At 69.0% G+C, this 56,398-nt stretch carries 51 protein-coding genes (2 of these 51 only partly in view); 15 read left to right on the top strand and 36 right to left on the bottom strand.

Translation table 11 applies throughout. The annotated features are described in order from the left end of the window. From dnaG to MCHT01_RS03905, 10 genes are all read left to right on the top strand, one after another. Positions 1-1,902, top strand: the 3' portion of a protein-coding gene (gene dnaG / locus MCHT01_RS03950) for a DNA primase (RefSeq protein WP_067062610.1). It extends 180 nt beyond the left edge of the window; the window shows 1,902 of its 2,082 coding nt (coding positions 181-2,082); the start codon falls outside the window, past its left edge; its stop codon occupies positions 1,900-1,902. A 359-nt stretch (positions 1,903-2,261) separates the two neighbouring features. After that, positions 2,262-4,505: an RNA polymerase sigma factor RpoD gene (rpoD, locus tag MCHT01_RS03945; RefSeq protein ID WP_067062609.1), complete on the top strand. Its 2,244-nt coding sequence runs from the start codon at positions 2,262-2,264 to the stop codon at positions 4,503-4,505. A 299-nt stretch (positions 4,506-4,804) separates the two neighbouring features. Beyond that, the gene (locus tag MCHT01_RS03940; RefSeq protein ID WP_067062606.1) at positions 4,805-5,743 is read left to right on the top strand and encodes an adenylate/guanylate cyclase domain-containing protein; all 939 of its coding nucleotides are present in this window, start codon (positions 4,805-4,807) and stop codon (positions 5,741-5,743) included. A gap of 58 nt (positions 5,744-5,801) precedes the next feature. Then, the gene (gene hemH, locus MCHT01_RS03935; RefSeq protein ID WP_067062604.1) at positions 5,802-6,893 is read left to right on the top strand and encodes a ferrochelatase; all 1,092 of its coding nucleotides are present in this window, start codon (positions 5,802-5,804) and stop codon (positions 6,891-6,893) included. 50 nt (positions 6,894-6,943) lie between these two features. Continuing rightward, entirely contained in the window at positions 6,944-7,405 is a 462-nt protein-coding gene (locus MCHT01_RS03930; RefSeq protein WP_067062602.1) for an RNA-binding S4 domain-containing protein, read from the top strand. A gap of 207 nt (positions 7,406-7,612) precedes the next feature. Beyond that, positions 7,613-8,155, top strand: a complete 543-nt coding sequence (gene grpE, locus MCHT01_RS03925) for a nucleotide exchange factor GrpE (RefSeq protein WP_067062599.1) — start codon at positions 7,613-7,615, stop codon at positions 8,153-8,155. 164 nt (positions 8,156-8,319) lie between these two features. Continuing rightward, complete coding sequence (gene dnaK / locus MCHT01_RS03920) at positions 8,320-10,290, top strand: molecular chaperone DnaK (protein WP_067062597.1); 1,971 nt, start codon at positions 8,320-8,322, stop codon at positions 10,288-10,290. A 119-nt stretch (positions 10,291-10,409) separates the two neighbouring features. After that, complete coding sequence (gene dnaJ / locus MCHT01_RS03915; RefSeq protein ID WP_067062596.1) at positions 10,410-11,555, top strand: molecular chaperone DnaJ; 1,146 nt, start codon at positions 10,410-10,412, stop codon at positions 11,553-11,555. Positions 11,556-11,747: 192 nt separating this feature from the next. After that, entirely contained in the window at positions 11,748-13,394 is a 1,647-nt protein-coding gene (locus MCHT01_RS03910; protein ID WP_067062593.1) for a response regulator, read from the top strand. 148 nt (positions 13,395-13,542) lie between these two features. Next, positions 13,543-15,234, top strand: a complete 1,692-nt coding sequence (locus MCHT01_RS03905) for a phosphoethanolamine transferase (protein WP_067062590.1) — start codon at positions 13,543-13,545, stop codon at positions 15,232-15,234. On the opposite strand, the gene MCHT01_RS25985 is transcribed toward MCHT01_RS03905, so the two are convergent. From MCHT01_RS25985 to MCHT01_RS03895, 3 genes are all read right to left on the bottom strand, one after another. Beyond that, positions 15,167-15,658, bottom strand: a complete 492-nt coding sequence (locus MCHT01_RS25985; protein ID WP_148661365.1) for a hypothetical protein — start codon at positions 15,656-15,658, stop codon at positions 15,167-15,169. The two genes, MCHT01_RS03905 and MCHT01_RS25985, sit on opposite strands and share 68 nt — an antisense overlap. Before the next feature lie 40 nt (positions 15,659-15,698). After that, a complete protein-coding gene (locus tag MCHT01_RS03900; protein WP_067062588.1) occupies positions 15,699-16,202 on the bottom strand; it encodes a hypothetical protein in 504 nt (167 codons plus the stop codon). Between the two features lie 224 nt (positions 16,203-16,426). Further along, positions 16,427-17,512, bottom strand: a complete 1,086-nt coding sequence (locus tag MCHT01_RS03895; RefSeq protein WP_067062586.1) for a PA0069 family radical SAM protein — start codon at positions 17,510-17,512, stop codon at positions 16,427-16,429. A gap of 209 nt (positions 17,513-17,721) precedes the next feature. On the opposite strand from MCHT01_RS03895, the gene MCHT01_RS03890 reads away from it, so the two are divergent. Beyond that, complete coding sequence (locus MCHT01_RS03890; protein ID WP_067062583.1) at positions 17,722-19,506, top strand: DUF1302 domain-containing protein; 1,785 nt, start codon at positions 17,722-17,724, stop codon at positions 19,504-19,506. Positions 19,507-19,587: 81 nt separating this feature from the next. On the opposite strand, the gene MCHT01_RS03885 is transcribed toward MCHT01_RS03890, so the two are convergent. Then, entirely contained in the window at positions 19,588-20,055 is a 468-nt protein-coding gene (locus MCHT01_RS03885; RefSeq protein ID WP_067062581.1) for an Lrp/AsnC family transcriptional regulator, read from the bottom strand. A 118-nt stretch (positions 20,056-20,173) separates the two neighbouring features. Here MCHT01_RS03885 and MCHT01_RS03880 point away from each other — a divergent pair, with 118 nt between their 5' ends. Beyond that, positions 20,174-21,106, top strand: coding sequence for a DMT family transporter (locus MCHT01_RS03880; RefSeq protein ID WP_067062579.1), 933 nt, complete (start codon positions 20,174-20,176; stop codon positions 21,104-21,106). 321 nt (positions 21,107-21,427) lie between these two features. Here MCHT01_RS03880 and MCHT01_RS03875 read toward each other — a convergent pair whose 3' ends face one another. The 13 genes from MCHT01_RS03875 to MCHT01_RS03815 form a co-directional block, all read right to left on the bottom strand. Further along, complete coding sequence (locus MCHT01_RS03875; protein WP_067062577.1) at positions 21,428-22,354, bottom strand: acyltransferase domain-containing protein; 927 nt, start codon at positions 22,352-22,354, stop codon at positions 21,428-21,430. A 2-nt stretch (positions 22,355-22,356) separates the two neighbouring features. Further along, complete coding sequence (gene mdcB / locus MCHT01_RS03870) at positions 22,357-23,202, bottom strand: triphosphoribosyl-dephospho-CoA synthase MdcB (protein WP_067062574.1); 846 nt, start codon at positions 23,200-23,202, stop codon at positions 22,357-22,359. Next, entirely contained in the window at positions 23,199-24,020 is an 822-nt protein-coding gene (mdcG, locus tag MCHT01_RS03865) for a malonate decarboxylase holo-[acyl-carrier-protein] synthase (RefSeq protein ID WP_067062569.1), read from the bottom strand. The genes mdcB and mdcG overlap by 4 nt, the downstream gene beginning before the upstream one ends. A 3-nt stretch (positions 24,021-24,023) precedes the next feature. Beyond that, positions 24,024-24,725, bottom strand: a complete 702-nt coding sequence (locus MCHT01_RS03860) for a biotin-independent malonate decarboxylase subunit gamma (RefSeq protein ID WP_067062562.1) — start codon at positions 24,723-24,725, stop codon at positions 24,024-24,026. After that, positions 24,722-25,657, bottom strand: a complete 936-nt coding sequence (locus tag MCHT01_RS03855; RefSeq protein ID WP_084451776.1) for a biotin-independent malonate decarboxylase subunit beta — start codon at positions 25,655-25,657, stop codon at positions 24,722-24,724. Before MCHT01_RS03855 ends, MCHT01_RS03860 begins: the two co-directional genes overlap by 4 nt. Further along, complete coding sequence (mdcC, locus tag MCHT01_RS03850) at positions 25,654-25,971, bottom strand: malonate decarboxylase acyl carrier protein (protein WP_067062560.1); 318 nt, start codon at positions 25,969-25,971, stop codon at positions 25,654-25,656. The genes MCHT01_RS03855 and mdcC overlap by 4 nt, the downstream gene beginning before the upstream one ends. A gap of 7 nt (positions 25,972-25,978) precedes the next feature. Continuing rightward, entirely contained in the window at positions 25,979-27,673 is a 1,695-nt protein-coding gene (mdcA, locus tag MCHT01_RS03845) for a malonate decarboxylase subunit alpha (RefSeq protein WP_067062559.1), read from the bottom strand. A gap of 8 nt (positions 27,674-27,681) precedes the next feature. Next, positions 27,682-29,046, bottom strand: a complete 1,365-nt coding sequence (locus MCHT01_RS03840; RefSeq protein ID WP_067062557.1) for a TRAP transporter large permease — start codon at positions 29,044-29,046, stop codon at positions 27,682-27,684. Continuing rightward, a complete protein-coding gene (locus tag MCHT01_RS03835; RefSeq protein ID WP_067062556.1) occupies positions 29,043-29,615 on the bottom strand; it encodes a TRAP transporter small permease in 573 nt (190 codons plus the stop codon). Before MCHT01_RS03835 ends, MCHT01_RS03840 begins: the two co-directional genes overlap by 4 nt. Continuing rightward, positions 29,612-30,631, bottom strand: coding sequence for a TRAP transporter substrate-binding protein DctP (gene dctP, locus MCHT01_RS03830; RefSeq protein WP_067062554.1), 1,020 nt, complete (start codon positions 30,629-30,631; stop codon positions 29,612-29,614). Before dctP ends, MCHT01_RS03835 begins: the two co-directional genes overlap by 4 nt. A gap of 155 nt (positions 30,632-30,786) precedes the next feature. Continuing rightward, positions 30,787-31,704, bottom strand: coding sequence for a LysR family transcriptional regulator (locus MCHT01_RS03825; protein ID WP_067062552.1), 918 nt, complete (start codon positions 31,702-31,704; stop codon positions 30,787-30,789). Positions 31,705-31,715: 11 nt separating this feature from the next. Then, complete coding sequence (locus MCHT01_RS03820; protein ID WP_067062550.1) at positions 31,716-33,125, bottom strand: heavy metal sensor histidine kinase; 1,410 nt, start codon at positions 33,123-33,125, stop codon at positions 31,716-31,718. Continuing rightward, positions 33,122-33,844 carry a heavy metal response regulator transcription factor gene (locus MCHT01_RS03815; protein ID WP_067062548.1) on the bottom strand — a complete coding sequence of 241 codons (723 nt, stop codon included), beginning with the start codon at positions 33,842-33,844 and terminating at the stop codon, positions 33,122-33,124. Before MCHT01_RS03815 ends, MCHT01_RS03820 begins: the two co-directional genes overlap by 4 nt. 128 nt (positions 33,845-33,972) lie before the next feature. Here MCHT01_RS03815 and MCHT01_RS03810 point away from each other — a divergent pair, with 128 nt between their 5' ends. Further along, the gene (locus MCHT01_RS03810; RefSeq protein ID WP_067062545.1) at positions 33,973-34,563 is read left to right on the top strand and encodes a hypothetical protein; all 591 of its coding nucleotides are present in this window, start codon (positions 33,973-33,975) and stop codon (positions 34,561-34,563) included. Between the two features lies 1 nt (position 34,564). Here the strand turns inward: MCHT01_RS03810 and MCHT01_RS03805 are convergent, their stop codons facing one another. The 8 genes from MCHT01_RS03805 to ppsA all read right to left on the bottom strand — a co-directional run bounded on the left by MCHT01_RS03805 (position 34,565) and on the right by ppsA (position 43,804). Continuing rightward, positions 34,565-35,863: an acetyl-CoA C-acyltransferase gene (locus MCHT01_RS03805; RefSeq protein WP_067062542.1), complete on the bottom strand. Its 1,299-nt coding sequence runs from the start codon at positions 35,861-35,863 to the stop codon at positions 34,565-34,567. 72 nt (positions 35,864-35,935) lie between these two features. Next, positions 35,936-37,357 (bottom strand): replicative DNA helicase, encoded by a 1,422-nt coding sequence (gene dnaB, locus MCHT01_RS03800; RefSeq protein WP_067062540.1) that lies wholly within the window; start codon positions 37,355-37,357, stop codon positions 35,936-35,938. A gap of 198 nt (positions 37,358-37,555) precedes the next feature. Further along, the gene (gene rplI / locus MCHT01_RS03795; protein WP_067062537.1) at positions 37,556-38,008 is read right to left on the bottom strand and encodes a 50S ribosomal protein L9; all 453 of its coding nucleotides are present in this window, start codon (positions 38,006-38,008) and stop codon (positions 37,556-37,558) included. Positions 38,009-38,020: 12 nt separating this feature from the next. Beyond that, positions 38,021-38,311, bottom strand: coding sequence for a 30S ribosomal protein S18 (gene rpsR, locus MCHT01_RS03790; RefSeq protein WP_067062534.1), 291 nt, complete (start codon positions 38,309-38,311; stop codon positions 38,021-38,023). A 59-nt stretch (positions 38,312-38,370) separates the two neighbouring features. Then, positions 38,371-38,655 carry a primosomal replication protein N gene (priB, locus tag MCHT01_RS03785; protein WP_067062532.1) on the bottom strand — a complete coding sequence of 95 codons (285 nt, stop codon included), beginning with the start codon at positions 38,653-38,655 and terminating at the stop codon, positions 38,371-38,373. Between the two features lie 57 nt (positions 38,656-38,712). Further along, positions 38,713-39,075, bottom strand: a complete 363-nt coding sequence (gene rpsF / locus MCHT01_RS03780) for a 30S ribosomal protein S6 (protein WP_067062529.1) — start codon at positions 39,073-39,075, stop codon at positions 38,713-38,715. 101 nt (positions 39,076-39,176) lie between these two features. After that, entirely contained in the window at positions 39,177-41,273 is a 2,097-nt protein-coding gene (locus tag MCHT01_RS03775; protein ID WP_067062526.1) for a sodium:solute symporter family protein, read from the bottom strand. A 119-nt stretch (positions 41,274-41,392) separates the two neighbouring features. Next, the gene (gene ppsA / locus MCHT01_RS03770; RefSeq protein ID WP_067062524.1) at positions 41,393-43,804 is read right to left on the bottom strand and encodes a phosphoenolpyruvate synthase; all 2,412 of its coding nucleotides are present in this window, start codon (positions 43,802-43,804) and stop codon (positions 41,393-41,395) included. A gap of 290 nt (positions 43,805-44,094) precedes the next feature. Here ppsA and ppsR point away from each other — a divergent pair, with 290 nt between their 5' ends. After that, positions 44,095-44,916: a posphoenolpyruvate synthetase regulatory kinase/phosphorylase PpsR gene (ppsR, locus tag MCHT01_RS03765; protein WP_067062522.1), complete on the top strand. Its 822-nt coding sequence runs from the start codon at positions 44,095-44,097 to the stop codon at positions 44,914-44,916. Between the two features lie 44 nt (positions 44,917-44,960). Then, a complete protein-coding gene (locus MCHT01_RS03760) occupies positions 44,961-45,851 on the top strand; it encodes an EamA family transporter (protein ID WP_067062519.1) in 891 nt (296 codons plus the stop codon). A 12-nt stretch (positions 45,852-45,863) separates the two neighbouring features. Here MCHT01_RS03760 and MCHT01_RS03755 read toward each other — a convergent pair whose 3' ends face one another. The 11 genes in view from MCHT01_RS03755 to MCHT01_RS03705 are tightly spaced (at most 45 nt apart) and all read right to left on the bottom strand, a layout consistent with a single transcriptional unit that may run on beyond the window. Next, entirely contained in the window at positions 45,864-46,637 is a 774-nt protein-coding gene (locus MCHT01_RS03755) for a TrmH family RNA methyltransferase (protein ID WP_067062517.1), read from the bottom strand. Between the two features lie 45 nt (positions 46,638-46,682). Then, on the bottom strand, positions 46,683-47,366 hold the full coding sequence (gene rnhB, locus MCHT01_RS03750; RefSeq protein ID WP_067062515.1) for a ribonuclease HII: 684 nt from the start codon (positions 47,364-47,366) through the stop codon (positions 46,683-46,685). Continuing rightward, entirely contained in the window at positions 47,338-48,483 is a 1,146-nt protein-coding gene (gene lpxB, locus MCHT01_RS03745) for a lipid-A-disaccharide synthase (protein WP_067062513.1), read from the bottom strand. Before lpxB ends, rnhB begins: the two co-directional genes overlap by 29 nt. A gap of 19 nt (positions 48,484-48,502) precedes the next feature. Continuing rightward, positions 48,503-49,294: an acyl-ACP--UDP-N-acetylglucosamine O-acyltransferase gene (gene lpxA, locus MCHT01_RS03740; protein ID WP_067062510.1), complete on the bottom strand. Its 792-nt coding sequence runs from the start codon at positions 49,292-49,294 to the stop codon at positions 48,503-48,505. 28 nt (positions 49,295-49,322) lie between these two features. Beyond that, on the bottom strand, positions 49,323-49,778 hold the full coding sequence (fabZ, locus tag MCHT01_RS03735) for a 3-hydroxyacyl-ACP dehydratase FabZ (RefSeq protein ID WP_174549033.1): 456 nt from the start codon (positions 49,776-49,778) through the stop codon (positions 49,323-49,325). Then, the gene (gene lpxD / locus MCHT01_RS03730) at positions 49,775-50,836 is read right to left on the bottom strand and encodes a UDP-3-O-(3-hydroxymyristoyl)glucosamine N-acyltransferase (RefSeq protein ID WP_439956151.1); all 1,062 of its coding nucleotides are present in this window, start codon (positions 50,834-50,836) and stop codon (positions 49,775-49,777) included. Before lpxD ends, fabZ begins: the two co-directional genes overlap by 4 nt. Positions 50,837-50,838: 2 nt before the next feature. Beyond that, positions 50,839-51,348 (bottom strand): OmpH/Skp family outer membrane protein, encoded by a 510-nt coding sequence (locus MCHT01_RS03725; protein ID WP_067062509.1) that lies wholly within the window; start codon positions 51,346-51,348, stop codon positions 50,839-50,841. After that, on the bottom strand, positions 51,348-53,651 hold the full coding sequence (gene bamA / locus MCHT01_RS03720; RefSeq protein ID WP_148661364.1) for an outer membrane protein assembly factor BamA: 2,304 nt from the start codon (positions 53,649-53,651) through the stop codon (positions 51,348-51,350). Before bamA ends, MCHT01_RS03725 begins: the two co-directional genes overlap by 1 nt. A gap of 9 nt (positions 53,652-53,660) precedes the next feature. Then, positions 53,661-55,028, bottom strand: coding sequence for an RIP metalloprotease RseP (gene rseP, locus MCHT01_RS03715; RefSeq protein ID WP_067062506.1), 1,368 nt, complete (start codon positions 55,026-55,028; stop codon positions 53,661-53,663). A gap of 25 nt (positions 55,029-55,053) precedes the next feature. Then, positions 55,054-56,259 carry a 1-deoxy-D-xylulose-5-phosphate reductoisomerase gene (gene ispC, locus MCHT01_RS03710; RefSeq protein WP_067062503.1) on the bottom strand — a complete coding sequence of 402 codons (1,206 nt, stop codon included), beginning with the start codon at positions 56,257-56,259 and terminating at the stop codon, positions 55,054-55,056. A 31-nt stretch (positions 56,260-56,290) separates the two neighbouring features. Further along, a protein-coding gene (locus MCHT01_RS03705; protein WP_067062501.1) for a phosphatidate cytidylyltransferase crosses the window boundary here: on the bottom strand, positions 56,291-56,398 show its 3' end. 726 nt of this gene lie beyond the right edge of the window; only the last 108 of its 834 coding nucleotides appear in the window; the start codon falls outside the window, past its right edge; the stop codon is at positions 56,291-56,293.

The raw sequence follows: 56,398 nt of genomic DNA, 5'->3' as shown, positions 1-56,398 counted from the left end.
TGCGGCCAGCACGGCAACGCCGTGGGCTTCCTCATGGAGCACCTGGGCATCGGCTTCGTCGACGCGGTGAAGGACCTCGCCCAGCAGGCCGGGATGCAGGTCCCCGAGGACGATCGCAGCCCGCAGCAGCGCGAGGCGGAGAAGGCGCAGAAGCAGCGCCAGGCCACGCTGACCGAGGTCCTGGCCAAGGCGAGCCAGCACTACCGGCAGCAGCTCAAGGGCAACCCGCGCGCGATCGACTACCTGAAGGGACGCGGCCTGACCGGGCAGATCGCGCTGCAGTTCGGGCTGGGCTACTCGCCCGAAGGCTGGCGCACGCTGGCCAGCGCCTTCCCGTCCTACGACGACCCGCTGCTGGTCGAGACCGGCCTGGTCATCCTGCAGGACGATCCGGGCAAGAGCGAGGCCGAGCAGCGCCGCTACGACCGCTTCCGCGACCGGATCATGTTCCCGATCCGGAACGTCCAGGGCGAGGTCATCGGCTTCGGCGGCCGCGTGCTGGACAAGGGCGAGCCCAAGTACCTGAATTCGCCCGAGACGCCGGTCTTCCACAAGGGCAAGGAGCTCTACGGCCTCTACGAGGCCCGCCCCGCGATGCGCCGGCGTGGTTACGCGCTGGTGGTCGAGGGCTACATGGACGTGGTCGCGCTGGCGCAGCACGATTTCGGCAACGCGGTCGCGACGCTGGGCACGGCCTGCACGCAGGACCACGTGCAGAAGCTGTTCCGCTTCACCGAGTCGGTGGTGTTCAGCTTCGACGGCGACGCCGCGGGCCGGCGCGCCGCGGGCCGGGCGCTCGAGGCCGCCCTGCCCCACGCCAACGAGACGCGCACGATCAAGTTCCTGTTCCTGCCGACGGAGCACGACCCCGATTCCTACGTCCGCGAGCTTGGCGCCGAGGCCTTCGAGCGCTGCGTCGAGAACGCGGTGCCGCTGTCGCGCCAGCTGATGGAGACCGCGGCCGAGGGCTGCGACCTGGGCACGCCCGAGGGCCGCGCCAAGATGCTCAGCGTCGCCAAGCCGCTGTGGGCCGCGCTGCCGGACGGGCTGCTCAAGCGCCAACTGCTGGGCGAGCTCGCGCGCCGCGCGCAGTTGCCGGACGCGGAGCTGCAATCGCTCTGGGCGAACGCCCTGCCGCCGCCCGCGCCCGGCCAGCGACAGCGCGCTGAACAACGCCCCGCGACACCGCGCGCCCAGCCGCGCCCGTCGGCCGACGGCGGCCAGGGAGGCGCCGGCGACGAACCCTATTTCGACATTCCCGCCTCCGCCTACGGCGACGAAAGCGCGGGCGGTGACGAGGTCCACATCCCGCACGACGCCTATGCGGGCGACGCGGGCGCGCCCTCGCCCCAGCAGGAAGCCCCGCAGCAGCAACGCAAGTGGGAGCCGCGCGGCGACTTCAAGGGCAAGGGCAAGGGCAAAGGCAAGTGGGGCGGCGGCGACTGGCGCAAGCGCGACCAGGATCCGACCATCGGCCTGCCGCGCAAGGCGCCCCCCGCGCCCATGGACCATGCGGTGCGCATGCTGCTGCTGCATGGCGAGCTCTGGAACCACGTCGGCGAGCAGGACCTGCAACTGCTGCACGAGCTTCCCGGCGAGCATGGGCAGCTGATCGCCTGGCTCGAACGCTTCCTGGTCGACCACGGCCCCACGCCCTGGGCTGTGCTGCAGGCGGCCTTGCTCGAGGCGGACCGGATGGAGCTGGCCGAGCGCGTCTGCGGCGGGCCGATCAGCGCGCCGGTCTCGGAGGAGCACCTGGAGGACGAATTCCGCGTCGTCATGCGGCGGCTGTGGATCAGCCGCCTGCGCGCGGAGGCCGACCAGATCGCGCGCAGCCCGCAGCCGGACATGGGCCGCTTCCAGTCCTTGCTGAAGCAGATCCGGGAGCTCGAGGCCGCCTGACTCGGAATCTTTTTGACCGAACCAGATTTCTGGCAGATAATCAAGGGTTTTCGCGCGTCAAGAGTGACGGCAGCGCCAACCGGTCCCGGCCCCCCACTGACCCTGGGTTCATGCAAAAGCGGCCAACCTACACCGCCTGGGCTGCACCTTCAAACGTTCACGCTAGCTTGTCCGCGCAAAGCCTTGAATGGCGGTCGGTTCATCCCGATCTGCGTTTCAAGGCACGAGTTCGAGCCGCCTGGGCTCGCCGCGTCGCATAGCCCGCAAGTGTCGGGAGTTTGCGACCGTCGGCGACGCAGGTGGCCGTTTGCATTGCCCCACTGCTCACCCCACTGGCCCCGAAGCCACCGAGGAACTGCATGACCGCCAAAAAGACCGCGTCCAAGGCCGCCGCCGCAGAAACCGAAGAAGTCGTCAAGAAGCCGGCCGCGAAGGCCGCCGCCAAGACCACCAAAGCCGCCACCGCTTCCGCTGACGAAGCGAAGCCCAAGCGCGGCCGCAAGCCCAAGGCCGAGACCGAGTCGAAGAAGCCCTCCAAGGCCGCCAAGGCCGAGGAGGAGGAAGAGGACTTCGGCGACGTCGACGCGGATGTCGAGGGCGACGGCGATGGCGAGTCCGAGGGCGAGGTCGAGACCGCCGAGGCCGCCGAGGTCGAGGAACTCGGTGAGGACAAGCCCAAGGCCAAGCCGCTGCGCATGAAGGTCAGCCGCGCCAAGGAGCGCGCGCTGATGCGCGAGTTCGGCCTGGACGAGACCGCCCTGACCGAAGAGGAAGTCGCCAAGCGCCGCCAGGAGCTCAAGACCCTCATCAAGATGGGCAAGACGCGTGGTTTCCTGACCCATCAGGAAATCAACGACCACCTGCCCGAGAAGCTGATCAACGAGGAAATCCTCGAGGCGATCGTGTCGATGCTCAACGACATGGGCATCGCCGTGTACGAGCAGGCGCCCGACGCCGCCACGCTGCTGATCCAGGGCTCCACCTCCCCGACCGCGACGGAAGAGGAAGCGGAAGAAGCCGCGGAAGCCGCGCTGTCGACCGTCGACTCCGAGTTCGGCCGCACGACCGACCCGGTGCGCATGTACATGCGCGAGATGGGCACGGTCGAACTGCTGACCCGTGAAGGCGAGATCGAGATCGCCAAGCGCATCGAAGGCGGCCTGCAGGCGATGATGCTGGCCATCTCGGCCTCGCCGACGACCATCGCGCACATCCTGGAGTTCTCCACCAAGATCCGCGCCGGCGAGATGCAGATCTCCGAGGTCGTGGACGGCTTCGTCGCCGCCGACGAGGCGGACGACTACGTCGCCGAGGAAGACTTCGACGAGTTCGACGAAGAGGACGACGACGACGGCAACGGCGGCTCCAAGGCCCTGACCAAGAAGCTGGAAGAGCTGAAGAACGCCGCGCTGGTGAAGCTGGACTCGCTCGCGTCCAACTTCGACAAGATGCGCAAGGCCTTCGAGAAGGACGGCTACAAGTCGGCCAACTACAACAAGGCCCAGGCGGCGATCAGCGCCGAGCTGATGACCATCCGCTTCACTGTCAAGACCATCGAGAAGCTGTGCGACATCCTGCGCTCGCAGGTGGACGACGTGCGCCGCTTCGAGCGCGAGATCCGCAAGATCGTGGTCGACAAGTGCGGCATGCCTCAGGAGCACTTCATCAAGACCTTCCCGCCCAACGTGCTGAACCTGCAGTGGGCCGAGAAGGAGATCGCCTCGGGCAAGCCGTACGCGAACATCATGTCGCGCAACCTGCCCGCCGTGCAGGAGCTGCAGCAGAAGCTGATCGACATCCAGGGCAAGGCCGTGGTCCCCCTGGATGACCTGAAGGGCATCAACAAGCGCATGAACGAGGGCGAGAAGGCCTCGCGCGACGCCAAGAAGGAAATGATCGAGGCCAACCTGCGCCTGGTGATCTCGATCGCGAAGAAGTACACCAACCGCGGTCTGCAATTCCTGGACCTGATCCAGGAAGGCAACATCGGCCTGATGAAGGCGGTGGACAAGTTCGAATACCGTCGCGGCTACAAGTTCTCGACCTATGCGACGTGGTGGATCCGTCAGGCCATCACCCGCTCGATCGCGGACCAGGCCCGCACCATCCGCATCCCGGTTCACATGATCGAGACGATCAACAAGATGAACCGCATCTCGCGCCAGCACTTGCAGGAGTTCGGCTTCGAGCCGGACGCCCCGACGCTGGCCGAGAAGATGGAGATGCCGGAGGACAAGATCCGCAAGATCATGAAGATCGCGAAAGAGCCGATCTCCATGGAAACGCCGATCGGCGACGACGACGATTCGCACCTGGGCGACTTCATCGAGGACACCAACAACACCGCGCCGATCGAAGCCGCCATGCAGGCCGGTCTGCGCGAGGTGGTGAAGGACATCCTCGACAGCCTGACCCCGCGCGAGGCCAAGGTGCTGCGCATGCGCTTCGGCATCGAGATGAGCACGGACCACACGCTGGAGGAAGTCGGCAAGCAGTTCGACGTCACCCGCGAGCGCATCCGCCAGATCGAGGCCAAGGCCATCCGCAAGCTGAAGCACCCGTCGCGCAGCGACAAGCTGCGCACGTATCTGGACAACCTCTGATCCAGCGCTGACCCCGCCATCCCGGATGCCGAACACAGGCACCGGGATTGCCCGACAGACCGGCCTACGTCCCTGGACGTCGGCCGGTTTTCTTTTGGGCGAGCCGTGGCGGTCCAAAGGCTTCCCGGGGGCGGATCGGACAAGTGGAAATGCTGCGTTGCGGCATTCGCCCGCTCGATGGGGGAGCGCTGTCGCGCGGGTGCCGACGAGGCCCCCAAGCGAGGGCTAATCACCACGTTCGCCCTGAGGTCGCGCAGCTACACTGAGACTTCCTTCACACCTGATCCGCAGCAAGGCCGATGACCCAGATCCGCGAGCGCACCGTCCTGTTTGCCGACCTGCGCGGCAGCACGGCGCTGTTCGAGACCCTGGGCAACGCGGAAGCTTCGGGACTGGTCACGCAGACGGTGGCGCTGCTGAGCCAGGCGGTCGACGAGAACCGCGGCAATCTGATCAAGACGCTGGGCGACGGCCTGATGGCCGCGTTCGACAACCCGCGCGACGGCATCAAGTCGGCGATGCGGATGCAGGAACTGCTGCTCAAGTCCTCGGTCCGCAGCGAGCGCCTGCGCCACACCCATCTGCAGATCGCGCTGGCGCGCGGCGAGGTGGTCGAGATCCACGGCGACTGCTTCGGCGACGCGGTCAATGTCGCGGCGCGTCTGCTGGACCATGCGGGCGACGGCGAGACCGTGGTCACCGCCGAGGTCGTCCACGGCCTGACCAGCGCGCAGAAGGCGCGCTTCCGCAGCCTGGACCACATCAGCGTGCGCGGCCGGGCCGAGCCGGTCCACATCTACGTGCTGGACAACGGACGCGGCGACGCCGCCGCCACGCAGTTCGGCGAGATCGTGCGCAGCGCCGGCCCCGAGGGCATCCGCCTGGTGTGGCAGGACCTGGACCGTGTCTTCGACATCGAGCAGATGCCCGTCGTCCTGGGCCGCAGCACGCAGGCCACCTACTGCATCACCGACGTCCGCGTCAGCCGCTCGCACGCCCGCATCGACTGGCAGGGCAGCAGCTTCAGCCTGACCGACCTCAGCTACAACGGCACCTTCGTGCGCTTCGGCGCGGGCGGCCAGACGCTGAGCCTGCGCCGCGGCTCCTGCACGCTGCACGGCGCCGGCGCGATCGGCCTGGGCGGACCGCCCTCCGAGACGCAGGCCCCGACGGTGCGCTTCGAGATCATGCATCTGGCCGAGGCCGCCTCGCCGATGCTGATGCGCCGCGGCCTGTGAGCGGCGCGCGCCCGCCCCTCCTTCCGTTTTCTCCACGACCGGCGTCACGCCTGCCCGGATGAGCTTCCGTCCCGAGCCCCCCTTCGACCACGGCACCGCGCCGGTCACCGGCGTGCTGCTGGTCAACCTCGGCACGCCCGAGGCGCCCACCGCCGCGGCCACGCGCCGCTACCTGGCGCAGTTCCTGTCCGACCCGCGCGTCATCGAGATCCCCAAGGCGGCCTGGTGGCCGATCCTGCACGGCATCATCCTGCGCACCCGGCCAGCCCAGTCGGCGAAGAAGTACGCCAGCATCTGGATGAAGGAAGGTTCGCCGCTGATGGTCTGGACCACGCGCCAGGCCCGGCTGCTGCAGGGCTACCTGGGCGAGCGCGGCCACCGGGTCGTCGTCCGCCACGCGATGCGCTACGGCAGCCCGTCCATCGCCTCGCAGCTGGACGCGCTGCGGGCCTCGGGCGCGACGCGGGTCCTGGTGCTGCCGGCCTATCCGCAGTACTCGGCGGCGACCACCGCCAGCGTCATCGACGAGGTGGCGCGCTGGTCGCTGACCCGGCGTCACGTGCCGGAGTTGCGCATCGTCAATCGCTACCACGATCACCCGCGCTACATCGGCGCGCTCGCCGAGAGCGTGCGCCAGCACTGGGAGCGCGAGGGCCGCGCCGAGCTGCTGGTGATGAGCTTCCACGGCATGCCCGCCCGCACGCTGACGCTGGGCGACCCGTACCACTGCGAATGCCTGGCCACGGGCCGACTGCTGGCCGAGGCGCTGGGGCTCTCGCCCGCGCAGTACAAGGTGACCTTCCAGAGCCGCTTCGGCAAGGCGCGCTGGCTGGAGCCCTACACGGAGCCCACGCTCAAGGCGCTGGCCGGCAAGGGCCTGAAGTCGGTGGACCTGATCTGCCCGGGCTTCTCGTCCGACTGCATCGAGACGCTGGAGGAGATCGACATGGAGGCGCGTACCGCCTTCCTGACCGCCGGCGGCCAGCGCTTCAGCTACATCCCCTGCCTGAACGACCGTCCGACGCACGTCCGCGCGCTGACGACGATCGCCGAGCAGCACCTCCAGGGCTGGCCCACGCAGGACGCGCCGGAGCTCGACGCGCTCAAGCGGCGCCGCGAGGCGGCCGTCGCGGCGGGCGCGCCACGCTGAACCCCGCCGGACTGGCCTCGATCGGCCGGAACGGCGCAGAATTCCCGGACATGGCTCACTCGTCCCGCTCGCATCCGCAAACTCCCCCGTCGCGCTCGACGTCGACCTCGACGCTCGAGGCCATCCGCCTGGACAAGTGGCTCTGGGCGGCCCGCTTCTACAAGACGCGCGCCATCGCCGTCGAGGAGATCGGCAAGGGCCGGGTGACCGTCAACGGTCAGGCGGTCAAGGCCTCGCGCGACGTGCGGGTCGGCGACAGCATCCGGCTTCGCCAGGGCCAGATCGACCGCGAGGTCCGCGTCGCCGGCATCAGCAGCATCCGCGGCCCCGCCCCCGTCGCCCAGCAGCTCTACGAGGAGACGGCCGACAGCGTCGCCCATCGCGAGCGCGCCGCCGAGGCCCGCCGCCTCGCGCCCGAACCGGCCAGCACCATCCAGCAAGGCCGTCCGACCAAGCAGGACCGTCGCCGGCTCGCCGAGTGGGACGACCGCTGGAGCGCGAAGATCGACTGACTCGGCCTCCCGCCCAATTCGTGCGGTCCTCGCCACCCGCGGGCGCTCCGGATATCAGGTACAGGGTTTGCCATCAGGCCGATGTCAGAATCCCCCTCTTGAACCTCCGGACATGCGCCCCATATGTCGCGGGTCGCCCGAAAGCCGGCTCATGCCGGCACCGCCTCCACAGAGAGGCCCGGGCTTTCGCATTGGGGCATTCCAACCATGACGACTGACAAGCAACAACCTGATCCGACGCTGGACGAGCTCACCCAGCAGGCCGCCGCCGCGGCTGCCGCCTCGATCCCCGAAACGGCCGAGGCCAAGCTCGCCGACACCGAGCGCCGCCTGGCCGAGATGTCCGACGCGTATTTGCGCGCCAAGGCCGAAGTCGAGAACACCCGCCGCCGCGGCGAGGAAGACGTCTCCAAGGCCCGCAAGTTCGCCGTCGAAGGCTTCGCCGACGCGATGCTCCCGGTGGTGGACAGCCTGACCGCCGCCATCGGCCGTCCGGACGCCAGCGTCGAGCAGGTGCTGGAGGGCGTGCACGCCACGCTGCGCCAACTGCAGTCGGCGCTCGAGCGCAACAAGGTGCTGGAGATCAATCCGGCCGCCGGCACCAAGTTCGACCCGCATCAGCATCAGGCCATCTCGATGGTTCCGGCGGACCAGGACCCCAACACGGTCGTGACCGTGCTGCAGAAGGGTTTCCTGATCGCCGACCGCGTGCTGCGCCCGGCGCTGGTGACCGTTTCGGCGCCGAAGTAAGCATCCGACATCGCCGGGGGTCTTGAAGCCCGGCAAGTTATCCACAGATCAGAAGCATCCCGGAACGCAGTTTCAGCCGCTCGATCCACGAGCCCGATCCATGGCCGCAAGGCCGACCTCGACGCTAACCGTTCCGCCAGTTTTCAAGTTTCAGGAGCATCCTCATGGCCAAGAAGAAGATCATCGGCATCGACCTGGGCACGACCAACTCGTGCGTCGCTGTCATGGAAGGCAACACCACCCGCGTCATCGAGAACGCGGAAGGCGCCCGCACCACTCCGTCGATCATTGCGTATCAGGAAGACGGCGAAGTGCTGGTCGGCGCCTCGGCCAAGCGCCAGGCGGTCACCAACCCGCGCAACACGCTGTACGCGGTGAAGCGCCTGATCGGCCGCAAGTTCCAGGAAAAGGAAGTCCAGAAGGACATCGACCTGATGCCCTACACCATCGCCGCCGCCGACAACGGCGACGCGTGGGTGGAAGTGCGCGGCAAGAAGCTGGCGCCCCCGCAGGTCTCCGCTGAAGTCCTGCGCAAGATGAAGAAGACCGCCGAGGACTACCTCGGTGAAGAGGTCACGGAAGCCGTCATCACGGTCCCGGCCTACTTCAACGACGCACAGCGTCAGGCGACCAAGGACGCCGGCCGCATCGCCGGTCTGGACGTCAAGCGCATCATCAACGAGCCCACCGCCGCGGCCCTGGCCTTCGGCCTGGACAAGCACGGCGCCGGCGATCGCAAGATCGCGGTGTTCGACCTGGGCGGCGGCACCTTCGACATCTCGATCATCGAGATCGCGGACGTCGACGGCGAGAAGCAGTTCGAAGTGCTGTCGACCAACGGCGACACCTTCCTGGGTGGCGAGGACTTCGACCAGCGCATCATCGACTACATCATCGGCGAGTTCAAAAAGGAACAAGGCGTCGACCTGACCAAGGACGTGCTGGCCCTGCAGCGTCTGAAGGAAGCGGCCGAGAAGGCCAAGATCGAGCTGTCGACCTCGTCGCAGACCGACGTCAACCTGCCCTACATCACCGCCGACGCCACCGGTCCGAAGCACCTGAACATCAAGCTGACCCGCGCCAAGCTGGAGTCGCTGGTGGACGAGCTGATCGAGCGCACCATCGCCCCTTGCCGCACCGCGATCAAGGACGCCGGCGTGTCGGTGAGCGAGATCGACGACGTCATCCTGGTCGGCGGCATGTCCCGCATGCCCAAGGTGCAGGAGAAGGTCAAGGAGTTCTTCGGCAAGGATCCGCGCAAGGACGTGAACCCCGATGAGGCCGTGGCCGTCGGCGCCGCGATCCAGGGTCAGGTCCTCGGCGGCGAGCGCACCGACGTGCTGCTGCTGGACGTCACCCCGCTGTCCCTGGGCATCGAAACCCTGGGCGGCGTGATGACGAAGATGATCAAGAAGAACACGACCATCCCGACCAAGTTCAGCCAGACCTTCTCGACCGCCGAGGACAGCCAGCCCGCGGTGACCATCAAGGTGTACCAGGGCGAGCGCGAACTGGCGCAGGCCAACAAGAGCCTGGGCGAGTTCAACCTGGAAGGCATCCCGCCGGCCCCGCGCGGCACGCCGCAGATCGAGGTGAGCTTCGACATCGACGCCAACGGCATCCTGCACGTCGGCGCCAAGGACAAGGGCACCGGCAAGGAAAACAAGATCACCATCAAGGCGAACTCCGGCCTGTCCGAGGCCGAGATCGAGAAGATGGTGAAGGACGCCGAGGCCAACGCCGCCGAGGACAAGAAGAAGGTCGAGCTGGTCCAGGCCAAGAACCAGGCCGACGGCCTGGTGCATTCGGTGCAGAAGTCCCTGGGCGAGCACGGCGACAAGCTGGACGCCGGCGAGAAGGAAAAGATCGAAGCCGCGATCAAGGACCTGGAAGAAGCCATCAAGGGCGAGGACAAGGCCGAGATCGACGCCAAGACCGAGGCCCTGATGACCGCCAGCCAGAAGCTGGGCGAGAAGGTGTACGCCGAGTCGCAAGCCGCCCAGGCGGCCGCGGCGGGTGGCGCCGGCGCGGGTGCCGAGCACGCGGAAGCGGCTGGCGCGCAGCAGGCCTCGTCCAAGCCGGCCGACGACAACGTCGTCGACGCCGAGTTCAAGGAAGTCAAGGACTCGAAGTAAGCCGGGCATGCCGACGATCCACACGTCGGCATCGCGTCGGGAACATGCTGTCAATGACAGCCGCCGCGCGAGGCCCCTAGCCTCGCGCGGCGTTTTGGTTTGAGGCCGCAGGAAGATCCATGGCAAAGCGTGACTATTACGAAGTCCTGGGCGTCGCGAAGAGCGCCAGCGAAGAGGACATCAAGAAGGCGTATCGCAAGCTGGCGATGAAGTACCACCCTGACCGCAATCAGGGCGAAGGTGCCAAGGAAGCCGAGGACAAGTTCAAGGAGGCCAAGGAGGCCTACGAGATGCTGTCCGACGCGCAGAAGCGCGCCGCCTACGACCAGTACGGCCACGCCGGCGTGGACCCCAACCAGGGCTTCCGCGGCGCGGGCGGCGGCGAGGGCTTCGGCGGCTTCGCGGAGGCCTTCGGGGACATCTTCGGCGACATCTTCGGCCAGCAGGGCGGCGGCCGTCGCGGCGGCGGAGGCCAGCAGGTCTACCGCGGCAGCGACCTGAGCTACGCGATGGAGATCACGCTGGAGGAAGCCGCGCGCGGCAAGGAAACGCAGATCCGCATCCCGTCCTGGGAAGGCTGCGAGACCTGCCACGGCAGCGGCGCCAAGCCCGGCACCAGCGCCAAGACCTGCGGCTCCTGCGGCGGCAGCGGCACGGTGCACATGCGCCAGGGCTTCTTCAGCATCCAGCAGACCTGCCCGCACTGCCACGGCACCGGCAAGATCATTCCCGAGCCCTGCACCACCTGCAACGGCGCCGGCAAGATCAAGAAGACCAAGACGCTGGAAGTCAAGATCCCGGCCGGCATCAACGAGGGCATGCGCATCCGCTCCGCCGGCAACGGTGAGCCGGGCGTGAACGGCGGCCCGTCGGGCGATCTCTACATCGAGATCCGGATCAAGCAGCACGACATCTTCGAGCGGGACGGCGACGACCTGCACTGCACGATGCCGGTGTCGATGACGACGGCGGCGCTGGGCGGCTCGATCGAGGTGCCCACGCTGGGCGGCAAGGCCGAGATCGAACTGCCGGAAGGCACGCAGCACGGCAAGACCTTCCGCCTGCGCGGCAAGGGCATCAAGGGCGTGCGCTCGAGCTACCCGGGCGACCTGTACTGCCACGTCAGCATCGAGACGCCGGTCAAGCTGACCGAGCATCAGCGCAAGCTGCTCAAGGAGCTCGACAAGAGCCTGCGCGACGGCGGCGAGCGTCACTCGCCGAACGCCAAGAGCTGGACCGATCGGGTCAAGGACCTGTTCAAGTAATCGGCCTGGCCATCGGGTCACTGCGAGAAAGCGAACCGTTTGATGACAGTCGCTTACACGCAAACCCGGAGGCGCCGCGTCCCCTGCCGGATGGACAATCCGGCGCGTGGTTGACGACATTCGCACGCGCTGGGGATCTCGAAGCCCGCTTCCTCCCGGAGCGGGCTTCTTCACTTTGGGCGGACGGTCGTCATGAGCGTCGTCTCGCCCCATCCGCTGGCCAAGCTCCACGCCAATCCGCTGGCCAACACGCAGGCCCTGGTCATCGACGCCAACGCGACCTCGCGCAGCCTGATGACGGCCCAGCTCAAGGACCTGGGCGTGGGCCATGTGCGGCAGGCCACGCGAGTGCGCGACGCCCGCGTGATCCTGGAGACCCAGCCCTACGACATCGTCCTGTGCGACTACTACTTCGACGGCTCGGAGATGTCGGGACAGGACCTGCTGGACGAACTGCGGCGCGAGCAGCTGCTGCCCTACTCCACCGTCTTCGTGATGGTGACCGGCGAGTCCTCCTATGCGAAGGTCGCCGAAGCGGCGGAGGCGGCGCTCGACGCCTACCTGGTGAAGCCCTACACCAGCGCCGCCCTGGCCGACCGGCTGGCCAGCGCGCGTCATCGCAAGACCGAGCTCAAGGGCATCTTCGACGCGATCGACGCGCGGGAGTTCGGCCACGCCGCCGACCTCTGCCTGGAACGCTTCCAGCGGCGCGCCACCTACTGGCTCTACGCGGCGCGCATCGGCGCCGAGCTGCTGCTGCGGCTGGAGCGCCATGCCGAGGCGCGTGAGCTCTACGAGGCCATCATCGCCGCGCGCACCGTGCCCTGGGCGCGGCTGGGCGTGGCGCGGACCGAGGTCGCGAGCGGCAACCTGGCCGCCGCGCGCCGCACGCTGGAGACGCTGATCGGCGACATGCCGGAGCAGGCCGACAGCTACGACCTGATGGGCCGCGTGCAGATGGAGCAAGGCGAGATCGGCGCGGCGCTGGCGACCTACCGGACCGCGTCGACGCTGACGCCGGGCTGCCTGCTGCGCCAGCAGCACTGCGGCACCCTGGCCTTCTACGCCGGCCAGCGCGACGAGGCGATCCGGATGCTGGAGCGCAGCCTCGCGCAGGGGCTGCGGTCCAAGCTCTTCGACTGGCACAGCCTGGCCCTGCTCGCGCTGATGCGCTTCGACACGAAGGACGGCAAGGGCCTGAAGTACGCGGCGGACGCGCTGCAGTGGGGCATCGAGCGCTCGCCGCGCGACGCCCGCTTGCGCCGTTTCGACGTGCTGCTCAACGGCCTGCGCCTGCTGATGGAGCGACGCCTGGCGGATGCGCTCGAGCTCGCCCGGCGCTTCGCGCGGCAGATCGACGCGGAGGACTTCGACCTCGAGTCCGCGAGCCTGCTGATCGCGCTGTGGGTGCGCATGGCGCGGCAGGACATCGAGCTGCCCGAGATGGAGACGCTGATGTCGCAGCTGGGCATGCGCTTCTGCAGCTCCAAGTCGGCGACCGAGGTGATGGCCAGCATGGCCGAGGGCCACGAGCCCAGCACCCTGCTGCTGCGCGAGGCGCAGTCCCGGGTCTTCGCGATCTCCGAGGCGGGTCTGCGCCAGGCCATGCGCGGTGACGCGCAGGCCGGCGTCCAGTTGCTGGTCGAGCAAGGCACGCAGACGATGAACGCCAAGCTCATCGACATGGCGGCCCTGGTGCTGCGCCGCTACCGAGATCGCATGAGCGATCCCGACGCGCTGGCGCCCCGCATCGAGGCGCTGCAGCGGCGCTACGTCCAGGCCAGCGGACAGGGCCTGAAGGCCGCTCGCGCCGCGGGCGGCGTGGCGCTGCGCGGATGACGCCCACCGTGCGCGCCTCACGCACAACCAAGTCAGCCTTCGCTCACGCGCGCGTGCAACCCATGCGCCATCTTCAGCCCCGCTTCAGGGGCGCTTCAGTTGGGAAAACTACAAGGATCGGTTGGCCGCTGGCTTGACCGAAACAAGAATGCCGTTCTCCGATTCCTCGCCCCTGTACCGCGGCACGTCCGCGCCGCGCGCGACGCGCTCGCCCCTCTCCCTCACCTGGCTGGCCGCGATCTGGACAGCGGTGCTGGGCAACTGGCCGCTGTGGCAGCGCATGTGGGGCATGCCCGATTACGCGGGCGCCTCCGGCAAGGTGTTCATCGTGGTGTTCGCCGGCATCGTGCTGATGGTGCTGGGCGCCGTGTTCAGCCTGCTCGCGTGGCGCATCGCGGTGAAGCCGCTGCTGACGCTGATGCTGCTGATCACCGCGCCGCTGGCCTACTTCATCGGCAGCTACGGTGTCGTCATCGACAGCACCATGGTGACCAACGCGCTGCAAACCGATGTGCGCGAGACCCGCGATCTGATGAGCTGGGGCTTGCTCGCGCATGTGGTCGTGATCGCGCTGATCCCGCTGGCCTGGATCTGGCGCCAGCGGGTGAGCGAGCTGCGCTGGTTCAAGCGCCTGGGCTGGAACCTGGTCAGCGTGGCGGTCGCGCTGGCGCTGGGCTTCGGCCTGGCGGCGACCCGCACGGCGGACCTGGCCTCGACCCTGCGCAACAACAAGACCCTGACCAAGATGGTCAGCCCGGTCAACGGGATCTGGGCCAGCGTGGCGCTGATCACGCAGAAGCAGAAGAAGCCCAAGGGCCCGCCGGAGGTCGTCGCCGCCGACGCCACGTTGCGGCCACGGCCCGCGGGCGCGAAGCCGCCGCTGGTGCTGCTGGTGGTGGGCGAGACGGCGCGCTCGGCCAACTTCCAGCTCAACGGCTACGGCCGCCCGACGAATCCCGAGCTCTCCGAGCGTCCGGTGCTGAGCTACCGCGACGTCGCGTCCTGTGGCACCTCGACGGCCGCCTCGCTGCCCTGCATGTTCTCGCAGCTGGGCCGCGAAGCCTTTGTCGATCACCCGGGCAATCAGGAGACACTGCTGGACGTGCTGCAGCGCGCGGGTCTGGCGGTGCTGTGGCTGGACAACCAGTCCGGCTGCAAGGGCCTGTGCGACCGGGTGCCGAATGCGCAGGCGATCAACCCGGCGCGTCCGGACCACCCGATCCCCGCCGGCCTGTGCCGTGCCGACGGCGAGTGCATGGACGAGGTGATGCTGCACGACCTGGACGCGCGCATCGCCGGCCTGGAGCCGGCGCGCGTGGCCAAGGGCGTGGTGCTGGTGCTGCACCAGATGGGCAGCCACGGGCCGGCCTATTACCTGCGCACGCCGGAGGAGCGCAAGCCCTTCCAGCCCGAGTGCCGCAGCAGCGCGCTGCAGCAGTGCCCGCTGGACCAGGTGCGCAATGCCTACGACAACACCATCGCCTATACCGACCACGTGCTGGCGCGCGCCATCGACTGGCTGGGCACGCAGGAATCGACGTTCGACCCGAGCCTGCTCTACGTGTCCGATCACGGTGAATCGCTGGGCGAGAACAACCTGTTCCTGCACGGCATGCCCTACGCGATCGCGCCCCAGGAGCAGAAGCACGTGCCGCTGATCCTCTGGCTGCCGGAGCAGACGCGCCAGTCGCAGCATCTGGACAGCGCCTGCCTCGCGCAGCGCCGCGACACGCCGATGTCCCACGACGGCCTGTACCACACGGTGCTGAGCCTCAGCGGGGTGCAGACGGCGGTGTACCGGAAGGATTGGGACTGGGTGGGGGCGTGCCGGCGTCCGTGATGCGTCCTGTCCGCAGGACCGCCGAGTCCGCACAGGAAGGCTGATCACAGCGTGCGATCAACTGGGCCACCTGGTCAAGCTGCTCACCAAGTTCCTTCTCGCTCACCCAATCGCCCAGGCGATAGTCGGCCTTGACCCGGCGTTCGCGCTGCACCTCGAGTTGCACCCCATTCGCTTTCGATCGAAGCTTCAGGATGGCGCTGCAGGTCCGGTCCGGATGCTTCAAGCGGTTGATCAGCTCCTGGTGCCGCCCGCCCTCTTCTCCCATGTTGGCCCCCAACGCGGGCAGCGCCTGCTCCCACTCCCGACATCGGTGATAGGCCGCGTAGTAGGCGCGGCTGATCGCCGACCGTCGCCATCCTTCCGATGCGTGTTGCCCTTGCTCGCGCGCGATGCTCATCAGTTCGTGACTGGTCGTAGGCATGCCCTGCCCTCCTCGAACGACGTTCCGATACCGTCGGATGTCAGGCGTCCGGCTGATCGACGAAGTGGAAATGAAAGGGGGGCTGCAACAGATCGACGTAGGCCAACTCGCCCCAGAACGCCATCGTCTGCGCATACGCCTCCTGGTGCGAAAGCTGCACGGGCAGCTCGTAGCGGATGCTGACGACGTCTTCCGCGTCGAAGACCGACAGCAGCGCCGGCCCGGCACGCCTCATCCCGAGCCGGTACGCGAAATACGCGGCCAGGTGCATCAGGTGCCTGACATAGGTGACGGAGACGTTGCGCTTGCGCTCCAGGACATCGAGATAGTCCGCGACCTGATCCCACGACGCGTACCGACAGCAGGCGTCAGGCTCGGTCTCAGGGAATGACGACGCACCGAAAAGCATCGCGGGATTTCTCAGCAGCTCGACGACCGCATCGATCTCCGGGGCGTCCGGCGGAATCGGTACCGGATGAACCATGATCGCGATCAACTGATCAGGCGACACCGCCCGGCGCAGGGCCTGCACATCCACCGTCATCCCTCGCTCCTTGATACGAGTCCCACGACCCGAAGACCATCAGTCTGCGAGGACACAGCGTTCAATGCAGTCCCTCCGAAGGGCGTTTCGGTGGGGGGCGCTGATCTCGGCAGGTCACTCCCCCCACGCATACTGGGGAAGGCCATTGCGAGATGCGCCGCAAGCGGGGTCAGGCATTGCCGACGTCGCCCTCGCTCCCGCGTCCGCGCCGTGCATCACGCCCTTCAGAACAGCGACTGCTGTCCTTCGAGCTTCGACGGTGGCCGGAACTCGCTGAAGTCGAAGTCGTGCCGCTCGCGGCCCAGGCCCAGCCGCTGCGAGGCCTTGCGCAAGCGCTGCTGCAGCAGCTCCGCCCAGAGGCCCTCGCCGGTGAAGCGCGTGCCGAAACGCGCGTCGTTGTCCTTGCCGCCGCGCATGTCGTGCAGCCGCGCCATGATGCGCGCCGCCTTGGCCGGCTGGTGCAGCCGCAGCCAGTCGTGGAAGAGCGGCGCGACCTCCCAGGGCAAGCGCAGCGGAATGCTGAAGGCCTTGGTCGCGCCCGCCTCGGCGGCGGCCTCGAGGATGCGCTCCAGCTCCGGCTCGTTCAGGAAAGGGATCACGGGCGACACGCTCACCCCGACCGGAACGCCCGCCTCGGCCAGCGCCCGGATCGTGCGCAGGCGCCGCTGCGGCGAGGCCGCGCGCGGCTCCAGGATGCGCGCCAGCTCCGGGTCCAGCGTCGTCACCGACAGGTAGACCGACACCTGCCGACGCCGCGCCATGGGAACGATCAGGTCCAGGTCGCGCTCGATGCCGCTGGACTTGGTGACCACCGAGAACGGATGGCGCGCCTCGGTCAGCACCTCCACCACGCGGCGCGTGATGCCCAGCTTGCGCTCGATCGGCTGATAGGCGTCGGTGGCCGTGCCCAGCACCAGCGGGGCGGGCCGGTACGCGGGCGAGGCCAGCGTCTCGCGCAAGCGCGCCGCCGCGTTCACCTTGGCGATGATCTTCGTCTCGAAATCCAGGCCCGGCGACAGGTTCAGATAGCTGTGCGTCGGACGGGCGAAGCAATAGATGCAGCCATGCTCGCAGCCCCGGTAGGGATTGATCGACAGATCGAACCCGATGTCCGGCGACTGGTTGCCGCTGACGATCTTCTTCGCCTGCTCCTCGATGATCTCGGTCTTCGGCGCGAGGTGTTCCTCCGACGCCTCCTGGTCCAGCGTGCCCCAGCCATCGTCGTACTGCTCGCGCTCGCGCGATTCGAAGCGGTGCGCGATGGCCCAGGCGCTGCCCCGGCCCTTCAGCGCGTCGGCCTGCACATACATCGGCGGCCCCGAGATCCCGGGCGCGCGCCGGCCCGCGGGACGCCCCTCGGACGGGTGGGCATCGGTGGGATCGGGTCGGTCATCGCGGGACATGCTGTCAATTTATACAGTATCCAAACGGATTGCCAGTGCCGTCCGGCATGAGAGGATGCGGCCCCCACGCGAGCCGCATCAGGGACGGACCTCGCATAACAAGACAGACGATCACGATGCATCACCGATTCACCGCCGCGACGCTGGCCATCGGCGCGCTGGCGGCGGCCCTCCAGGCCGCACCGGAAGCGGCCCTGGCGCAAAGCCAGGCCTCCCCCCAGGAACTCACCCGTCCGGGCGAACTCGCCCAGCCGCCGCAGGGCGTCAGCCGCGAGCGCGACGCCAAGGACTGGACGCTCACCTGGACCCCGGTCGCCACGCTCGGCACCGGCATCCGCACCAGCCGGCAGCGCGCGACGCTGGTCCCGGGCGGCTCCAACAACGGCGACGACTCCGACCTCAACTACGCCGCCGGCGACACCTTCAGCCGCGTGGTCAAGCTCAACAGCGAGTTCAAGGCGGTGCATCGCTCCGGCCTGGGCGTCGAGCTCGACGGCTACGCCTGGTACGACGACGCGCAACTGCATGGCAAGGTCGCGCACGGCAACAACCCGAGCAACTACCAGCCCGACGCGCCGCTGTCCGACCGCGGCTTCGCGCGCGGCGCGCGCTTCCAGGGCGCGCAGGTGCTGGGCGCCTACCTCTTCGGCACGACCGCCGTCGGCGAGGGCTCGGCCGAGTTCAAGCTCGGCAAGCTGTCGCTGGAGCGTGAGCGCGGCTTCAGCTTCACGGGGGGATCGCGGGACCTGGAGACGCGCAACGCGGCCGCCGCCGCGCGTCCCGGCGCGCTGGCCAACGAAGGCGCGGTGCCGGTCTGGGCCGCCACGGCGCGCTGGAACGTGAACGCGGCGCTGAAGCTGGAGGCCTTCCTGCAGTTCAAGCCCGAGGGCTCGGTGCAGGCGGGCTGCGGCACCTTCGCCGCGGTGCTGGACTTCTCCGCGCCGGGTTGCGACCGCGTGTTCTACAGCAACGTGCTGAGCGAGCAGCAGAACATCGCCCGCGGCATCTTCACCGCGCGCGGCCCGGACATCGAGCCCAGGAACCGCCCGGACCAGTTCGGCCTGGGCGCGAGCTACGTGGTGCGCGAGATCGGCACCCGCTTCGGCGTGCTGGCCGCGAAGTACCACTCGCGCGACGCCTTCGTCGACGTGCTCAAGGGCAAGGGCCTGGGGCCCGCGGCCGGCGCCACGTACCAGATCGAGCATCCGACCGACAAGCAGCTGCTGAGCTTCAGCACCGCGACCCGCATCCCGGCGCTGAACCTGTCGGTGCTCAACGAGTTGAGCTTCATCGACCACCAGCCCATCCAGCTGAACACCACGGACCTCCTGAACGCCTTCCTGGCGGGCCAGGGCCCGCTGGGCGCCGAGGCCAAGGCCCTGCCCAACGGCACGCTGTTCCGCGGCTACGACCTGTACAAGGTCGCGCAGCTGCAGACCGGCCTGCTCAAGGAATTCCCCGGCCTGTGGGGCAGCCGCAAGGCGGTGCTGGGCTTCGAGGCCTCGGTCAAGCACGTGATGGACCTGCCCGATCCGTCGGTGCGCCGCTACATGCGGCCGGAGAACTCGGGCGTGTGCACCACGCCCGGGGCCTGCACGACCAACGACGGCTTCGTCACCTCGACCGCCTGGGCCTACCGCATGCATGTGGGCATGGAGATCGACAACGTCGGCGGCAGCGGCGTGCTGCTGCGGCCGGCGCTGATCTTCGGCCAGGACGTGAAGGGCTGGTCCTACGACTACGCCTTCATCGAGGGCCGCAAGTCGGCGCGCCTGTCGCTGGACGCGGACTTCAGCCGCCACGTCTATGCCAACGTGAGCTACACCATCAGCCGCGGCGGCCAGTTCAACATCCGCAAGGACATGGACTTCGTGATGGCGAGCGTGGGCTACAAGCTCTGAGGCCGCTCCCCCGCGGGCCGGCCGGTCGCGCCGCGCGGCCGGCGCCCCGGGGCCTCGATTCCGGCCGTGTGGCGCCCCTCGTCAGCCTGGATCCGACAGATCGGGGAACACCACCGAGCGCTTCACCCGCGAGTAGGCGAAGCTGGTGTCGATCGACTGGATGCCGGGGATGGCGTGGAGCTCCTGGCGCACGAAGCGCTCATAGTCCTTCAGGCTCTGCGCGAGCACGCGCAGCAGGTAGTCCACCTGGCCGGTCATCACGTAGCAGTCGAGCACCGCGTCGATCTTCTGGATGGCGCGCTCGAACCGGCGCACGGACTCGGCGGTGTGCTCCTTGAGCTTCACGCCGACGAAGGCGGTGACGGGAAGGCCGAAGGCTTCCTCGTCCACCACCGCCGTGTAGCCGCGGATCGTCCCCGACTCCTCCAGCATGCGCAGCCGCCGCAGGCAGGGCGTGGGCGTGAGGCTCACCTGCTCCGACAACTCCTGGTTGGTCATCCGGCCATTGGCCTGGAGCGCGGCGATGATCTGGTAGTCCTTGCTGTCCATGGGCGAAACCTTAGCAGCTTCTGCCAATCGAGCCGCCAATCCCTGGAGCTTTTGAACACTTTCGCTCGACGTCGACGACGAGAATTTCCAGCGATCCGCAGGAACCGCCGTCACGTCCATGAAGTCCCTCAGCCCCACCCTCGCCGGCGCCGCGCGCCCCTCGTTCTCGCAGAGCCCGGCCGCGGGCTGGCTGACGATGGGGCTCACGCTGGTCATCTGGGCGAGCTTCTCGCTGTCGATCCGTGCGATCGGCGCGTCGACCCTGTCGCCCGGCGACGTGGCCTTGGTGCGCTTCCTGGTCCCGGCCCTCGTGCTGGCGCCCTTCGTCCCGTCGCAGTGGCGCGTGCTGCAGCGGCTGCCCCTGAGGTGCTGGGCCATGATCTCGCTCGGGGCCGGCCTCCCCTTCTTCCTGATCGCCTCGATGGGCGGCCGCTTCACCTCGGCCGCGCACGTGAGCGCGCTGATCGCCGGCACCACGCCGATCTCCTTCGCCGTCGTGGGCTGGCTGATGTGGCGCGAGCCCGTGCCCGCCGCCCGTCTGAAGCGGCTCGCCCTCATCGTGGCGGGCGTGGCGCTGATGGTGCTGGGCTTCGGCACGCAGTCGCCGCAGGCGCTGGTGGGCATGGGTGTGCTGCTGCTCGCCAGCCTGCTGTGGGGCACCTACACGCAAGGGCTGCGGCTGGCCGGCATCCCGCCGCTGGCCGGCGTGATGGTGGTCACCTACCCCTCGCTGCTGCTGCTGGCCGCGCTCTCGGGGTCGGGACTGCTCGAATCCCACCTCTCGACGGCGCCGATGCGCGACATCTTGGTCTTCGCCGGCGTGCAGGGCGTCGGTGTGGGCGTGTTCTCGACGCTGCTCTACGGGCTGTCGATCCGCCTGCTGGGTCCGCAGAAGTGCTCGATGGTGGGCGCGCTCGCGCCGGTGCTCGCCACGCTGATGGCGATCCCGCTGCTCGGCGAGACGCCGAGCCTGGTCACCGCCTTCGGCGTGGTCGTCGTCAGCCTGGGCGTGGTGCTGGCCGTTCGCGCGCAGGCCCCCTTGGCTCGGTGACCCGCCGGCCTGCTGACCCGCTGGCCTGCTGACCCGCTGGCCTGCTGACCCGCTGGCCTGCTGGCCTGCTGGCCTGCTGACGCGCTGACGCGTTGACCTCCTGAGCGATTGAAGCTGGCCCGCTGAGCATCTGAGCATCTGAGCATCTGAGCATCTGAGCATCTGAGCATCTGAGCTTCTGAGCTTCTGACGCTGCCCCGCCGAGTTGCTGCCGCGTCGACACGCTGATCTCTCTGTCGCCCCTGGCGAAGTGCTCACCGCTCCGCGGCTCCCTCGCCCGCTTGCGGGAGAGGGTGGGGGTGAGGGTCTTCGGGCGCTCCCTCACGCCATCTGCCCCCGCACCCAGGCGCTCACGCCCTCGGGCCCCTGGAACTCGTCGATCGAGCGCACGGGAATGCGCGGATGCCGCTCCCGCCACATCCCCGCGAGCGCCGCGCCCGGCCCCACTTCCAACACGCAGCTCACCCCGCGTTCGGCGACGCTGTCCATCACCTCGTCCCAGCGGATGGTGCTGGCGATCTGCCCCGCCAAAGCGGCAGCGAGCGCGCCGGGATTCCGAGTCGCCGCCGCGTTGAAGTCGCACACCACGGACACCCTCGGCGCGTTCAGGCCCAGAGCCGCGAGGCGATGCGCGAAGCCCGTCGCGGCCGACGCCATCAGCGGCGTGTGCGAGGCGACGGCGACCGGCAAACGGGCGCAGCGCAAGCCCTCCTCGCGCCAGCGCGCCGCGTGCGCGTCCAGCAAGGCGACGTGCCCGCCGACGATCACGCGCGACTCGTCGATGCGGATGGCGATGGACAAGCCTGGCGCCGCCCGCACGACCGCGGCGCTCGTCAGGCTCAACGCCCCCTGCCCCTGCACGCTCATCAATCCGGTGTCCTGCCCGGCCACCGCCTGATCCATCAGCGCGGCGCGCTCGACAGCCAAGGGCAGTGCGAGGTCCTCCCCGATCGCGCCCGCGACAGCGAAGGCCGCGAGCTCGCCGACGCTGTAGCCCGCGACGACCACCGGCGTCGGCAGCCGCGCGGCGAGCACGCGCCACGCGGCGAGCCCGATCCCCGTGAGCAACGGTTGCGCGACGGCATTGGCGCTGGCCCAAGCGGGGTCCCGCAAGCGCTCACGCCATCCGGCGTCGAGCAGAGCCTCGAGTCGATCGAGCAGCGGCGCCGCCTCGGGCTGCGTCCACAGCCACGGCAACATGCCCGGATGCTGCGCGCCCTGACCGGGGAACAGCAAGGCCAGGCCCATGGTCAGACCAGTCGGTCGAGCCAGCAGGCGGCCGCCAGCGTGTCGGCCGCGCCGCCGGGCGACAGATTGCGGCGCACGAACTCGCGCCCGATCCCTTCGGCCCTCGCCCATCCACCAGGGGCGGCGATGCCGCCCGCGACGAGGAAGTCCCGCGCCGCCGCTTGAGCGAATCGCAGGCCTGCGAGCCCGCCGCGATGCGCGAGGTTGCTGTCGTCCAGTTCGGCCATGACGGCGAACAGCGCCTGCAGCCGCGATCCCCGCATCGACAGGCCGCTCGCGCGCGCGGCGCGCAGCGCGGGCCAGGCGACCTCGAACAGCGTCGGGAAGCCGAGCGCCGCTTCGGACGACGCGCTCCGCAAACCCAGACGCCGCGCCGCGATCCCTCCGGGCAGCGTCGAAGGCTTGCGCGCCCGCTCTTGCAGGTCCTGCCCCCATCGCGCGCGCAATGTCTCGCGCAGCGCCTCGGGCTCGATCGATCGACCGGACCCGACCACGGCCCCCGCCGACGCGCACAGCAGCCCCAGCATGAAGATCGCGCCGCGATGCGTGTTGATCCCGCCGGTGGCCGCGAGCATGCGCGCCTCGGCCTCGATGCCGCAACGCTCCAGCGCGTGGAAGGGCGCGCCCTCCCCGCCCAGCGCGGCGATGCGGCCGAAGTAGCCGCGCAGCGCGAACACGCTGCGCATGAAGGTGTGGGCGTCCATGTCCGCGTGGCTGCCGCGATCGAGCGGCGTCACCAGTCCCGGCTTGGGCGACAGCGCCAGCTCGTCGTGCAGCGCGAGCGCCGCGGCGCGTCCGATCTCGCGCGCGGTCGGCGCGGCAACTCGCGCGGCGGGAATGGGCCTCATGCCGACACCTCCGCGGCCCCGACGGCATGCGAGCGCTCCCCCGCGCTCGCAGCGCCGGCAGGGTCAAGGTCAAGATCCACGGCGATGCGAGCGCCCTCGCCAGCGCCAGCGCCAGCGCCTTCGACATCGACTTCGACTTCGACATCGACGAGCAGCGGACGATCCGGAGGACCCGTCAGCGTCAACGGCCCGAGCGACGGCCCGCGCAGCCGCTTCACCAGCAGCGCGCTCACGCGGCCGGAGCGCCAATCCCGCCATTCGCGCCACGCGATCGCCGCGTCGCCGGCCAGCACCAGCTCGCCGTCGAGCCGCCGCGCGGGCGCCTCGAAGGCCTGCATCGCCGCCGCGGCCGCATCCGCCTGGACCGGTCCGTCGACGGCGACCCACACGTCCAGGTCGGAGCCCTCGCGCACATGCGGCAGGCCGCTCAGCGCCTGCCAGCCGTGACTCCCGAACACACGCGCCGTCGCCCCGCAGGCGCGCAGGGCCGCGACCAGTTCACGGGCCGCCGCCCAGGTGCCTCGCGGCAGCTGCGTGACGAGCTGGTCCAGTCGCGGGAACTCGTCGAAATAGAGCACCTCGGCCCACCGCACCCGCAGCGCAAGCCGTCGATGACCCCAGCGCGCCGGCGCGCACAGGCCCATCGCGATCTCGCCCTCGGGCAGATCCGCCGGCTGACGCGTGACGACGAGCGGAAGACCACGCTCGGCCCAGTGCGCGAGACAGGATCGCGCCTGCGCGTCCCAATCGGCCCGCAGCAGTCGATCCCAGGCCGATTCGCGCACGTGCGCGATCTGATGCCGATGCAGCGCGGTCATGGCTCAAGCTGCATCGAGCACGCGCCGCACGACGTCGGCGGACAAGCGGCGCCCGCCGCGTGCCCGTCCGGCCTCGGCGCGCTCGTCGCGGGTCGGCAGATCGGCCAGCGCCGCGCGCAGCGCCTCGCGCAGATCACCGTCCCACAGCCGCCGCACGCCGCCCATGGCGACGTAGTTCCCCACGCCCGGCGCAAAGACCGGGTTCGAGGTCGAGAGCTCGGCCAGGAAGGCCTCCGGCAGCTTGGTCACCCGCGACATCGCCGGCAGGCGCATCACGCGGATCTCCGCCTCGGGCAAGGCATCGCAGGCGTCGGCCATCAGGCCCGAGGTGATGAAGCCGCCCGAGAGCGCCTGGTCATAGACCAGCCCCAGCACCCGATGCCCGCGACGGCGCGCCAGATCGATGCACATGCCCAGATGGGCCATCGCGCGGTTGATGCCCAGCAGCTCGTCGCGCCGGCGCAGCTGCTGCCCCTGCGTGTCGATCAGCAGCAGGAGGGCGCGGCCCGGGTGCTCGGCGATGACGTCCAGCACCACGCGCGCCTGCGTCAGCGCCAGCTGTACGCCGATCGGCGCATGGTCCGTCGTGCCGACGACGGCGATCGGCTCGCCATCGAGGTCCGCGGTGCCGCGCAGCACGTCGCCCTCCCGTGTGATGCCGTGGTCGGCGCCGAAGAGCGCCTCTGCCAAGGGGATCCAGTTCATCGCCGCGCTCCCGATCGTCCTGCCGGCCCGACGCCCGGTCCCGTGTCCTGGCCCGCCCCCTGAGCTGCCCTCGGGCCTGCGCCGAAGCCTTGCAGGACCGCGACGTCCACCTCGGGCACCCGGACCGGATCGGGCACCCCCATCGCGGCCCACAGATCGATCGCCTCGGCGCCATCGAACCGCAGTCGCGCGCTCAACAGCGCGTGCTCCTGCTCCAGCGACTCCCGCGTGACCGCGCGCGCGGCGCCCAGCGCCGCGATCGCCGCGTCGCGGAAGGCGGCCACGTCGTCCTCGACCAGGGTGTCGCAGTCGCCGGTCAGCCAGCGGTGCTTGCCCCCGGTGGTGCGCCAGACCAGCGCGCGGTCGCGCGCGTCGAACTCCTCCACGCCATGCGAGGCCTCGATCACCTCGGGCCCCGACATCGCCAGCCGCCCCAGATCGCTCATCACCACGTGATCGGCGCAGCGCGCCACGATGCCCATGCCGCCGAAGCAGCCGTTGGCGCCGCCGATCAGCACGATGACCGGAATGCCGGCCGCCCGCAGGTCGAGCACCGCCCGCATCACCTCGGACACCGCGATCAGGCCGGCGTTAGCCTCGTGCAGGCGCACGCCCCCCGACTCGACCAGCAGCAGCACCGCCTCGGGCCGGTCGCGCTGGGCGCGCTTGAGCAGCCCCACCAGCTTGGCGCCGTGCACCTCGCCGACGCCGCCGCCCATGAACTCGCCCTCCTGCGCGGCGATGAAGACCTCGCGTCCGCCCAGGGTCGCGCGGCCGATGACGACGCCGTCGTCGAAGGCGGCCGGCAGCCCGAGCTGCGCCAGGTGGGGACTGGTGAGCCGCTCGGCGGGCGGCAGCCATTCATGCAGGCTGCCCGGATCGAGCAGCAGCGCCAGCCGCTCGCGGGCGGCGCATTCGGCGTAGGAGATCATGGTTGCAGCTCCCGCACGGCCTGGTCCAGGCGCAGACTGACGACGGCGGGCGTGGCGCCCATGTCGTGGATGGACAGGCGCACGCCGGCCAGGTCGTGGCGGCCGTGGAAGTCCTTCGCCACCGCGGCCCAGATCGCGCCGAAGCCGCGGGCCGAGGTCTCGATGTGCAGATGGCAGTCGGCGCCGGGCGCGGGCTCCATCAGCACCTCGAGGTTGCCCGAGCCGACCACGCCCACCAGCACCGGCGTGAAGCTGCCCGCCGGGCGCGTGCCGGCGAAGCGGTAGTCCAGGGTTTCGAGTCCAGGTTGGTTCATGGTCGCCTCACCAGTGACGGAAGCGCTTGGGCGGGCTGTACAGACCGCCGCTGGCGCGCACGAGGTCGCGCATGCTGCGCGCCGCGAGCAGGTTGCGGGTGGCGTCGCGCGGATCGATGCCCAGGTCCGCGGGCCGGCGGATCACGCCGCGGTCGCGCAGGTTGTCGACCATGCGCGCGTCGCGCGCCAGCCCCACCGCGGTGTAGCCGGCCACGCCGCGGATCGCCTGCTCGCGCTCCTCGTCGGAGCGGCACAGCAGCAGGTTGGCGATGCCCTCCTCCGTCAGCACGTGGCTCACGTCCTCGCCGTAGATCATGATCGGCGGCAGCGCCATGCCGGCCTGCTCCTGCAGCGTCCAGGCGTCGAGCCGCTCGACGAAGGCGGGCGCCATGTGCTCGCGGAAGGTCTCCACCATCTGCACGACCAGCTTCTGGCCGCGCGGCGTGCCGGCCGCGCCGGGACGGCCCGCCCGTGCCTGCTCGCCCGCCATGAGCCAGGCCGCGCTGGCATGGCGACGGCCGCGCGCGTCGGCACCCATGTTGGGCGCGCCGCCGAAGCCGGTGATGCGGCCCAGCGTCGCGGTCGAGCTGTTGCCCTGCAGGTCCATCTGCAGCGTGGAGCCGATGAACAGATCGCAGGCGTAATGCCCCGCCGCCTGGCTGAAGGCCCGGTTGCTGCGCAGGCTGCCGTCGGCGCCGGTGAAGAACACGTCGGCGCGCGCGCGGATGTAGTCCTCCATGCCCAGCTCGGAGCCGAAGGAATGGATGGACGCCACCCAGCCCGCCTCGATCGCCGGGATCAGCGCCGGATGCGGGTTCAGCGCCCAATGCTGGCAGATGCGGCCCTTCAGGCCGAGCGACTCGCCGTAGGTCGGCAGCAGCAGCTCGATGGCCGCGGTGTCAAAGCCGATGCCGTGGTTGAGCCGCTGCACGCCGTACTCGGCATAGATGCCCTTGATCGCCATCATGGCCATCAGCACCTGGATCTCGCTGATCTGCGCGGGGTCGCGCGTGAACAGCGGCTCCACCAGATTGGGACGCGGCGCGAGCACGACGAAGTCCACCCAGTCCGCCGGAATGTCCACGCGCGGCAGCCTCGTGCCGCGGGGCACGATCTCGTTGACCTGCGCGATCACGAGGCCACCGGAGAAGGCCGTCGCCTCGACGATGGCCGGCGTGTCCTCGGTGTTGGGCCCGGTGTAGAGATTGCCGTCGGCATCGGCCGCGTGCGCCGCCACCAGCGCCACCTGGGGCGTGAGGTCGACGAAGTAGCGCGCGAACAGCTCCAGGTAGGTGTGGATCGCGCCGATCTCGATGCCGCCGCTGGCGACCAGCTTCGCCAGCCGCGCGCCCTGCGGGCCCGAGAACGAGAAGTCCAGCCGGCGCGCGATGCCGGACTCGAACAGGTCCAGGTGCTCCGGCAGCGCGAGCACCGACTGCACCATGTGCAGGTCGCGCACGCGCCGCGGATCGACCTGCGTCAGGCACTGCGCGAGGAAGTCGGCCTGCTTCTGGTTGTTGCCTTCCAGGCAGACGCGGTCGCCGGGTTCGATCACGGCCTCGAGCAGATCGCGCAGGGCGTCGGTGTCGACGTGCCGGCCGCGCAGCCGGCGGCCCAGCGCCCGCGCGGCGCGATCCAGGCGCCGCGCGCGATGCGCGGCGCGCCGGCCCCAGTCCGGAGCGGCGTTGGTGGCGGCGTTCATCGGCGCTCCTAGTGGGCCGCGCCCGCGACGGCGCCCATCACGGCGTCGGGCAAGGCGGTGGCGATGCCGGGGAAGAGGCAGATCAGCAGCACGGCCAGCAGCATCAGCACCACGAAGGGCAGCACGCCCCAGATGATGTCGCTGAGCTCGATGTCGGGCGCGATGTTCTTGATGACGAAGATGTTCAGGCCCACCGGCGGATGGATCAGGCCGGTCTCCATCACGATGGTCATCAGGATGCCGAACCAGATCAGGTCGAAGCCCGCGGCCTTGAGCGGCGGCAGGATGATGGGCGCCGTCATGAGGATGATGCTCACCGGGGGCAGGAAGAAGCCCAGCAGGATCACCATCAGCAGCACCGCCGCCAGCAGCACCCACTTGGACAGCTGCATGCCGACGATCCATTCGGCCGCCGCCTGGCTGATGTGCAGATAGCTCATCACGTAGGAGAACAGCAGCGACATGCCGATGATGAACATCAGCATGGTCGACTCCTTCAGCGTCGAGCTCAGGATGGGCGCCACGTCCCGCGGCCGCCAGACCCCGTAGATGCCGGCGATCAGCGCCAGCGCCAGCAGCGCGCCCAGGCCCGCGGTCTCCGACGGCGTCGCGAAGCCGCCGTACAGCGCCACCATCACGCCGATCAGCAGCAGCACGAAGGGCACGACGCGCGGCAGCATCTCGAACTTCTGGCGCGTGGTGAAGGTCTCGCCCGCCAGCAGCGCGGAGGCGGCGCCGGTGCGCTTGAACTCGGCCTCGGCCAGCGCATGCTCCTTGCGATAGCGCAGCGCGGCGTAGACCGCGAACAGCGCCACCAGCAGCAGCCCCGGCGCGATGCCGGCCAGGAACAGCCGGCCCAGCGACTGCTCCGCCGCGACGGCGTACAGGATCATCGTGATCGACGGCGGCAGCAGGATGCCCAGCGTGCCGCCCGCGGCGATGATGCCGGCCGCGAAGCCGGGGGAGTAGCCGCGCTTGCGCATCTCCGGGATCCCGGCGCTGCCGATGGCCGAGCAGGTCGCGGGGCTGGAGCCGGCCATCGCCGCGAACAGGGCGCAGGCGAAGACGTTGGCGATGCCCAGCCCGCCGGGGATCTTGCCCATCCACACATGCATGGCCGCATACAGGTCCTGGCCCGCGCGCGACTTGCCGATCGCCGCGCCCTTCAGGATGAACAGCGGGATGGAGAGCAGCGTGATGCTGGCCATCTCCTCATAGACGTTCTGGGTGATGGTGTCCAGCGCGGAGGCCGGCATGAAGATCGCCATGAACAGGGTGGCCACGCTGCCGAGTGCGAACGCGATCGGCGCGCCCGAGAACATGAACAGCAGGGTGACGACGCCGAACAGCGTGCCCAGGAGCAGCATGCTCATGTCGCGTCTCCTTGGCGGGTCGGCAGCAGGCGGTTCAGGCTGGCCGTGAGCTGGACCAGCAGCTGCACGCTCAGCAGCGTCATGCCCAGCGCCATCAGGCCGTAGGGGATCCACAGCGGCGGCGCCCAGGACGAGGACGTGGTCTGGCCCTCGACCCAGGCCTCATGGAACAGCGTCCAGGACTTCCAGGCGAAGAAGCCGCAGAAGACGGTGCACAGCAGGTCCACCAGCGCCAGGCGCAGCCGGTTGAGCGCGCGCGGCAGCAGGCCGGCCACGGCCTCGATGCCCACGTGGCCGCGCAGCGACTGCACGAAGGAGCCGCAGAGGAAGGTGGCCCCGACCAGGCAGAACACGGCCGCCTCGTCCTGCCAGTCCGTCGACGCCTTCATCACGTAGCGCGAGACCACGCTGTAGGTCAGCACCGCGGACGCGACCAGCAGCGCCAGCATGCCCAGCGCCACCATCAGTTGGTTGAGGCGATGCAGGCCCCGGGCCAGCGGCCGCAGCACGGCCGGCGTCGCGGGGTCGATGCCGGCCACCGCCGGCCGGAGCTCGAAGCCGTGGCTCATAGCAGCTTCTGCGCGGCCTTGATGATGGCGGCGCAGGATTCGTTCTTGTCGGCGAAGTCCTTCCACGCCGTGTCGCGGGCGATGGCCTGCCACTTCTTGAGCGTGGGCTCGTCCATGTCGTAGACCTTGGCGCCGGCCTTGGCGTAGATCTCCGCGGCGGCCTTGTCGTCTGCCTTGGCCGCGTCGCGGGCGAAGACCTCGAGCTCCGCGCCCACGGCCATGACGATGTCCTGCTGCGCCTTGGGCAGCTTGCCGAAGACCTCCTTGGAGATCATCAGCGGCTCCAGCATGAACCAGTAGGTGCGCTGCCGGCCCGAGGTCAGGTGCTTGGCGATCTCCTCCAGCTTGAAGGAGATGAAGCTGGTGGACGAGGTCATCGCCGCGTCCATCGCGCCGGTCTGCATGGCGGCGTAGATCTCGTTGGACGGCAGCGTGATGACGGAGGCGCCCGCGGTCTTGAGCATCATGTCCATCTCGCGGCTGCCGCCGCGGACCTTCAGTCCCTTGGCGTCGTCCGGCGTCACCAGCTGGCGCGCGCGGCTGGCCACGCCGCCGGCCTGCCAGACCCAGCTGACGATGATCACGCCCTTGTCGTCCAGCACCTTGGACAGCAGCTTGCCGACCTCGGCGGTCTTCCAGGCCGCGCCCTGCTCGTAGCTGGGCACCAGCGCGGGCATCAGGCCGGCGTTGGTCTCGGCCACCTCGCCGCCGGCGTAGGACAGCGGCACCAGGCTCATGTCCAGCGCGCCCTTGCGCATCGCCGAGAACTGCGCGTTGGTCTTCATCAGCGAGGACCCCGGATAGACGGAGGCCTTGAGCGCGCCGCCGCTGCGCTTGTCGATCTCGGCGGCGAACTTGCGGCAGAGCCGGTCGCGGAAGTCGCCCTCGGTGAGGGATCCGCCGGGGAACTGGTGCGAGATCTTGAGGCCGCCCGCCTGGGCGAAGGCGCCGGGCCAGGCGGTGGTGGCCGCGCCGGCGGCGGCGGCGCCCATCCATTGGCGTCGAGTGAAGGTCATGGCTTGTCTCCTGAGGTCCGCTCTGATCGGCGGGATGCGGCCGCAGTGTCGAAGCGGTCCCTCAGGGCGTCAATCAGCCCGACCGGGCGACCTTTACGCCCAGCGCAAGGATCGTGGGTTAACCCTTGGACGCGGCGTCAGCCCCTGCCAGGGACTCAGGCCTTGAACTCGGCGGCGTAGGCGCGTCCGGCGGCCAGCAGCGACAGCAGGTTGGGATCGCGCTCCCGCGTGCGCAGGAAAACCACGGAGATCTTCTGCCGCATCTGGTAAGGGGGCCGCAGCGGGATCAGGCAGACGCTGCGCGGCAGCACGCCGCGGATGCGCCCCGGCAGCAGCGTGCAGCCGATGCCCCCGCCCACCAGGTTCATCAGCGAGAAGATGTCGTTGGTGGTCATGACCACATTGGGCTCGAAGCGCGCGACGCGGAAGGCGTCGACGAAGCGGTCGTGCGTGACGTAGCCCTCGGCCAGCGAGACGAAGCGCTCGTCGGCGCAGGCGCTCAGGTCGATCTCGGACTCGCGCGCGTACGGAGAGTCGGCGGGCGCGGCGAAGAAGATGTCGTCCTCGAAGAGCAGCTGCGTCTCCACGTCGCTGGCGCCTTCGGGGCTGCCCATGACGGTGGCGTCCAGCGCGCCCTCGCGCAGCTTGCGCAGCAGGTCGCTGTTGGAGCCCAGCACCAGTTCGGCCTGGATGTCGGGCTTGCGCAGGCGCAGGCCCATGATCAGCGCCGGCACGGTGCCGCTGGTCAGCGAATACAGCGAGCCGATGCGGATGCGATCGGCCGCGTAGCCGGCGATGTCGCGCGTCGCGCGGATGCCGTTGGCCATCGATTGCAGGACCTCGCGGGCCACGTCGGCCAGCGCATGGGCCGCGTCGTTGGGCTGCAGGTTGCGGCCCTCCAGCCGGAACAGCGTGCAACGGGTGCCCGTCTCCAGCGAATGCAGGGCGCGATGCACGCTGACCGCGCTGATGCCCAGCCGCTCGGCGGCGCGGGCGAGATTGCCGGCCTCCAGGAAGGCCAGCAGGATCTCGAGCTTGCGGAAGGTGATCTCTTCGTCGATGCGGTCAAGCATGGGTCAGCAGCTTACCTGCCCTCTCCCCCCGGGAAGCGCAGCTCGAAGCGGATGGTGCCGGCGGCGGAGCAGCTGACCCGCGCCTCGCCGTGGTGGAGGGCCATGATCGCCTTGACGATGGCCAGACCCAGGCCGCTCGACGCCGCCGGCCGCGCGCCCGTGGCATCCGCGCGGTAGAAGCGGTCGAAGAGGCGTTCCAGTTGCTCCGCGGGAATGACCGCGCCGTCGTTCTCGACCGCGATCAGCGCGCCGCCCTGGAGCGGCTCGGCGATCAGGCGCACCGTCGTGCCCGGACGGCTGTAGCGCAGCGCGTTCACGACCAGGTTGTGCAGCGCGCGCCGGACCAGCGGCGCGTTGGCCAGCGCCGTGCCGCTCGCCCTCACGATGAAGCGCAGGCCCGCCTCCTCCGCGGGCCCCTCGAAGTAGTCGGCGATGCCGCGCAGCTCGTCGTCCAGCGCCAGCGGCGCGCGCTCGATGTCGAGCATCGCGTGATCGGCCCGCGCGAGGAACAGGATGTTGTCCACGATGTGGCTGAGCCGGTTCAGCTCCTCCAGATTCGATTCCAGCACCTGCTGGTACTCGTCGGGACGGCGCACGCGATGCAGCGCGACCTGCGTCTGCCCGATCAGCGCGCCGACCGGGGTGCGGATCTCATGCGCCAGGTCGGCCGAGAACTGCGACAGCCGGTCGTAGCCCAGCGAGATGCGATCCAGCATCGCGTTGAAGACCGACACCATGTCGCGCAGCTCGCGGGGCGCGTCGTCCTCGGGGAAGCGGATGGAGAGGTCGATCGGATGGATGCGGGCCGCCTGGTCCGTGACGCGCCTCAGCGGGCGCAGCCCCTGGCGCAGGGCCAGGTAGACCAGCAGCACGGAGACGGCGATCGACATCAGCGTGCTGCGCAGGATCTGGAAGCGGCTCTCGTCGATCATCCGCATCTCGCTCTCGAGCGGATGGCCGGTGACGACCTCGACCGTCGCGCCGTCCAGGCCCGAGCGGGCCAGCCCCGCGACCCAGTGCATGCGCGGATGGTCGGGCGAGCGGACGACGTCGCGCGTCGTCATGCCGCGATCCGTGGGCACCGCGCTCAGCGTCGCGGGCACCGCGACGCCGGCGGGATTCACCTCGACGAAGGGGCGCTCCCCGACGCGACGCAGGAGCAGCACGTCCGTGGTCGCGCCCAGCAAGGCCGAGAACATCAGCGATTGATCGCGCAGGTCCTGCACGCTGCGCGCGTCGCCGACCAGGCGGCGGAAGTGCTCGGCGCGGCCGATGAGCTGGTCGTCCGCGTGCGCGTTGATGGTGGTCCGCGCGAAGAAGAAAAAGTAGCCGCCGAGCATGCCGGTCATCGCGAAGGCGATCAGCCCGCACAGCACGGTCACGCGCACCGCGAGCGACGGTGGGATCCACGGCGCGCTCATGAGGTCGCGGCTCCGGATTCGTCCGGTTCGTCGATGGCATCGGAGGCGCCGGGGGCTTCGCCGAAGCAGTACCCCACATGGCGCACCGTGTGGATCAACGGTTTCGCGAAGGGCCGATCGACCTTGGCCCGCAGCCGTTTGATCGCGACATCGACCACGTTCGTGTCGCTGTCGAAGTTCATGTTCCAGACCTCCGACGCGATCAGCGTGCGGGAGAGCGCCTCGCCTTGATGCTTCACCAGCAGATGCAGCAGCAGGTACTCCTTGTTGGTCAGCGTGATCTCCACGCCCTCGCGTGTCACCTTGCGCCGCAGCGCGTCGAGCTTGAGGTCGGCCACCTGGTACAGGTCCGCGTCGCGGGATACGCCGCGGCGCAGCAAGGTGCGGATGCGCAGCACCAGCTCGGTGAAGGAGAAGGGTTTGACGAGGTAGTCGTCGGCCCCCAGTTCGAGCCCGCGGATGCGGTCGCTCAGTTGGTCCCGCGCGGTCAGGAACATCACCCGCACATCGCCCCGCTCGCGCAGCGAGGGCAGGATCTGCCAGCCGTCGATGCCCGGCAGGGTCACGTCCAGGAGGACGAGGTCGTAATCGTGGTTCAGCGCCATCTGCAGCCCGTCGCGGCCGCTGCGCGACAGGTCGACCGTATAGCCGCTCTCCCGCAGCCCCTTGCGCAGGTAGTCGCCGGTCTTGGGATCGTCCTCGATGACCAGGATCTTCATGCGCGGGGATTCTGCATTCGTGGGGCCGGCGTCGCATGACGTTTTTGTCATCGACCTGTCACCCCCGACGGATCGGCAAATTCCTAGAGTTCCGTCGATCGCAACTCTCGACTTCGATCCCTCCCACCATGTCCCCGTCGATCGACACCTCCCCCCTCGTCCCGCCACCGACCCGTCTCCCGGATGCCTGGCTCAGGCGCTACTACCTCGCACGGGCGCTGTTCTCCGCGCTCTGGGTCGCGGCCGCGCTGCTGATCGGCACGCGCTCGCCCGTCGCCGCCGCGCTGCTGCTGGTCCTGTACCCGGCCTGGGACGCGGCGGCCAACGGGGTCGACGCGAACGCGAGCGGCGGCATGCGGGCCAACCGCACGCAGCGCGTCAACGTGTGGGCCAGCGGTCTCACGACGCTGGCCGTCGCGCTGGCGTTGAGCTCAGGCATGCACGCCGTGCTGGGCGTCTTCGGCGTCTGGGCGATCGCCTCCGGCCTGCTGCAACTCGGCACGGCGCTGCGCCGCTGGCGATCGCACGGCGCGCAATGGGTGATGGTGTTGAGCGGCGCCCAGTCCGCGCTGGCGGGTGGCTTCTTCATCGCACAGGCGCGGATGCCGGCCATGCCCTCGATCGCCAACGTCGCCGGCTATGCGGGCGTCGGCGCGCTCTACTTCGCGATCTCGGGGATCTGGCTCTGGATCCGGGAATTGCGGGCGCACCGCAGTTGACTCACGCCGACTGCAGCAGCGCCACGCTCCCCTGACCGCCGTCGGCGCAGATGCTGACGATCGCGAGGCTGCCGGGCGGCAGGGCTGCCGTCTCCTTGATCGCCTGGCTGAGAATGCGGGCCCCCGTGGCGCCGAAGGGGTGACCCAGCGCGGTGCTGCCGCCGTTGGGATTCACCCGGTCCCGCGGGAACGCGCCGAAACGATCCGGCGCGGCGATGCCGGCCTTCTCGCGCAGGAAGGTCTCATCCTCCAGGGCCCGGATGTGGAAGAGCACCTGCGCGGTGAAGGCCTCGTGGATCTCCCACAACGCGATGTCGGCGTAGCGCAGGCCGTGACGCGCCAGCAGGCGCGGAATGGCGAAGGCCGGCGCCATGAGCAGGCCCTCGACCCGGAAGTCCACGGCGGCAAGCTCCCAATCGACCAGCTTCACCCGATGCGCGGTGGCCGGCAGCTTCTCCATGCCGCTGTGCGAGCCCACCCACAGCGCCGCGGCCCCATCGGTCAGCGGCGATGAATTGCCCGCGCTGAGGGTTCCCTGTCCGCTGGTGCGGTCGAAGGCCGGCGGCAAGCGCTGGAGCTTCTCCAGCGAGGTGTCTCCGCGCGGGATGCTGTCCCGCGCGACGCCGTCCAGCGGAATCACGAGGTCGTCGAAGAAACCGCGCGCCCATCCCGCGACGGCGCGCTGATGGCTCTCCAGCGCCAGACGGTCCTGGTCCGCGCGGGCGATCCGCCATTGCTTGGCGGTGATCTCGGTGTGCTCGCCCATGCTCAGGCCGGTGGTCCGGTTGGTCACGGAGGGCAGGTAAAGCTGCACGTCGCGCCAGTTGAGCTCGACGGCGTGCGACAGCTTCTGTCCCAGAGAGCGGGCCTTCTGGAAGCCCCGCATCCAGTCCGAGAGGTTCTGGCCGAGGCCCAGCTGGACGCGGCTCATGCTCTCCGCGCCGCCCACCAGCGCCAGAGACCGGCCGCGCGCGTCGTCGATCATCCCGGCGGCCTCGAAGGCGGCGGTCATGCTCGTGGAGCAGGCCATCACGGTGGAGAAGGCGGGGATCGTCGCGGGGGCACCGGCCTCCATCAGCACCTCGCGAGCGAGGTTGCTCCAGGTGAGGTTGGGCGCCACGCTGCCCCAGATCGCCAGGTCGGGTCGAGCGCCGTGGAGCTGGGCGAGCATGGCCTGGACCACGGGCACCGACAGGCCGAGCGCGTCGTGTCGGGCCAAGGCGCCATCGACCTTGGCAAACGGGGTGCGCAACCCGGCGGCAAGCCAGACGTCAGGGCCGCGAGCGGTGATGGTGGTCATGAATCCGTCCCTTCAGGTGTCGACGGATGATAGTGACGCGTCAGGCTTTGCGCATCGGCGAGCTGATCGCGATCAGTACTCGTCGCCCCCCGGGCTCACGTAGCCGGGCGCCAGGTTCTCGAACTTGGTGTTCTGACGCGCGAAGGCCAGCTTCACCGTGCCCACCGGGCCGTTACGCTGCTTGGCGATGATGATCTCCGCCACGCCCGGTTCCTTGCACTCGTCCTTGGTGTAGTACTCGTCGCGGTAGATGAACATGATGATGTCCGCGTCCTGCTCGATGGCGCCGGACTCGCGCAGGTCCGACATCATCGGCCGCTTGTCCGGTCGCGTTTCCACCGAGCGGTTCAGCTGCGACAGCGCGATCACCGGGCAGCGCAGCTCCTTGGCCAGCGCCTTCAGGCCCCGCGAGATCTCACCCACGACGGTCGCGCGGTTCTCCTCGGAGCCGCCGCCGTTGCCGCTCATCAGCTGCAGGTAGTCGATGATGATCAGGCCGATCTGGCCCGAGATCCGTGCCTGGCGCCGGGCCCTCGAGCGCACTTCGCTCGGGGACAGGCCCGGGCTCTCGTCGATGTAGATCGGCGCGTTGCCGAGCTTGTCGACGGCCTCGGCCAGCCGGCCCCATTCGTCGTCCTGCAGTCGGCCGGTGCGCAGATGGCTCTGGTCGATGCGGCCGATGGAGCCGACCATCCGCAGCGCCAGCTGGGCCGCGCCCATTTCCATCGAGTAGATGATGACCGGCAGGCCTTCGTTGATCGCGACCGCCTCGCCAATGTTGATCGCGAACGCGGTCTTGCCCATGGACGGACGAGCCGCCAGGATGATCAGGTCGCCGCGCTGCAGGCCCGCGGTCATGCGGTCCAGGTCGTAGAAGCCGGTGCGCACGCCGGTGACGTCCTCGGCGCCCTGCTCCGCCAGCTCGTTCACCCGATCCATCAGCTCGACCATCAGCCGGTCCATGCTCTGGAAACCGGTGCCGCCGCGCGAGCCTTCCTCGTTGATGCGGAAGATCTTGCCTTCCGCCTCGTCCAGGATCTCGTTGACCGCGCGGCCCGCCGGATTCAGCGCGGCGGTGGCGATCTCGTCCGAGGTCGCGACCAGCTTGCGCAGGATGGCGCGCTCGCGAACGATCTCGGCGTAGCGGCGCAGGTTGGCGGCGCTGGGCACGCCCTGCGCCAACGCGTTCAGGTAGGCGAGCCCGCCGCACTCCTCGGCCTTGCCGACAGAGGTCAGTTCCTCGAACACCGTCACCACGTCCGCCGGCTTGCCGCCGTTGATCAGCTTGCCGATCGAGGCGTAGATCTGCTTGTGCTCGTAGCGATAGAAGTCGGTGTCGCTGAGCGTGTCCGCCGCCTTGTCCCAGGCGGTGTTGTCGATCAGCAGGCCGCCGAGCACGCTCTGCTCGGCTTCCACCGAGTTCGGCGGCACGCGCAGCTTCGCGATCTCGCTATCGCCGGCGGCGGATCCAGGAGTGGTGAAGATCGCGGACATTGTGGACAAGCCTGTGGATGGACGCTGGATAGCCTGTGGGGCGAGCGGGATAACTCACCCCCGAAAATGCAGAAAGCCGACCGCTTCGCAGCTGTCGGCTTTCTTGGGTCTTCCACCATCGTTGCAGCACCTGACGGCGCTGCAAAGCTGGGGAATGTCCGGTGGACGCGCAGAACGCCCAACCGGTGTGTCGATGGATTACTCGACTTCGGCGACGACCTTCACGGTCACTTCGACCACCACGTCGGTGTGCGGAGCAACGTTGATCGGGAATTCGCCGACGGTCTTCAGCGGACCGTTGGGCAGACGCACCTGAGCCTTGACGATGGCCGTGCCGGCCTTGGTCAGCGCTTCGGCGATGTCGGCGTTCGTGACCGAACCGAACAGACGACCGTCAACGCCGGCCTTCTGGGTGATCACGACGGTGTTGCCGTTGAGCTTCTCGCCCAGGGCTTGAGCGGCGGCCAGCTTCTCGGCGGCGACCTTCTCCAGCTCGGCGCGCTTGGCTTCGAATTCCTTGATGGCCGATTCCGTGGCGCGGCGCGCTTGACGGGTCGGGATCAGGAAATTGCGTGCGTAACCGTCCTTGACCTTGACGACGTCGCCGAGGTTGCCCAGGTTGGCCACTTTTTCCAGCAGGATGACTTGCATGGGGTGGACTCCTTAGACCTTGTGCTGGTCGCTGTAGGGCAGCAGGGCCAGGTAGCGGGCGCGCTTGATGCACACCGACAGCTGACGCTGGAAGAAGGCGCGCGTGCCGGTCAGGCGGGCGGGCACGATCTTGCCGTTTTCGCTGATGAAGTCGCGCAGGACGTCGACGTCCTTGTAGTCGATCTGCTCGACACCGGCGACGGTGAAGCGGCAGAAACGCTTGCGGCGGAACAGCAGCGATTGTTGGTTGCGCTTGGGCTTGCGGTCCTTCGAGAACCGACCTTTACCACGTGGCGGGGGCATAGTGAACTCCTGCTCTATCTATCCAGATTTAAACGAATCGCGCGACGTGATCGCCTCGTTCAGTCCGACAGCCCGGTGATATGGAACACCGTGCCTCGACCCTGCTTCTGCGCCGAGAGAAACCCGGTGAACACCGGACTTTCCGTCAGCCCCAGACCTTGCACCCGCTTGACGATGTCTCCGATCGCCACCGCCTTGATCTCCAGAGAGACCTTGCGTCGGTTGCCGGCTTCGTCGACCAGGGACTCGTGCCGAAGCATCAGGTCCAGGGCCGGGAGCCCGGCGGGCGTGTATCGGATCGCCGCTCTTTCGAGAATCTGCGCCTGCAGCACCAGACGGTTCATGCGGCGCGGATCAGCGGGTCAGGAAGTACGAGAACGTCAGTTGTCGCGCCTGTCAGCTCAGGCGGACGCTTCTTGCGGAGCCTTGCGGGCTTCTTCGCGCTCGACGGCCTTCATCATCACCGACGGGTTCGTCTCGGCCTTGTCCTTGACGACGGTCAGGTGACGCAGCACGGCGTCGTTGAAACGGAAACCGGTTTCGATTTCAGCCAGGATTTCCTTGCTGCATTCGATGTTCAGGCACAGGTAGTGCGCCTTGGCCAGCTTCTGGATCATGTAGGCCAGCTGACGGCGGCCCCAGTCTTCCACGCGATGCACCTTGCCACCACCGTTGGTGACCAGGCCCTTGTAGCGCTCCAGCATCGCCGGAACTTGTTCGCTTTGATCCGGATGGATCAGCAGAACGATTTCGTAGTGACGCATAAAAACTCCTTGTGGGTTTCAGCGACCCTTCGCGATTGCTCCGGGTCTGAAAGCCGGACCCCAGCGTCAATTCCTGGGCCCAGCAAGGGAAGCCGAAGATTCTAATTGATTTGTGGGGGTGGCGTCCAGCCGGGCTGGTGCAAGCCGCGCTGCAGGGCCTGTGAGGCCTGGGACGGGGGGGGCGTCAGCAGGCTGACCATCACCAGGGTCAGCGCCCCGGCCGGGATACCGAACAGCGCCGCGGCGACGGGCTGGATGCCCCACCACAGCTGCGGATCGCCCGGCAGGCCCAGCGCCTGGCGCAGGCCGGCGTGGGCGCTGATCATGTAGTAGACCGTCACGCCCAGGCCGGCCAGCATCGCCGCCGCCCCGCCCTGCTTGTTGGCCCGCCGCCAGAAGATCCCGCCGACCAGCACCGGCACCAGGCTGGCACCGGCCAGCGAGAACGCGGCCGAGACCAGCATCAGGATCTCCGCCGGCTTCTGCGCGGCGACGGCCGCGGCGGTCAGCGCGGTGGCCAGCAGCAGGGCCTTGGAGATCGTCACCCGCTGCGTCATCGTGGCGCGCGGGTTCAGGACGCGGTAGTAGACGTCGTGGGACAGCGCGCTGGAGATGGTGAGCAGCAGCCCGTCCGCCGTCGAGAGCGCCGCGGCCAGCGCGCCGGCCGCGACCATCGCGCCCAGCACATAGGGCAGCCCGGCGAGTTCCGGCGTCATCAGCAGCACGATGTCGCCGCCCAGCTGCAGTTCCCCGAGCTGCAGGATCCCGTCATGGTTGATGTCGTGGATGCTCAGCAGCGAGGGGTCCACGCGCATCCACTGCCGGATCCAGTTGGGCAGTTCCGCGATCGGGGTGCCGACCAGGTGGTTGAAGACCTCGTACTTGAGCATCACCGCCAGCGCCGGCGCGCTCAGGTACAGCAGCGCGATGAAGAACAGCGACCAGGCGACCGATCGCCGCGTCTCGGCCACGCTGGGCGTCGTGTAGTAGCGCGTCAGGATGTGCGGCAGGCCGGCGGTCCCGACCATCAGCACGAAGACCAGCGCCAGGAAGTTGCGCCGGGAGAGTGTGTAGGCCTCCTGCTCCGCGGGCGTGCCGGCCGGATCGCCGGCGAAGGGGCGCGCGTGCGGGGGCATGCCCGCCAGCGGCTCGGCGCGTTGACGGTGGGCGGCGACGGCGCGCTGCCAGGCCTCGCGGGCCTCGGCCTCGGTGCGCGGGAGGGCCGCCCGCAGCTTCTCGGCGGACTGGATCTGGGCGAGCGGCGCATCCTCCGCCTTCAGCCGTGCGATCACCTGGGAGGCTTTCTGGCGCTCCGCGTCCAGCGATTGCGGCAGGCCGGCGAGCAGTTGCTCGTGCTCGCGGGCCCGCTGCTCGTAGAGGGCCCGGACCTCGAGCTCCTTCGGATCCTTGAGGAGCTGTTCCTCTCGCTGGGTGATCTGGCGGACTTCGCTCCCGGCCGTGAACTGCGGCAGCGGGAAGCCCGTCTGCTGCACCGACAGCCACATCACCGGCAGCACGTAGGCCACGATCATGATGATGTACTGGGCCACCTGGGTCCAGGTGACCGCCCGCATGCCGCCGAGGAAGGAACACACCAGCACGCCCCCCAGGCCGACGAACAGGCCGATCTCGAAGGTCAGCCCGGTGAGGCGGGTCGTGATCAGGCCGATCGCGTAGATCTGGGCGACGAGGTAGATGAAGGACACCAGCACCGCGGCCGCCGCGCCCATCACGCGCAGTGCGCGGCTGTCGAAGCGGGCACCGAGGAAGTCCGGGACGGTGAAGCCGGCGAAACGGCGCAAGTACGGCGCGAGCAGCAGCGCGACCAGGCAGAAGCCGCCCGTCCAGCCGAGCACGAAGGCCAGTCCGCCATAACCCGCCAGATAGAGACTGCCCGCCATGCCGAGGAAGCTCGCCGCGCTCATCCAGTCGGCGCCCGCGGCCATCCCGTTGTAGAACGCCGGGACGCGCCGGCCGGCGACGTAGTACTCGACCGGGTCGGTCGTGCGGCTGAAGACGCCGATGCCGGCGTAGACCAGGACCGTCAGCAGCAGGAAGGAGAAGCCCAACCACTGCTTGGGCATCCCCAGGCGTTCGAGCAGCCCCAGCAGCGCCACCAGCAGCACGAAGCCCACGGTGTAGGCCGCGTAGTTGCGGTTCAGGCGGCGGCGGAAAGCGGCATCAGGCAGTCGGGACATGGCCGCGCATCATCGGTCGCCCGGCCCGCCCTGCGCATCCACAACTTCCCCCAGGGCGGCCCGGCAACGAAAAAGCGGCCCGAAGGCCGCTTCCGATGATCGCGAGATCAGGTCCGCGATCAGCGCTTGGCCAGGCGCTGCCAGGTCTCGACCACGGTGTCCGGGTTCAGGGACAGCGAGGCGATGCCTTCGGCGGCCAGCCATTCGGCGAAGTCGGCGTGGTCGCTGGGGCCCTGGCCGCAGATGCCGATGTACTTGCCAGTCGCGCGGCAGGCGGCGATGGCGCGCGAGATCATGGCCTTCACGGCCGGATCACGCTCGTCGAAGTCGCCCGACAGCAGCTCCAGACCCGAATCACGGTCCAGACCCAGCGTCAGCTGCGTCAGGTCGTTCGAGCCGATGGACATGCCGTCGAAGTGCTCCAGGAACTGCTCGGCCAGGATGGCGTTGCTCGGCACCTCGCACATCATGATGACGCGCAGGCCGTCCGTGCCGCCCGCCGCGGCGCGCTTCAGTCCGCGCTCGGCCAGCATCGCCACGACCTTCTCGGCCTGCTTCACCGTGCGGACGAAGGGCACCATGATCTCGACGTTGGTCAGGCCCATGTCGTTGCGCACGCGCTTGAGGGCCTCGCACTCCATCGCGAACGCATCCTGGAACTCGCCCGAGATGTAGCGCGACGCGCCACGGAAGCCCAGCATCGGGTTCTCTTCGTCCGGCTCGTAGCGCGAGCCGCCGATCAGCTTGCGGTACTCGTTGCTCTTGAAGTCGGACAGACGCACGATCACCGGCTGTGGCCAGAAGGCGGCGGCGATGGTCGCGATGCCCTCGGCCAGCTTGTCCACGTAGAACGCGCGCGGCGAGGCGTGACCGCGAGCCACCGATTCCACGGCCTTCTTCAGGTCGTTGTCGATGTTCGGATAGTCCAGGATCGCCTTCGGGTGGACGCCGATGTTGTTGTTGATGATGAATTCAAGACGCGCCAGGCCCACGCCGCTGTTGGGCATCTGCGCGAAGTTGAAGGCCAGCTGCGGATTGCCGACGTTCATCATGATCTTCACCGGGCTGTAAGGCATCTCGCCGCGGTGGACCTCGCTGATCTCGGTCTCGAGCAGGCCGTCGTAGATGTAGCCGGTGTCGCCTTCCGAGCAGGCCACCGTCACCAGCTGGCCGTCCTTCAGCAGGTCGGTCGCATCGCCGCAGCCGACCACGGCCGGGATGCCCAGCTCGCGCGCGATGATGGCCGCGTGGCAGGTCCGGCCGCCGCGGTTGGTGACGATGGCGCTGGCGCGCTTCATCACCGGCTCCCAGTTCGGGTCGGTCATGTCGGTGACCAGCACGTCGCCGGGCTGCACGCGTTCCATCTCGGCGACGCTGTCGACCAGGCGGACCGGACCGGTGCCGATCTTCTGGCCGATCGCGCGGCCCTCGGCCAGCACGGTGCCCTGACCCTTGAGCTTGAAGCGCTGCTCGACCTGGCCTTCGGCCTGGCTCTTCACCGTCTCCGGACGCGCCTGCAGGATGTAGAGCTGGCCGTCGTTGCCGTCCTTGCCCCACTCGATGTCCATCGGGCGGCCGTAGTGCTGCTCGATGATCACGGCGTACCGGGACAGCTGGATCACGTCCTCGTCGGTCAGCGAGTAGCGGTTGCGCAGCTCGGGCTCGACGTCCACGGTCTTGACCAGCTTGCCGCTGGCGGCCTTCTCCTCGGGTGTCGAGAAGGTCATCTGGATCAGCTTGGACCCCAGGTTGCGGCGGATCAGCGCGAACTTGCCGCGTTGCAGCGCCGGCTTGTGCACGTAGAACTCGTCCGGGTTGACGGCGCCCTGCACCACCGTCTCGCCCAGGCCGTAGCTGGAGGTGATGAAGACCACGTCCTTGAAGCCCGACTCGGTGTCGATGGTGAACATCACGCCGGCGGCGCCCAGGTCCGAGCGCACCATGCGCTGCACGCCCGCCGACAGCGCGACGTCGCTGTGCGCGAAGCCCTTGTGCACGCGGTAGCTGATGGCGCGGTCGTTGTAGAGCGACGCGAAGACCTCCTTCATCTTGTGCAGCACGTCCTCGATGCCGACGACGTTCAGGAAGGTCTCCTGCTGACCGGCGAACGACGCGTCGGGCAGGTCCTCGGCGGTGGCGGAGGAGCGCACGGCGAAGGAGGCGTCCGGGTTGTCGGCGGTCAGGCCGGCGAAGGACGCGCGGATCGCGGCTTCCAGGTCGGCGGGGAAGGGTTGGGCCTCGATCCAGCCGCGGATCTCGGCACCGGCCTCGGCCAGCGCGCGGACGTCGTCGGTGTTCAGCGTGGCCAGGCGCTTCTGGATGCGGGCATCCAGGCCTTCATGCTTGAGGAAATCGCGGAAGGCGTGCGCCGTGGTGGCGAAGCCGCCGGGCACCCGCACGCCGGTTTCGGCCAGCTGCGAGATCATTTCGCCGAGCGAGGCGTTCTTGCCGCCGACCGCCTCGACGTCGGTCATCCTCAGTTTCTCGAAGGGTACGACCAGGGCGGTCGCCTCGAAGCGAGCATCAGACATGGGAAAACTCCGTGATGTTGAGAAACCGGGGCTCCCTGCACGCGCCCCGCCGCGGGGGCCAGATCGCTGGCGGCGCGGGGGATGGGCATGACGCGGCGCACGACAGGTCTTGTCGATTCTTGTGGGCGTCGCGGGGCGGCGTTCATGCGGGTCAGGGGCAAGCTGCGGGCGATTCTAGTGGGTCGCCGATCTATGATGTAAGCCCTCGTTCGGGGCCCGGCCGGCGGCGATCCTTCGCGCTTCGGCACACGGCATTCCCGGACCGGCAAAGGCTCCCCCGAAAGCGCTTCATGACCCAGCACACCGTGTTCTTTGTCTCGGATGGCACCGGCATCACCGCCGAAACCTTCGGTAACTCCATCCTGGCCCAGTTCTCGGTGAAGGCGCGCCATGTGCGCCGCCCCTTCGTCGACAACGCCGACAAGGCCATCCAGCTGGTGCGCGAGATCAACGAGACCGGCGAGCGAGAAGGCCAGCGCCCCATCGTCTTCGCGACGCTGGTCAACCGCGAGGTGCTGAACGTGGTGCGGCAGGATTGCCAGGGGCTGGTGCTGGACATGTTCGGCACCTTCATCGCGCCGCTGGAGGACGAGTTCCGGATCAAGTCCAACCACCGCGTGGGCCGCTTTTCGGATGTCGCCAAGAGCCAGGAATATCACGACCGGATCGAGGCCATCAACTTCTCGCTGGCGCATGACGACGGCCAGTCCGCCCGCAACCTGGACACGGCCGACGTGATCCTGGTCGGCGTGAGCCGCTGCGGCAAGACGCCCACGTCGCTCTATCTGGCGATGCAGCACGGCATCAAGGCCGCCAACTATCCGCTGATCCCCGAGGACTTCGAGCGCGGCCACCTCCCCTCGCTGCTGATCCCGCACAAGAAGAAGTGCTTCGGCCTGACCATCGATCCCGAGCGCCTGGCGCAGGTGCGCAACGAGCGCCGGCCCGGCAGCAAGTACGCCGATCTGATGAACTGCCATTACGAGGTCCGCGAGGCCGAGACCATGATGAAGAAGGCCGGCATCAACTGGCTGTCCTCGACGCACAAGTCGATCGAGGAGATCGCGACGACGATTCTTCGCGATATCCGTCCCGACCGCTTGATGTACTGATCGCGAGGCGCGGAACGGCGATCCGTATGCGAGACCGCTGATCCATGCCGGCATCCGCACTGGCGCTTGTCATCGCCGCCGCCCTCATCCACGCACTGTGGAACTTCGCCGCCAAGAAGGCCCAGGGCAATCATCATTTCGCCTGCATGACCGCGGTCGGCGTCAGCCTGCTCTGGCTGCCACTGGTGTTCATCGTGGGCCTCGACGAACTGCCGAACTGGGGCTGGCAGGCCTGGACCGCGACGCTGGCCAGCGCCATCGTCCACCTGGCCTACTTCAACGCCTTGCTCGCCGGCTACCGCGCCGCCGACATGACGGTGGTCTATCCGGTCGCGCGTGGCAGCGGGCCGCTGCTGTCCTCGCTGGTCGCCGTGCTGCTGCTGGGCGAGCACCTCGGCCTGGGCGGCGCGCTGGGATTGGCGGGCGTGGTCGGCGGCATCCTGCTGATGGCGGCGGGACCCACGTTCTTCTCCAAAAGCGCGAATCACGATCCCGAGCGGCATCGCAAGCGCCAGCTGGGCATCGCCTGGGGCGCGCTCACCGGCGCCACCATCGCCGCCTACAGCGTCATCGACGGTTACGCGGTGAAGGTGCTGGCGCTGTCGCCCATCCTCTACGACTACCTGTGCAACCTGCTGCGCGTGCCGGTGAGCCTGCCCGCGGTGATGCGCGATCGCGCGGGCTTCCTGCCGGCGCTGCGCAAGCAGTGGAAGCACGCGCTGGTCGTGGCGGTCGGTGCCCCGACCGCCTATGTGCTGGTGCTGTACGCGATGAAGCTCGCACCGCTGTCGCGCGTCGCACCGGCACGGGAGCTGTCGATGCTCTTCGCCGCGCTGATCGGCGGCCAGTTGCTCGGGGAAGGCGAACGCGGCTGGCGCATCGCGGGAGCGGTGTTCATCGCGGTGGGCGTCGCCGCCTTGGCGATGGCCCGCTGAAAGCGCCTCGCCTCAGACGAGACGGCGTCGCGCCGATTCGTAGAGGCAGATGGACGCGGCGCTCGCGACGTTGAGCGACTCCTCGCCACCCGGCTGCGGAATGCCGATGCGCAGCGCGCAGCGCGCCATCAGCGCCTCCGCGACGCCCTGCCCTTCATGACCCATGACCCAGGCGCAGGGGTTCGGCAGATCGGCCTCGTGCAGCAGCGCGTCCGAGTGCGAACTCGTCGCCAGCAGCGGCACCTTCAGCGCGTCGAGGTCCTCGACGCTCAGGCCCTCGATGAGCCGCAGCCCGAAGTGCGCGCCCATGCCGGCGCGCAGCACCTTGGGCGACCACAGCGCCGCCGTGCCCTTGAGCGCCAGCACCTGGCGGAAGCCCAGCGCCGCGGCGCTGCGCAGGATCGTGCCCACGTTGCCCGCGTCCTGCAGCCGGTCCAGCACGACCGAATCGGCCTGCGCCTCGATGCGCGGCTGTCCCGGCAACGCGAGCTCGAAACCGATTTGCGCCGGCGACTCCAGCCCCGACACCGTCTTGAACAGCGCCGGCGAGACGACCAGCACCTTGGGCGCCACGTCGGCCAGCGCGCGCATCGCCTCGTCCGCCGCGGCGACGTCGGTGATCAGCGCCAGCACCGGCCGCACGCCGCGCTGCACGGCGGCGCGCGCGAGGTGGTCGCCCTCCAGCCACACGCCGCCGAGCTTGCGGTAGGCGCCCGCGTCCTGCGCCAGCTTGCGCAGGTGCTGCAGCTTGGGGTTGTCTCGCGCGGTGATCGACTGCCAGCTCATGCGGCGTTCATTCCAGGTTGCGTGCGAGCTCGCGCCCGCGGGATCTCAATCGAGCTCGACGACACCGGCGGCGACGCCGGTCCCGGCACTCAGGCTCACGCCGCTCAGGTCCAGCGAGCGGACCGGCGCGAAGCTCTGGCGGTGCCACACCGTGGCGCCGTGCAGACGCAGCGCCTCCAGATGCTCGCGCGTGCCGTAGCCCTTGTGGTTGTCGAAGCCGTACTGGGGGTACTGCTCGTGCATCTGCAGGCAGAAGCGGTCGCGATGCACCTTGGCCAGGATGGACGCGGCCGAGATCGCCGGCACCAGCGCGTCGCCCTTGACGATGGCCTCGGCCGGGATGCGCAGCACCGGCAAGCGGTTGCCGTCCACCTGCACCCGCGCCGGCTTCAGCCGCAGGCCCTCGACGGCGCGGCGCATGGCCAGCATCGTCGCCTGCAGGATGTTGATCTGGTCGATCTCCTCGACGGTCGCCTCGGCGATGCAGAAGCACAGCGCCTTGGCGCGGATCTCGTCGAAGAGCTGCTCGCGCTTCTTCTCGCTCAGCACCTTGGAATCGCCCAGGCCCTTGATCGGGTGCTGGTCGTCCAGGATCACCGCCGCGGCCACCACGGGCCCGGCCAGCGGGCCGCGCCCAGCCTCGTCCACGCCGCACAGCAGGCCCTCGCGGCCCCACTCCAGGCCGAGCTGCTCCGGCTGCTCAGCGGCCGAGGATTTTCGCGATCGCATCGCCGGCCCTTTGCGCGGTGTTGCAGCGCAGCTGTTGGTGGATCTCGAGGAAACGGGCGTGCAGACGCGCGCGTCGTGGCGCGTCGTCCAGCCAGGCCAGGCCTTCCGAGGCGATGCGCTCGCCGGTGCAGTCGTCCTGCAGGCATTCCGGCACCAGGGTCTCGCGCGCGAGCACGTTGGGCAGGCCCACCCACGGGAGCAGCGCCTTGCCCTTCATCCGCCACGCGTTGAACCAGTGCAGCTTGTAGGCGATCACCATGGGCCGCTTGAGCAAGGCCGCCTCCAGCGTCGCGGTGCCGCTGGCGACCAGCGTCAGGTCGCAGGCCGCCAGCGCGTCCTGCGCGCGGCCGTCGATCAGCGTCAGCGGCAGGCCCGCGCCATGGCGCGCGACCAGCGCCTCCACCGCGGGCCGCAGACCCGGGGCGATCGGGATCACGAAGCGCAGCTCGGGCCGCGCCTTCAGCATCCGCTGCGCCGCGTCCAGCAGCGCCGGGCCGATGTAGGTCAGCTCGCTGTGCCGGCTGCCGGGCAGCAGGGAGACGATCACGTCGCCCGCGCCGAAGCCCAGCTCGCGCCGGGCGTCCTCGGTCGGCGGTTCGAAGGGGATCTGGTCGGCCAGCGGATGGCCGACGTAGGTGGCCTCGATGCCGGCCTTGTGCAGGATCTCGGGCTCGAAGGGGAACAGGCAGAGCACGTGATCCGCGCTGCGCTTGATCGTGGTCACGCGCTCGGCGCGCCAGGCCCAGATCGACGGGCAGACGAAATGGACCGTCCTGATGCCCGACTCGCGCAGACGCTGCTCGAGACCGAAGTTGAAATCGGGCGCGTCGACGCCGACGAAGACCGAGGGCCGCTCCGCGATCAGCCGATCGCCGAGCTGGCGACGGATCGCCAGCAGCTCGCGGATGTTCTTGATCGCGTCCCAGTAGCCGAAGATCGACAGCTTGTGGCTGGGCCACCAGGCGTCGAAGCCCTGCGACTGCATCTTCGGGCCGCCGATGCCGGCCGAGCTCAGCCCGGGCCAGCGCGCCTTCAGCCCCTGGAGCAGCAGGCTGGCCAGCAAGTCCCCGGAGGCCTCGCCGGCCACCAGGCCCAGTCGAGGATCCGTGGAGGTCATGGCTGGCGGTCCGGGCCTGTCAGCGAACGAGGCCGCGCTTGGCGGCGGCCAGGAAGTCCAGCATCAGCTGGATGTCGCGCAGCGACTCCGCATCCTGCCCGTGCTTGAGCGCTTCGATGTTGGCCACCGACTGCTCCAGCGTCGTGCCGTCGCGGAACAGCAGCTTGTGGACCTGACGGATCACGCCGATGCGGTCGTTGCTGAAGCCGCGGCGACGCAGGCCGGTCAGGTTGACCGCGCGCACGGCCAGCGGGTTGCCGTCGACGGTCATGTAGGGGGCGACGTCCTGCGCCACATGGCCCTGGAAGCCGATCATCGCGTGCGCGCCCACGTGCACGAACTGGTGCACGCCGGTGAGCCCGCCGATGGTGGCCCAGTCGCCGACATGGACGTGCCCGGCCAGCGTCGCGTTGTTGGCCAGCACGCAGTGGTCGCCGACGATCACGTCATGCGCCAGATGCACGTAGGCCATGATCCAGTTATCGGAGCCGACGCGCGTGACGCCCTGCTCCTTGAACGTGCCGGTGTTGAAGGTGCAGAACTCGCGGATCGTGTTGCGATCGCCGATGACGAGCTCGGTCACCTCGCCGCCGTGGCTCATGTCCTGCGGCATCGCGCCGATCGACGCGAACTGGAAGATCTTGTTGTCGCGGCCGATCGTGGTCTTGCCCTCGACGACCGTGTGCGGGCCGATCCAGGTGCCGGCGCCGATGCGCACCTCCGGGCCAATCACCGCGTAGGGACCGACCTGGACGGTGTCGTCGAGTTGCGCCTTCGGATCGACGATGGCGGTGGGATGGATCTGGGCCATGTGCGGAAGGATTCGAGGCGGCGACGGCTCAGCAGTCGAGCTTGCGCATCGTGCACATCAGCTTGGCTTCGGCCACGACGTCGTTGCCGACCAGCGCGCGCGCGCCGAACTTGTAGATGCCGGCCTTGGCGCGGTCCAGGGTCACTTCCAGGATCAGCTGGTCGCCCGGCTCGACCGGACGCTTGAAGCGCGCCTCGTCGATGCCCGCGAAGTAGACGACGTGGTTCTCGTCCAGCGTGAAGTCGTAGCTCTCGACGGCCAGCAGCGTGGCGGCCTGCGCCAGCGCTTCCAGGATCAGCACGCCCGGCATCACCGGACGGTGCGGGAAGTGGCCCTGGAAGAAGGGCTCGTTGATGCTGACGTTCTTCAGCGCGCGGATACGCACGCCCTTCTCGACCTCGATCACGCGATCGACCAGCAGGATCGGGTAGCGATGCGGCAGCTTCTCGAGGATGCCGTGGATGTCGATGATCTTCTCGTTCATGTCGTCTTCTTTTCCAAAGCGCGCACGCGCTGACGCAGCTCGTAGAGCCCCCGCAGCGCGGCCGCATTCTTCTGCCAGGACGCGGCGTCCTCGAAAGGCCACATGCCGGCGTAGGCGCCCGGCTTGTCGATGCTGTTGCTGATGTTGGCGGTCGGGCCGATCTGCACGCCGTCCGTGATCTTGATGTGCCCGTTGATGCGGGCGGCGCCGGCCACGATGCAGTTCGCGCCGATCTCGGCGCTGCCCGCGATGGCCACCGCGCCGGCGATCGCCGTGCCACGGCCGATCTTCACGTTGTGGGCGATCTGGACCAGGTTGTCGATGATCACCCCGTCGGCGATCACCGTGTCGCCCAGCGCGCCGCGGTCGATGCAGGTGTTGGCGCCGATGTCGACGCCGTCACCGATGCGCACCGCGCCGAGCTGCTCGATCTTGACCCACTCGACGCCCTGCTCGCCCTTGGTCGGGGCGAAACCGAAGCCGTCCGCGCCGATCACGGCGCCGCTGTGGATCAGCGAGCGCTCGCCGATCACGCAGTCGCGGCCGAAGACCACGTGCGGTTCCAGCCGCGTCTGCGCGCCGACGCGGGCGTCCTGCTCGACGATGGTGTGCGCGCCGATGCGCACGCCGTCCCCCAGGACGGCGCCGGACTCGACCACCGCATGCGGGCCGACCTCGACGTCGCGGCCGATCACGGCGTCCGCCGCGACAGTCGCCGTCGGGTGGATCGCCGGGGCCGCGCGCGGCTTGCGCATGTGCGCGGCCCACCACTGGGTCAGGCGCGCGAAGTAGAGATAGGGATCCGGCGTGACGATGCAGCTGGCGGTCGTGCCCGCGCCGTGGCGCGCCGCGGCGGCCTCGGCCTGCTTCGGATGCACGATGACGCAGCCGGCCCGCGTGGTCGCGAGCTGGGCTTCGTACTTCGGATTCGAGAGAAAGGAGATGGCGTCCACGCCGGCGTCCTCCAGCGGGGCGATCGCGGAGATCGCCACATCGGAGGCACCAACAAGATCGCCGCCCAAGGCGGCGATCAGATCCGAGACCAGAGCCTGTTTCACGGTCACTTCTGAGCGTTGAGCGCGTCGATCACCTTCTTCGTGATGTCCACGCGGGGGCTGGCATGAATCGCGTCCTGCACGATCAGATCGTACTTGTCCTGCTCGAAGATCTGCTTGATGACCTTGTTGGCCTTCTCGACCAGGGCCGTCGTCTCCTCGCTCTTGCGCTGGGCGACGTCCTCGTTGAACTCGCGGCGCTTGCGCTGCAGGTCGCGGTCCTGCTCGATCAGCTCGCGCTGGCGGCGGGCGCGCTCGACGTCGCTCAGCGCCGGGCCGTCCTTGTCGAGCTTCTCGGCGGCGCCGCGCAGCTTGCCTTCCTGGTCCAGCAGCGCCTTCTCGCGGCGGCTGAACTCGGCCTGCAGCTTGGCTTCGGCCGCCTTGGCGAGATTGGTCTCGCGCAGGATGCGCTCGCTGTTGACGTAGCCGATCTTGACTTCCTGGGCTTGCGCGCCCAGGGACGCCGTCGCCGCGAGACACGCGGCCACGACGATCTGCGACAGCTTGCTCTTCATCAGAATGCAGTCCCGATCTGGAATTGGAATCGCTCGATTCTATCCGTGGGCTTCTTGCGCACCGGCGAGCCGTAGCTCAAGCGCAGCGGACCCATCGGAGACAGCCAGCTGATGCCGACGCCGGCCGACACGCGGGTGTCCTTGAACTCCAGCTTCTCGTCCTGGCCCCACACGTTGCCGGCATCCAGGAAGCCGAACAGGCGGAAGCTCTTGTCGTTGCCCGAGCCGGGCACCGGGACGTAGAACTCGGTGTTAATGTTGAACTTGCGGTTGCCGCCGGTGTAGGAGCCGGTCACGTCGACCGGGCCCAGCGTGCCGGGCTCGAACACCCGCACCGATCCCAGGCCGCCGCCGTAGAAGTTCTTGAAGATCGGATACGGACGGCCACCCAGGCCCTTGCCGTAGGCGACTTCGCTGTTGATCATGAACGAGAACTTGCGGCCCAGCGGGAAGAACTGCTGGTACTGCAGGTTGGCGATGGTGTAGCGCGAGTCGCCGACCGGGCTCATTTCCAGGTTGACGCGCTTCATCGAGCCGGCCGTCGGCGTGATCACCGAGTCGCGGTTGTCGCGCTTCCAGCCGATCGTCAGCGGGATGGACATGGCCGACGAGCCGAACTGGTTGCGGAACAGCCAGTAGCTGTTGGGCAGGCCGGTCGTCGTGGTGATGCGGGTGGTCTCGTAGCCGATGCCGAAGAAGACGGTGTCGTCCTCGGAGAACGGGACGCCGAACTTCACCGAGCCGCCGTAGGACGCGAACTCGTATTCCTCGCCCAGGTTGTTGATCGGCTTGACGGTCCGGTAGAACACGTCGACCGCGCGCGACACGCCGTCCACGGTGAAGTACGGGTCGACGGTGGTGACGCCCAGCGAGCGGCCGGTGCTGGCGGTGTTCACCTGGATGCCCAGGTAGTTGCCGGAACCGAAGACGTTTTCCTGCGAGATCGAGCCCGACAGCGACAGCTTGCTGGCGCTGGAGTAGCCGGCGCCGATCTGGATGTTGCCGGTGGGACGCTCGGTCACGGTCAGCGTGACGTCGACCTGGTCGGGCGAGCCCGGCACTTCCGCGGTGTCGATCGTGACGTCCTTGAAGTAGCCCAGGCGCTCGACGCGGTCACGCGAGGCCTTGATGCGGGAGCCGTCGTACCAGGACGATTCGAACTGGCGGAACTCGCGGCGGATCACTTCGTCGCGGGTGCGGGTGTTGCCGGAGACCAGCACGCGGCGCACATAGACGCGGCGCTGCGGCTCGCCCACCAGGGTCACGGTGACCTGGCCGGTGGCGCGGTCGATCTCGGGGCGGCTCTCCACGCGCGCGAAGGCGTAGCCGAAGGTGCCGTACAGGTCCTGGAAGTTGCGGGTGGTCTGGGCCACCGCCTCGCCGTTGTAGGCCTGGCCCGGCTTGAGCGCGATCAGGCGCTTGAACTCTTCCTCGCGGCCCAGGAACTCGCCTTCCAGCTTGATCGCGTTGACCGTGTAGGGCTGGCCCTCGTTCACGGTGACGGCGATGCTGATGCGCTGCTTGTCGGGGGAGATCGTGACCTGGGTCGACTCGACGTTGAACTCGAGGTAGCCGCGGTTCAGGTAGTACGAGCGGATCGTTTCCAGGTCCGCGTTCAGCTTGGCGCGGGAGTAGCGATCGGTCTTGGTGTACCAGGTCAGCCAGCCGGAGGTCGTCTGCTCCAGCAGGCCCAGCAGCGTGCTTTCGCTGAAGACCTTGTTGCCCAGGATGCGGATCTCGGCGATCTTGGCCGGCTCGCCCTCGGTCACCGAGAAGCTCACGTTGACGCGGTTGCGCTCGATCGGGGTGATGGTCGTCGTGACTTCGGCGCCGTACAGCGAGCGGGTCAGGTATTGACGCTTCAGCTCCTGCTCGGCGCGGTCGGCCAGGGCCTTGTCGAAGGGCTTGCCCTCACCGATGCCGACGTCCTTCAAGGACTTGGTCAGCGCCTCGGTGTCGAACTCCTTCAGGCCGACGAAGCTGACGTTGGCGATGATGGGACGTTCCTCGATCACGACGACCACCGCATCGGTGTCGATGTTGATCTTGACGTCCTTGAACAAGCCGGTCGCGAACAGCGCGCGCAAGGCGGCGGCGCCCTTCTCGTCGTTGTAGGTGTCGCCGATCCGGAACGGGAGGGCCGCGAAGACCGTCCCCGGGTCGGTGCGCTGGAGGCCCTCGACGCGGATGTCCTTCAGAACGAACGGGTCGACGGCCCAGGCGGAACCGGCGTGCAGCGCGGTGGCCAGCACCGCCAGTTGGATCACGTGGGGGCGCAAAGCGTCGGGCAGGAATCGGGACATGCGGAAGCTTCAGTGCAGACCCAGCGAGCGGGTCAGATCGTTGAAAAGGGCCAGGCTCATCATCAGCGCCACCACGGCGATTCCCGCGCGTTGCAGCTGCTTGAGCCACCACTCGGAGACAGGGCGGCCGCTCAGACCCTCGAAAAGATAATACATCAGGTGTCCGCCATCGAGCATCGGCAGCGGCAGCAGGTTCAGGACGCCGAGACTCACGCTGACAGCCGCGAGAAAGCTCAGGAACGCGGAGAGGCCCAGGCTGGCCGACTGGTCCGCCGCCTTGGCGATGGTGATGGGTCCGCTCAGGTTCTTTACCGAAGCTTCACCCACCAACATCCGCCCCAGCGTCTTGACCGTCAGCGCGCCCAGTTCCCAGGTGCGGGTCAGGCCTTGCCTGACGGACTCGAAGGGGCTGTAGTGCACGGTGACGGTGTCGACCTTGCCGGCGAAGTAGGCGCCGATGCGCGCGATGCGCTCGTCGCCGACCACCTCGATCCGAGGGGTGACTTCACGTTCGATCACCTGGCCGTCGCGCTGCGCGACGACGTGCAGCACCTGGGGTCGGCCGTCCACGACCGCGCGGCGCACGCGCTGCACGACCCAGGACGCGTCGGGCACAGCCTCGCCGTCGATGCGCAGGAGCCGGTCGCCCGGATGCAGGCCGGCGGCGTCGGCCGCCTCGCCCTGGGTGACAGGTCCCAGCACCGGCTCGGAGAACACGCCGCCCAGGCCGAGCTGGCGCATGGTGCGTTCGTCGAAGTCCCGGCTGGCCAGGGTGTCGGTGTCGATGCGCAAGTTGCGGCGCCCATGGCCCTGGGCATTGCTGACGCCGAGGAACAGCGGCCGCTTGTCGGCCACCGCCTGCGCCAGCTGCCAGCCGAAGTCCGGCATCGAGCGCACGTCCTCCCACTCCTGACCGTCCGTGGACCATGCCTGGACCCAGTCGCCGGCGCGCAGTCCCGCGCGATCGGCCAGGCTGCCGGCCAGCGGCGTGCCGAGCACCGCCTTCGCCTCGTCGCGGCCGATCCAGCCCGCGGCCGCGAACAGCAGCACGGCCAGCACGAGATTGGCCGCCGGGCCGGCCACCGTGATGAAGGCGCGCTGCCAGAGCGTCTTGCGGTTGAAGGACTGCGCGCGCAGGTGATCGGGAACATCGCCATCGCGCTCGTTGAGCATGAGCACGTAGCCGCCGAAGGGGATGGCGCTGAAGGCGAACTCGGTGCCGTCGCGGTTGCGACGGCGCATCAGCACGCGGCCGAATCCGAACGAGAAACGCAGGACCTTGACGCCGCAGGCGAGCGCGGCGCGGTAGTGGCCCCACTCGTGGATCACGATCAGCACGCCGATCGTGAGGAAGTAGTACAGGAACTGGGAGAGCACGGCGTCGGTCCGGTCGGCGGAAGACTCAGTGCGCGCCGAGCGACGCGATCAGGCCCTGCGCATGACGGCGGGCGCGGGCGTCCAGCGTCAGCAGGCCCTCGACGCTGTCGACCTCGCCGGCCTGCGGCGCGACGCTCTCCAGCGTCGCTCGGTTGACCCGGCAGATGTGGTCGAAGCGCAGCTTGCGGTCGAGGAAGGCGGCGACCGCCTCCTCGTTCGCCGCGTTCAGCACCGCGGTGCTGCCCTCCGCGGCGTGCAGCGCCTGCCAGGAGAGGTGCAGCCCGGGGAAGCGGCGGGCGTCGGCTTCCTCGAAGGTCAGCGTCGGCTTGGCCAGGAAGTCCAGCGGCTCGGCGCCGGAGGTGATGCGTTCGGGGAAGGACAGCGCGTAGGCGATGGGGACGCGCATGTCGGGCGTGCCCATCTGCGCCAGCACCGAGCGATCCCGGCACACGACCATCGAATGGACGATGCTCTGCGGATGGATGACGACCTTCACCTGCTCCGGGGTCAGGTCGAACAGCCAGCGGGCCTCGATGACCTCGAGCGCCTTGTTCATCATCGTCGCCGAGTCCACCGAGATCTTGCGGCCCATCACCCAGTTCGGGTGAGCGCAGGCCTGCTCGGGCGTGACGTCGGACAGCGTGGCCGGATCGCGCTGGCGGAAGGGACCGCCGGACGCCGTCAGCACGATGTGGTCGATGCGCTCGTGCCAGGTGGCGCGGTCCTCGGGCAGGCACTGGAAGATCGCCGAATGCTCGGAATCGACGGGGAGCAGCGTGGCGCCCCCCTCCTCCACCGCGCGCATGAACAGCGCGCCGCCAAGCACGATGGCTTCCTTGTTCGCGAGCAGCAGGCGCTTGCCCGCGCGCGCCGCGGCGATCGCCGGCGCGAGCCCCGCGGCCCCCACGATGGCGGCCATCACGGCATCGACCTCCGGGTGGGCGGCGATCTCGCTGAGCGCGGCCATGCCGTCCAGCACCTCGGTGCGCGAGCCCGCGGCGCGCAGCCGGTCGCGCAGTTGCGCGGCCAGCGCGGCATCGGGCAGCACCGCGAAGCGCGGCTCGTACTGCACGCACTGGGCGGCGAGCTCGTCGACACGGCTCATCGCCGACAGCGCGAAGACGCGATAGCGGTCGGGGTGACGCGCGATCACGTCCAGGGTGTTGGTCCCGATCGATCCGGTGGATCCCAGCACGCAGACCTGCTGCGGGCGGTTGGAGGAATGGCTCATCGCAAGGGGATCCGGGCGACCGGGATCTGGATCAAAGTGAGGTCAGCGCCAGCGCCAGCGGCAGCACCGGCAGCAGCGCGTCGACACGGTCGAGCACGCCGCCATGACCCGGAAGCAGCTGGCTGCTGTCCTTGGCGCC

Source organism: Mitsuaria chitosanitabida ATCC BAA-476 = NBRC 102408 (assembly GCF_001598255.1).
Classification (GTDB): Bacteria; Pseudomonadota; Gammaproteobacteria; order Burkholderiales; family Burkholderiaceae_C; genus Roseateles; species Roseateles chitosanitabidus.
The sequence above is the reverse complement of the archived record's forward strand: the minus strand, read 5'-3'. Positions and strand labels throughout refer to the sequence as shown.

Excerpts from the sequence above, each read along its gene's own strand:
- MCHT01_RS03840 (WP_067062557.1), bottom strand. The coding sequence starts at position 29,046 with ATGAGCATGCTGCTCCTGGGCACGCTGTTCGGCGTCGTCACCCTGCTG.
- MCHT01_RS03860 (WP_067062562.1), bottom strand. The coding sequence starts at position 24,725 with ATGAACTGGATCCCCTTGGCAGAGGCGCTCTTCGGCGCCGACCACGGC.
- MCHT01_RS03940 (WP_067062606.1), top strand. The coding sequence starts at position 4,805 with ATGACCCAGATCCGCGAGCGCACCGTCCTGTTTGCCGACCTGCGCGGC.
- MCHT01_RS03725 (WP_067062509.1), bottom strand. The coding sequence starts at position 51,348 with ATGAAGAGCAAGCTGTCGCAGATCGTCGTGGCCGCGTGTCTCGCGGCG.
- MCHT01_RS03900 (WP_067062588.1), bottom strand. The coding sequence starts at position 16,202 with ATGACGGTGGATGTGCAGGCCCTGCGCCGGGCGGTGTCGCCTGATCAG.
- dnaK (WP_067062597.1), top strand. The coding sequence starts at position 8,320 with ATGGCCAAGAAGAAGATCATCGGCATCGACCTGGGCACGACCAACTCG.
- hemH (WP_067062604.1), top strand. The coding sequence starts at position 5,802 with ATGAGCTTCCGTCCCGAGCCCCCCTTCGACCACGGCACCGCGCCGGTC.
- MCHT01_RS03825 (WP_067062552.1), bottom strand. The coding sequence starts at position 31,704 with ATGCTTGACCGCATCGACGAAGAGATCACCTTCCGCAAGCTCGAGATC.
- rpsF (WP_067062529.1), bottom strand. The coding sequence starts at position 39,075 with ATGCGTCACTACGAAATCGTTCTGCTGATCCATCCGGATCAAAGCGAA.
- rplI (WP_067062537.1), bottom strand. The coding sequence starts at position 38,008 with ATGCAAGTCATCCTGCTGGAAAAAGTGGCCAACCTGGGCAACCTCGGC.
- dctP (WP_067062554.1), bottom strand. The coding sequence starts at position 30,631 with ATGACCTTCACTCGACGCCAATGGATGGGCGCCGCCGCCGCCGGCGCG.
- MCHT01_RS03905 (WP_067062590.1), top strand. The coding sequence starts at position 13,543 with ATGCCGTTCTCCGATTCCTCGCCCCTGTACCGCGGCACGTCCGCGCCG.
- lpxA (WP_067062510.1), bottom strand. The coding sequence starts at position 49,294 with ATGGCCCAGATCCATCCCACCGCCATCGTCGATCCGAAGGCGCAACTC.
- MCHT01_RS03755 (WP_067062517.1), bottom strand. The coding sequence starts at position 46,637 with ATGAGCTGGCAGTCGATCACCGCGCGAGACAACCCCAAGCTGCAGCAC.
- rpoD (WP_067062609.1), top strand. The coding sequence starts at position 2,262 with ATGACCGCCAAAAAGACCGCGTCCAAGGCCGCCGCCGCAGAAACCGAA.
- MCHT01_RS25985 (WP_148661365.1), bottom strand. The coding sequence starts at position 15,658 with ATGCCTACGACCAGTCACGAACTGATGAGCATCGCGCGCGAGCAAGGG.
- bamA (WP_148661364.1), bottom strand. The coding sequence starts at position 53,651 with ATGTCCCGATTCCTGCCCGACGCTTTGCGCCCCCACGTGATCCAACTG.
- MCHT01_RS03890 (WP_067062583.1), top strand. The coding sequence starts at position 17,722 with ATGCATCACCGATTCACCGCCGCGACGCTGGCCATCGGCGCGCTGGCG.
- MCHT01_RS03810 (WP_067062545.1), top strand. The coding sequence starts at position 33,973 with ATGTCCCCGTCGATCGACACCTCCCCCCTCGTCCCGCCACCGACCCGT.
- MCHT01_RS03875 (WP_067062577.1), bottom strand. The coding sequence starts at position 22,354 with ATGGGCCTGGCCTTGCTGTTCCCCGGTCAGGGCGCGCAGCATCCGGGC.
- MCHT01_RS03835 (WP_067062556.1), bottom strand. The coding sequence starts at position 29,615 with ATGAGCCACGGCTTCGAGCTCCGGCCGGCGGTGGCCGGCATCGACCCC.
- MCHT01_RS03910 (WP_067062593.1), top strand. The coding sequence starts at position 11,748 with ATGAGCGTCGTCTCGCCCCATCCGCTGGCCAAGCTCCACGCCAATCCG.
- MCHT01_RS03775 (WP_067062526.1), bottom strand. The coding sequence starts at position 41,273 with ATGTCCCGACTGCCTGATGCCGCTTTCCGCCGCCGCCTGAACCGCAAC.
- ppsA (WP_067062524.1), bottom strand. The coding sequence starts at position 43,804 with ATGTCTGATGCTCGCTTCGAGGCGACCGCCCTGGTCGTACCCTTCGAG.
- dnaB (WP_067062540.1), bottom strand. The coding sequence starts at position 37,357 with ATGTCCGCGATCTTCACCACTCCTGGATCCGCCGCCGGCGATAGCGAG.
- MCHT01_RS03815 (WP_067062548.1), bottom strand. The coding sequence starts at position 33,844 with ATGAAGATCCTGGTCATCGAGGACGATCCCAAGACCGGCGACTACCTG.
- MCHT01_RS03930 (WP_067062602.1), top strand. The coding sequence starts at position 6,944 with ATGGCTCACTCGTCCCGCTCGCATCCGCAAACTCCCCCGTCGCGCTCG.
- MCHT01_RS03805 (WP_067062542.1), bottom strand. The coding sequence starts at position 35,863 with ATGACCACCATCACCGCTCGCGGCCCTGACGTCTGGCTTGCCGCCGGG.
- MCHT01_RS03880 (WP_067062579.1), top strand. The coding sequence starts at position 20,174 with ATGAAGTCCCTCAGCCCCACCCTCGCCGGCGCCGCGCGCCCCTCGTTC.
- dnaJ (WP_067062596.1), top strand. The coding sequence starts at position 10,410 with ATGGCAAAGCGTGACTATTACGAAGTCCTGGGCGTCGCGAAGAGCGCC.
- ppsR (WP_067062522.1), top strand. The coding sequence starts at position 44,095 with ATGACCCAGCACACCGTGTTCTTTGTCTCGGATGGCACCGGCATCACC.
- mdcG (WP_067062569.1), bottom strand. The coding sequence starts at position 24,020 with ATGACCGCGCTGCATCGGCATCAGATCGCGCACGTGCGCGAATCGGCC.
- rnhB (WP_067062515.1), bottom strand. The coding sequence starts at position 47,366 with ATGCGATCGCGAAAATCCTCGGCCGCTGAGCAGCCGGAGCAGCTCGGC.
- mdcA (WP_067062559.1), bottom strand. The coding sequence starts at position 27,673 with ATGAACGCCGCCACCAACGCCGCTCCGGACTGGGGCCGGCGCGCCGCG.
- priB (WP_067062532.1), bottom strand. The coding sequence starts at position 38,655 with ATGAACCGTCTGGTGCTGCAGGCGCAGATTCTCGAAAGAGCGGCGATC.
- lpxB (WP_067062513.1), bottom strand. The coding sequence starts at position 48,483 with ATGACCTCCACGGATCCTCGACTGGGCCTGGTGGCCGGCGAGGCCTCC.
- MCHT01_RS03885 (WP_067062581.1), bottom strand. The coding sequence starts at position 20,055 with ATGGACAGCAAGGACTACCAGATCATCGCCGCGCTCCAGGCCAATGGC.
- MCHT01_RS03760 (WP_067062519.1), top strand. The coding sequence starts at position 44,961 with ATGCCGGCATCCGCACTGGCGCTTGTCATCGCCGCCGCCCTCATCCAC.
- grpE (WP_067062599.1), top strand. The coding sequence starts at position 7,613 with ATGACGACTGACAAGCAACAACCTGATCCGACGCTGGACGAGCTCACC.
- MCHT01_RS03895 (WP_067062586.1), bottom strand. The coding sequence starts at position 17,512 with ATGTATGTGCAGGCCGACGCGCTGAAGGGCCGGGGCAGCGCCTGGGCC.
- mdcC (WP_067062560.1), bottom strand. The coding sequence starts at position 25,971 with ATGAACCAACCTGGACTCGAAACCCTGGACTACCGCTTCGCCGGCACG.
- MCHT01_RS03855 (WP_084451776.1), bottom strand. The coding sequence starts at position 25,657 with ATGATCTCCTACGCCGAATGCGCCGCCCGCGAGCGGCTGGCGCTGCTG.
- rpsR (WP_067062534.1), bottom strand. The coding sequence starts at position 38,311 with ATGCCCCCGCCACGTGGTAAAGGTCGGTTCTCGAAGGACCGCAAGCCC.
- mdcB (WP_067062574.1), bottom strand. The coding sequence starts at position 23,202 with ATGAGGCCCATTCCCGCCGCGCGAGTTGCCGCGCCGACCGCGCGCGAG.
- MCHT01_RS03820 (WP_067062550.1), bottom strand. The coding sequence starts at position 33,125 with ATGAGCGCGCCGTGGATCCCACCGTCGCTCGCGGTGCGCGTGACCGTG.
- ispC (WP_067062503.1), bottom strand. The coding sequence starts at position 56,259 with ATGAGCCATTCCTCCAACCGCCCGCAGCAGGTCTGCGTGCTGGGATCC.
- fabZ (WP_174549033.1), bottom strand. The coding sequence starts at position 49,778 with ATGAACGAGAAGATCATCGACATCCACGGCATCCTCGAGAAGCTGCCG.